The sequence below is a fragment of the Bacillus sp. FSL K6-1338 genome, assembly GCF_038006965.1.
Classification (GTDB): domain Bacteria; phylum Bacillota; class Bacilli; order Bacillales; family Bacillaceae_G; genus Bacillus_A; species Bacillus_A thuringiensis_S.
The window spans coordinates 4,751,754-4,807,910 of sequence record NZ_JBBOWI010000001.1 but is presented as its reverse complement, the minus strand read 5'-3'; the positions used below and the strand labels follow the sequence as shown (position 1 = coordinate 4,807,910).

Genomic DNA, 56,157 nt, shown 5'->3' with positions numbered 1-56,157 from the left:
TTATAGTTTTTCAAATGAAGTAGTTGGAAGAGGTTTGGCAACAGAAGCAGTAAGTAGTTTGGTATTTAAATTATTTAATGAATGTAATGTACATCGTATACAAGCTAATCTTGATGCACGTAATACAGCTTCAAAAAAATTGTGTGAACGAATAGGTATGAGAAAGGAAGCCCATTTCATACAAGATTTTTGGAATAAAAATGAATGGACAGATAGTTTTGTATATGGAATGCTATCCTCCGATTTGTAGTAATAAACTTCGTGATTTTATTATGCTAAAGGGTGCGTTAGTTGAATAACAAAGGGCATAACATAGTATATATGACTAATATGTTATGCCCTTTAATGTATTAACCTTTTTTATATACGTTTGAAACGGCCGACAATTTCAACTGTTTCAGTAATGTTCATAAATGCTTTGTTATCCACTTGACGGATAATACGTTTCATTTCGCCTAACTCATAGCGAGTCACGACAGTGTAAATCATTTTTTTCTTATGGTTTGTATAGCCGCCGACAGCGTCTACCATTGTCACCCCGCGTATGCCGTGATGTAGTAGTGCGCTTTTTATTTCCTCGCCTTTTTCTGTAATAGTCATTATCGTTAATTTAATATGTTTCGTATGCACAGCATCGATAACTTTGCTGACTACAAATCGACTAATTAACGTATAAAGTGTAATATCCCATCCGAAAATAAAACCTGCTGCGACAAGTAAGATTAAGTTGAATACAAATATGATTGCTCCAATTGAAACATCTCGATATTTTGCTACAATCAATCCAACAACATCAAAACCACCTGTTGAAGAAGCAAATCGGAATATAATTCCTGAAGCTGCTCCGCAGATAACACCACCGAATACAGAAGAAAGTAAAATATCGTCTGAAACTTGGTGTACCGGGATAATGTTCATCGCTAAAGATGACACAGCTACAAAGTACGCTGTTAAAAAGGTTGTCTTCTTGCCTAAGTAAAAGTGACTTAAAATAAGAAGAGGAATGTTTAGTAAAAAGATAAGTGCACCGATATTGTAGTGCATTAAATAACCGATAATCATCCCTACACCAGCGAATCCACCGCTAATCATATTATGCGGGATAAAAAACATATTCATAGAAATTGCATACAAAATAGAAGCTATAAAAATAACAACCAACTGTATCATAAATTCTAAATGAAATGTTTTAGCTGCTGGGAAGGATAAAAAGGCGGTGTCGGGAACGTAATCGGCGTCTCCTAGTTGACCCATAGTATGTTTCATCTCCATATTCATTTTTGATTACAAGAAGAGAATAAAGGTTTTTTCAAAAACTGGCAATAGTTTTATTATAATGCAAAAATTTTATAAATTTCTAATAAATCAAGCCTATTCATTGATGTGCGTGAATATACTAAAGAAAGCGAATACAACGTTTCTTAATTATTGTTTTCTTGAGAAAATATGCAAAATACTTTTTTTGAAAATAAAAGGAAATAGAGAATGTTTGCCTAATGTGCTAAAATGACCTTATTAAGGATGTGAAGCGATGGAATTTTTATTGCAGGATGCAATTTTATATATATCGTTTGTAACGACGGCACTTTGTTTATTAGAAGTTTTCTTCCTTGCTAATGTTTCTCGCTTTGTGCGTCAACAAGCATCAAGCGGTAGACAAAGAGCTTTTGCGTTAGTTGATACATGTGAAGATAGTGCGGGAAATGTACCGCTATTTTCTATTTTTTATAAATATGGAATGATTCGTTCTGTACGTAGACAAGAATCAAGTGAAGAGAATGATGAGGTCGGTCCGTATACACCAATGTTTCGCTAAATAATTACGAAACATTGGAGGAATGAACATGTTAAAATCATACCGAGCTGTGCTCGTTAGTTTATCATTATTACTTGTTTTTGTTTTATCTGGCTGCAGTAATGCAGTCCCAATTGATGCACATAGTACTGGGATTTGGGATCATTATTTCGTATATCCAATCTCGTTTATGATTCAATTTGTTGCTCATCATATACCTGGAGCTAGCTTTGGGATTGCAATCATTATTATGACGCTCGTTATTCGTTCAGCAATGATTCCATTAGCTGTTTCACAATATCGTAGCCAAGCGAAAATGAAGAAAATGCAACCTGAATTGCAGAAGCTAAAGAAAAAGTACGGTGATGTAGGCAAAGATCTTGAAAAACAAAAGCAGTATCAAAAAGAAATGTCAGAGCTAATGAAATCAGGCGGTTGGAATCCACTTGCTGGTTGCTGGCCAATTTTTATACAAATGCCGATTTTCTCTGCTTTGTATTATGCGATTAGCAGAACGGAAGAGATTCGCACATCTTCTTTTTTATGGGTGAACTTAGGACATGCAGATCCATATCATATATTACCGATTATTGCAGCGTTAACGACATTTATTCAGATGAAAGTTTTCCAATCTAATATTACACCTGGAGAACAAGTACAGATGCTAAAGATACAGCAAATTATGATGCCGGCAATGATTCTATTTATGGGGTTTGCGGCGCCATCAGGACTTGTATTGTACTGGATAACAGGTAACTTATTTACAATGACACAAACAATCGTATTAAGAAAAATAATGGAACGTGAAGAGTTACAATTACAAAAAGCATAGAGAAACACCGCTCATTATGAGCGGTGTTTTTTATTCGAAACGTTAAGGGAATTTTAAGAAACCAACATTACTATTGGCATTGTATACGAAAGTGTACATGCTTTAGAAATATGAAGGAGGAAATTTCCTATGAAGAAGAAAACAGTTGGGTATTTAGCGATTGCAGGTGCTTTATCATTCGGAATCATTGGAGGAGTCGGTATTCCGGCATTCGCGGCAACGAATACTCCAGCAGCTGAACAGTCTACAAAAACGGCGAAAAAGGATTTGGATGACGCTACAAAACAAAAAGTAAAAACAATTATGGACGATACAAAGAAACAGTTAGAGAAACTAGGTGTAAAGCTTCCGGAGAAAGAGAAGCGTAAAGACATGTTTGCAGGATTAGATGATCAGGCGAAAGCAAAAGCGAAGTCGATTTTAGAGCAAAAGAAATCTGGAAAATTAACGCATGAGCAAGCAAAAGAGGAATTAACAAAGCTAGGCGTGAAAATGCCGGAGAAAGGTAAACATGGAGACATGTTTGCTAACTTAGATGATCAGGCGAAAGCAAAAGCGAAGTCGATTTTAGAGCAAAAGAAATCTGGAAAATTAACGCATGAGCAAGCAAAAGAGGAATTAACAAAGTTAGGCGTGAAAATGCCGGAGAAAGGTAAGCATGGAGACATGTTTGCTAACTTAGATGAACAGGCGAAAGAGAAAGCGAAGTCGATTTTAGAGCAAAAGAAATCTGGAAAATTAACGCATGAGCAAGCAAAAGAAGAATTAACAAAATTAGGTGTGAAACTTCCAGAAAAAGAGAAGCGTGAAGACATCTTTGCGGGATTAGATGAAGCAACAAAAACAAAAGCAAAAGCGATTTTAGACAATGAAAAGAAACAATTAGAGGAATTAAATGTGGATCTTCCGCATCACAAGTTTTTTATGAAAAAAGAAGATAAATAATTGATTTATGTATCTTTCGTGGGGCAACCGGAAGGTACATGCGAGGACCGATTTCTACTTATAGAAATCGGTCTCTTTTAATGATTCAATAAGATTCTTTTCATTGTTAGTATGTATCCGAAGACGCAGTAGAAGATTGCAAAACCGATAAACACTTCCGTATATTGATATTTACCCAATACGTAGAAGGAAACAGCTGGTATAATAGCTACCGCTAAAATGCTATAACCAGGATACTTGTTTCGATACATGATAGCGAATAGAACAGAGAGAAACGTAGCGATGATACAAAAGACAGCAATCATTATTGGTACACCTCCTAAATGAATTATACCATTTTTAGGGAATTAGAGAAGTTTTGTATCTTCTGTTATAATATAAGAAGAGAAATATTTCCTATGTTATATAAAAAAATATATTGATTTTTTCTAACAATTCAATATAATGAACAATAACTACAAAATTCGACATCAAGAAGTGATGATGAGGACACGATTAATTTTTTACGATTCCCAGAGAGGGAAGCCTTTGGCTGTGAGCTTCCTAATACGGAAAAATAGATTACCACCTCTGAACTGCAGCAGTGAACGAACATCTAGTAATTGCTTGCCGGCAAAAACCGTTATTTAGACTTGAGAAATTGGTGAAGTGTGTTACTTTGCGAATTGAAACAAGGGTGGAACCACGAATACAACACTCGTCCCTTTTTTAGGGAGGAGTGTTTTTTTATTTCATTTTTGCATCACACTAGAATTGGAAGGAGGATACGCAGCATGCATCATGATGAGAAGAACAAAATTGGTTTAACAGTAGCACTTTCTATCGTAGTAGGAACGATTATCGGGTCTGGTGTATTTATGAAACCAGGAAGCGTATTAGATTACTCAGGGAGTTCTAATATGGCCATTCTTGCTTGGGTAATTGGTGGTCTGTTGACGTTAGCGAGTGGTTTAACAGTAGCCGAAATTGGAGCGCAAATCCCGAAAAATGGTGGGTTGTATACGTATTTAGAGGAGATTTACGGAAGTTTTTGGGGATATTTATCAGGCTGGATGCAAACAATTGTTTATGGACCAGCTATTATCGGAACATTAGGTTTATACTTTAGTTCTTTAATGATTAATTTTTTCTATTTAGATAAAGTGTGGAATTTACCAATCGCAATCGGAACAGTTGTGTTCCTTGGCTTTGTAAATAGTATGGGAACAAAATACGGAGGTATCGTTCAAACAATCACGACAATTGGGAAAATGATTCCGATTGTATTAATTGTCGTGTTAGGTTTTTGGAAAGGAAACAGTGATATTTTTAACGTAGTAGTGCCGATATCAGAAAATCAAAGTATCGGTATGGCAATTTTAGCAACGTTATTTGCTTATGACGGCTGGATTTTACTTGCTTCGATTGGTGGAGAAATGAAGAATCCAACAAAGTTATTACCGAAAGCAATGACAGTTGGGATTTTAATTGTAACAGCTGCATACGTATTAATTAACTTGGCGTTATTAAATGTATTACCAGCAGCGAAAATTGTAGACCTTGGAGAAAATGCAACAGCGACAGCTGCGGGCATGTTACTTGGAGAATATGGCGGGAAAATTATTAGTATCGGTATTATCGTTTCTATTTTCGGTTGTTTAAATGGAAAGATTTTAACATTCCCACGTATTCCAATGTCTATGGCGGAACGTGGACAACTTCCATTTTCTAAGTTTATTGCAAAGGAAAGTCCAAGATTTAAAACACCAGCAAATGCGATTACTGTTGAAATCATTTTAGGGATTATTTTAATGATTATTAGTGATCCGAATAAGCTATCTGAGATTTCCGTATTTATTATTTATATTTTCTATGTAATGACGTTTATTGGTGTCTTCATTTTAAGGAAACGTAATAAGAATAAAGAGCGTGCATATAGTGTACCGTTATTCCCAATCGTACCAATCGTTGCGATTTTAGGTTCGTTCTTTGTAATCGGTAGTGCGATTATTAATGATCCGGTAAGTTGTTTCTTATCAATTGGAATTGTCTTTACGGGACTTCCGGTGTATTGGTACTTGAATAAGAAGAAAGAAACAGAATGATGGAAGGGTAGGCGTATAATACGCCTACCTTTTTTACTGTAAAAAAATTGTACTTGCGTCCACTTTCTATTTTGGTTACTATAGTCGTAGTAACCAAAATAGAAAGCGTGGGGAAAGACTTGAATTTTCGTGTTTATATTTTAGCTATCGCGGCTTTCGTAGTCGGAACGGTTGAGCTAATTATAGGAGGAACGCTCGATTTAGTTGCCAATGATTTAGGGGTATCTATTAGCGCAGCTGGTCAGCTTATAACAATATTTTCGGTAGTATTTGCTTTGTCAGGTCCAGTTTTATTAGCTTTGACAGGGAAGTTTGAAAGAAAAACATTGTATGTTGGAGCATTATCGATTTTCTTAATCGGAAATATTATTTCGGCATTTAGTGTGAATTACGGAATGCTAATGTTCTCAAGGGTTATTTGTGCGGCGAGTGGTTCATTAATTATTGCACTATCGGTAACACTTGCTTCTAGTGTAGTAGAACCGCATTTTCGTGCGCGTGCAATTGGAATCATTTTTATGGGAATTAGTGGATCACTTGTACTTGGAGTACCGCTCGGTCTTGTACTCGGAAATGCATACGGATGGCGTGCGCCATTTGTATTGATTTCAGTATTAACAGTTATGGCAATTGCTTGTATTTCATTGTTCTTAACGAAAGTACCACCGACATCGGTATTATCAATAAAAGAACAACTTGCTACTTTAAAAGATAAAAAAATTGTAAGTGCACAGTTAACATCATTTTTGTTTTTAACGGGGCATTTAACATTGTATGCATATTTAACACCGTTTTTAAAAGATGTTATGCATGTTGAAGCAAATTGGATTAGTGTGTTTTACTTCATTTTCGGAATCGCAGCAGTAATCGGCGGTGGATTCGGTGGATGGCTTGCTGATAAATGGGGATCGAAGAAAAGTATTATCTCGATTATTATCGTATTTGCATGTGCAATCTTCATGTTGCCATTAATGACATTCTCATTCCCACTCTTCATCATTATGATGGGACTTTGGAGTATGCTGAGCTGGGCGATTTCACCAGCACAGCAAAATTATTTAATTGACATTGCACCGGAATCAGCTGGTATCCAGCAAGGTTTAAATAACTCTGCGCTTCATTTAGGAATTGCACTCGGTTCAACAGTAGGCGGAGTTGTTATTGAAAAATCATCTGTTATATATAACGCTTGGGTAGGCGGTGGCTTTATTATATTAGCACTGCTTTGCGCGATTTTCTCGATTACGAGAGGACGCTCTACTCAGTTTGCGAAAGAAGAATCTATCGTTTGATAGGTTTTTTTTTTATTTGTAAAAAATTGCAGGTTTTAGTAGAGAAATGGAGAAAGGGTGTATAGCGAGGTGAGGTATATGTATACGAATTTTTCAATTATTGGTCTTCTAATTTCAATGCTCCCTTTGTTTCTTATTATTCTTGCACTTAGATGGGTTCGTTTCATCTATAAAAATTCAGAGAAACAGGTAGAGCAAAATGAGAAAATCATTGAGCTGTTGATGGAGATAAAGGAACAAAACGAAAAGGAGTCTAAGTGAAAAACTAGACTCCTGTTTATTATTTAATTAGTATCTTAACTTCATCAACAAACTCTTAATTTCCTCATCTTCCATAAAGAGATCATGGTGTTTTTGAGTAATCTTTGCAAGTGCAACGTCGTGATAGAAAAATTCTGTAAAGAACTTTACGAAAGGTTGTGACATTGTTTTCATCGCTTGCCATGACTCTTGTTCTACGCCAGCAAATAAAATTTCACGATCGTCAACGATGAGTAGCAAGTAGCGCTCTAATGCATTAGGCTCTTCAGCTGGGATTAGAAAATGCATGTTTTCTAAGTCTGTTTCTACTTCTCCAACAATAAGGGATTCAATTTGAACACCTTGTTTTGCTTTTTGTTCTAGTAAAGGAAGATATTCTAAAAGAGTATCATTCCAAGCTGAAATACGGATTGATTCTTTTGCACTTTCAATGAGTTCTTTACTTTGAACTCGAATAGAAGATTGCATCTTTAAGCTCCAAACACGGTCATCTGTAAATGATTTTTTTGATATATTTGTTTCCAGTTCCTTAATATTTGATTGAAATTCTGTCGTTAATTTTTCAATTGCTAGCTTTAGTGGTAATGCTGTATACAATTTTTTCTTTTCTGAAACAGAATCCATTACCATTCCTTTATCGATTAGGCGTGCTAGTACTTCATATATTTTTGCTTTTGGAACACCTGAATGCTTCACAATTGTTGTAGCATCTAATGGTTCATTGCTTGATACGACAACTTCATAAGCTTGGCTTTCATATTGTGAGAAACCGAATTTTTGTAACATAGTTCCCTCCGAACGAATGAGATTATATTTTAAGGATAATGAACTATTTGTTTTTGCACAAGTGGTAGTCCGTTTTCTAATTGTATTAAGGTGAGAATTAATTTCAATTTTTTAATTTTATCTATTATACTTAATATAATGATTAATAATATTTCAATTTAATGCGAAGGGGATGCTGGGGGGAAGATGTTAAGAAGTTTACGTTTAAAAATTGCGGTAGTGTTTTCAGTACTTATTTCTATGATGTTCGTAATATTGGGTACAGCTGTGTATCAATTACAGAAAGAAAAGGAAGTGCGTTCCTTAGACGAGTATTCTCAAAATGCGATGGATCTTGTGACAGAGCAACTTACGACGTTTGTTCAAAGAACGGATGAAGATATGGGGTATTACGCGAACAGTGAGATGATTCGTAATATGCTTCAAGGTGGGGTTACTCCAGAAGAGGAAGCGTTTTTAACGAAAGAGTTTGCGGAGTATAAAAAGAATCATCCTGGTATTTTAGATTTATATATTGGTACGAAAGATAAAAAAACATTAAGTGCCAATCTTGCTGAAGGTGGGCAAGTGCCAGAAGGATATGATCCAACGACAAGACCATGGTATAAAGATTCAGAGGCTGATGTAAAAAAGGTCCATTGGGGACAACCTTCTTATGAAATTGCAACAGGAAAGTTAAGTGTAGGTGTTTCTAAAGCAATTACAGCTCAAGATGGATCTGTATTAGGCGTTGTTGCGATGGATGTATCGCTTGGGACGATTCAGAAGTTGCTTCACAATATTCAATATAATAATGACGGAGAAATGTTTATTATAAATGATAAAAATATGGCTCTTGTTTATCCAGAAAAGATAGGGAAAGATGTTTCTAAAGAGCCACTTATAAAGAGCTTAAATAAAGAGGTAACAAAATATGCGGTCACTACAATAAAAGGTGAAGATGTAGTTGTTTATAGTCAATCATTTGATACGATGAAATGGACGATAGGAATCTTTTATCCGAAAGAAACGATCGATGGGCTATTAAATAGTACGAGAAATACAGTCATTATGATGGCGTGTATTAGTTTATTAGTTGGAATCGTAGCTTCCTACTTGTTCTCAAGAAGATTAGCAAGACCACTGCAATTATTAAAGAATCACGTTCAAAAAGTAGCAGAAGGAGATTTAACGCTGCGAATGAAGGTGACAAGTAAAGATGAAGTTGGAGAGTTGACGAAGCACTTTAATGATATGGTTGAACAAATGAATGAAATGGTAAGTAAAATTAAAAACAGCGTATCAACAGTGCAACAATCAACGAATAGTTTACATTATTTAACGAACGAAACAGTAGCGGCTAGTAGAGAAGTTTCCGGAGCAATGGATGATGTGAGCGGGGGAGCTTCTACTCTTGCGAATAGTGTGGATGAAGTTTCAGCTCAGCTCGAGAATATGGCAGAGTCAGTGGAACAAATGAATAGCTCCGTTGGTGAAATAAAAGGAGTGACTGGCAAAGCGGAAGAGGCATCTAAGCAAGGATTAAATACAATGAGGAACTTAGTCCGTACGAGGGGACAATCATCTTCGATTGTTGTTCATACAGAAGAAGCATCGGATAAGTTAGAACAAAGAGTTGGATCGATTCAAAATGTTGTTGAGCTTATAAAAGGTATTTCGGATCAAACAAATTTACTTGCTTTAAATGCCTCGATTGAAGCTGCCCGTGCAGGTGAGCAAGGTAAGGGATTTGCGGTTGTTGCTGAAGAGGTTCGGAAATTAGCGGAACAATCAAAAGAGGCAACAGGAGAAATCACAACGATGATTGGTGATGTGCAATTAGAAGTAAAAAGGGTTGTAGAAGTTGTAAGTAAATTGAAAGACATTGCAGATGTGCAAAATAAAGTGACGACAGAGGCAGAAATGGAGTTCCGCACAATTATGTCAGTTGTAAATACGATTAGTACTTCAGTTGAAAAAATTGTAGAAGAGGTACATAACATAGGTTACGAGCAAGGAGAAATTACAGCGGTAATGCATACAATTGCTGGTACGAGTCAAGAAAGTGCAGCTGTTTCTGAAGAGGTACATGCTGCAACGGAATCACAGGTTAATCATCTAGAAAAGGTAGCCCACACGATGGAAAGTTTGACAGAGCATATGAAAGATTTAGAAAGATTAGTTGAGCAGTTTAAAGTGGAAGAGTAACATATTAGTAAAATGATGAGGATTTCGGTAAAATAGACAATGGATATATAAGAAGCGATTATAGGAGGAAGACTACTATGGCAATTGTTGACGTATCGATTATTCCGGTAGGAACAGGTAATCCAAGTGTTAGTGAATATGTAGCAGAAGTACAAAAGGTGCTAGAGAAAAATGCGGATCGCGTGAAGTATCAATTAACACCGATGAATACAATTATTGAAGGAGATCTTCCTGTCATTCTAGAAGTAATTCAACAAATGCATGAAGTTCCATATACGAAAGGTGCACAGCGTGTTGCAACAACGATTCGTATTGATGATCGTCGTGATAAAGTAAGCACAATGGAGAAAAAATTAAACTCTGTCCGATCAAAATTATAAGAAAAAGCAGCGATCTTCGCTGCTTTTTTCATATAGGAGGTAAATAAAATGAGTGAAAAGTTTAACGAGCAGTTTGACGGTTTACTAGAGAAATACACTGAGCTGTTACTTGGCGAGAGTAATGAAGAGCGAAAAGAACAGGTAAAGAAGTGGGCACTTTATTCTTACATAGCGAAGACGATGCCAGCTTTAGTGAAGCATTGGAATGAAACTTATCCAGATGCGAAAGAAGAGATGGTGCAGTTAATTACGGATATTAAAAGGCTGAATGAGGAGAAGCGAAATGAGAATTAAAAAACTTAGGTGATGCTACTTTAAGTTTTTCTTATTAATATCCTTATATAATTTACATGGAATATTAAGGGTTTTATAGGCATGTCGAATATTTTCGGTATGCCTATTTTTGCCCTAGTAAACCCGTTTTTTCTAAATGTCGAAAAATATTCCCTTCATATTTGCATGCGAGAATATAGGTTTTTAAATGTTTTTATAGTATTTTATAAATTATCTAAATAATTATTTGTATCCAATAATTTTAAACAGTGATATAATTTTGAAGAGGGGTAAAAAACAGATAAATTACAGTCATAGGGGTGAATTACATGGAACAATTAATGCGAAATTCGTTTCTTTTCTTATCTAAAAATAAAGCGCTAACAAAACTGGCTAAAAAGTACGGTTTACGCTTTGGTGCAGGTCGCTTCGTCGCAGGGGAGACGATTGAATTAGCGACAGCTGCCATTCAGGCATTAAATAAGCAAGGTCTTTGTGTAACAATCGATTATTTAGGTGAATTCGTTGATAATGAAGCGGAAGCAAATGAAATGGCTAACCAATCGATTGAAGCGATCCGTGCAATTGGAAGAGAAGGTCTTGATTCGCAGCTTTCTTTAAAGATGACTTCTATGGGATTAGATATCTCTGATGAAATCGTAATGAACAATATGCGCCGTATTTTAGAAGCTGCAAAAGAAAATGGTGTGTTCGTTACCATTGATATGGAAGACTATACACGCTGTGGTAAAACAATTGATATCTTTAAACAATTAAAATCTGAATACGATAATATTGGTACTGTTATTCAAGCTTACCTATATCGTACAGAAAAAGATATTGAAGATTTAAATGCTTATAATCCTAATTTACGTCTTGTAAAAGGTGCTTATAAAGAACCTGAAGAAGTGGCGTTCCCGGATAAGAAAGATGTAGATGACAATTATAAAAAAATTATTAAAATGCACTTATTAAATGGAAATTATACTGCAATTGCTTCACATGATGAAGCGATTATTGAATATACAAAAAAACTTGCTGAAGAACACAACATTCCAAGGGATCAATTTGAATTCCAAATGTTATATGGTATTCGTAATGAGCGTCAACTTGAGCTAGTAAAAGAAGGTTACAAAATGCGTGTTTACGTACCTTATGGAAACGACTGGTATGGCTACTTCATGCGTCGTCTAGCAGAGCGTCCAGCAAACGTTGCGTTCGTATTAAAAGGTATGGTTAAAAAATAACCAAGGAGAAAATACTCCTTGGTTATTTTAATTGCTGAAATGCATAATGTGCCATTTTCTTCGTATCAGGATATAGTTGCGCGCGAGTAGAAGATAATACGACGTTAATGACGCGTTTACCGTCTTTTTCATCGACTGTTACGACTGTATATTTGCCAAGTGCTGATAGACCACTTTTACTTCCAATCGCATATGGATCGTCATATAGTTCTTCTCGTCCATAGTTTGCGATGTTTGGAGAGCGTTCTGAAGTATGTAGAGTTGTACGTGTTGAATTCATATATTCTAAAACAACTGGATACTTTAATGCTTCTTTCGTAATAATAGCAATGTCATATGGTGATACTTTATTCCCAATTGCATCAGCACCACTTGCATTCTTGAAAGTCGCATGCTTTGTACCAAGTTCCTTCGCTCTAGCATTCATCATCTTCACAAATTCATTTTTTGATCCTGCGATATGTTCTGCAATTGATTCAGCTATTGGATCTGCACTAATGATAAGCATAAGTTTTAATGCCTCATCACGCTTTAATTTTTCCCCAGCACGAAGTTTAATTTTCTTACTTTGACTTTCTGTTTTAATTGCGTTTTCTGTAACTGTAATTTCTTCATCTTCTTTTACATTCTCTAGTAAAAGAAGGGTTGTCATCATTTTGGCTATACTAGCCGGATAAGAACGTTCGTCTTCGCGTTTCCCATATAAAATTTCACCTGTGTCTGCATCGATTGTAACGCCATATTGCCCAGTAATCTTAGGTTGATCAGCTCTTACAGCTTGTTGCCTCTGTGCATAAGAGAAGAAAATCATCCCTGTAAATAGTGTAGCAATCATTACAATCATAACTATTGTTCGTTTCATCATCGTTCCCTCTTTTGTTTTCCATATGTACAAATAAATTGGGCAGAAAAAGCAGCCATTAATCATTATGCCACGTTCTCTGCCCAAAAATATAGCGTTATTTTTCGCCCATATTATGCTTCTTATATTGTTGATTATTACCTTGGCGTCCTTTTTCAACACCGTGATTATGCGGACCTGCATTTCCAGTTACACTAGCTGCACTAATTCCAGCCTTAGAAGGGTTCTTCTTAAGTTTTGCCATATATATTCCTCCAGTTTCGTCAGATTATAAAAAGGAAAAGTGCATTTAAACAAAGAAAATACACATGTATAGCATAGCCAAATGAAAGAAAAATATTTATTTCAGAAAATTTTATCAATAAATATATTGCGAAAATTTAAACAGTATCATATATTTATTAGTAGAGGCTCACTCATTGATTGCGACTTATGTCGAAAAATTGAATGAGCATTCATTCAAGAATAGGGGGAGAATTGGATGTTCCAAATTAAAAAGGCTGCTGTTCTAGGTTCAGGCGTAATGGGTTCAGGGATTGCGGCACACTTAGCTAATATTGGTATTCCGACATTATTGCTTGATGTTGTACCACCTGCGCTAACAAAAGAAGAGGAAGCGAAGGGACTTACATTAGAACATAAAAGTGTGAGAAATCGTTTTAGTAATACGGCTGTGCAAAAATTATTAAAGCAAAAACCAGCTCCTCTGACAGTGAAAGGAAATTTAGCACTGATTGAAGCAGGTAACTTAGAAGATGATCTTGAGCGTCTAGCTGATGTAGATTGGATTATTGAAGTAGTAGTTGAAAACTTAGATATTAAAAAGAAATTATTTGAAAAAGTAGACGCTGTTCGTAAACCGGGTTCTATTGTAAGCTCGAATACGTCAGGCATCTCAGTTGAAAAAATGGCAGAAGGTCGTTCAGACGACTTCCAGAAACACTTCTTAGGCACACACTTTTTTAACCCACCACGATATTTAAAACTTCTAGAGGTAATACCGACGAAAGAAACAGATCCACAAGTATTAAGCTTCATGAAACTATTTGGCGAAGACGTTCTTGGAAAAGGCGTTGTTATCGCAAAAGACACACCAAACTTTATTGGAAACCGCATCGGTACGTACGGTTTATTAGTAACTCTTCAAGAGATGATAAAACGCGGCTATAGCATTGGGGAAGTTGATTCTGTAACAGGCCCACTTATTGGTCGTCCGAAGAGCGCGACGTTCCGTACATTAGATGTTGTCGGTTTAGATACATTCGTACACGTTGCAAATAACGTATATGAAAACGTACAAGAAGAAGAGCGTGATGTATTTAAAGTACCAGCTTTCATGCATGACATGCTTGAGAAAAAATGGCTTGGAAGTAAAACGGGTCAAGGATTCTTCTTAAAACAAGGAAAAGAAATTTTAGAATTAAATCCTGAAACGATGGAATACGAAGCGCGTAAAAAATTAAAAGCTGCATCCGTAGAGTTAAGTAAACAAGAAAAAGGATTAGCGAATAAATTGAAAGCGCTTGTATACGCGAAAGACCGTGCAGGAGAGTTGTTATGGAACATCATTACACCAACTCTTTTATACTCTGCAAAACTTCATAAAGAGATTGCTGACGATATCGTTGCAATTGACCAAGCGATGAAGTGGGGCTTCGGCTGGGAGCAAGGGCCATTTGAAGTGTGGGATGCAATTGGTGTTGAAAAATCTGTTCAAAAGATGGAAGAAAACGGCGTAGTTGTTCCTACTTGGGTGAAAGAAATGTTAGAGAAAGGTTTCACTACTTTCTATAAACATGATAACGGCGATAGCTACTATTACGATAATGGCGAATATAAGCGAATCGAGCGTAATAAAAAAGCAATTTCTCTTAAGCAATTAAAAGCGAAAAATGGTGTATTAAAGAAAAATAGCGGAGCGAGCTTAATTGATTTAGGCGACGGCATCCTTTGCTTAGAGTTCCATTCGAAGAGCAATGCAATCGGTATGGATATTACGCAAATGATTAACTACGCTGTTGATGAAGTAGAAAAGAATTATAAAGGTCTTGTTATCGGTAACCAATCGAAGAACTTCTGCGTTGGTGCGAACCTAGCAATGATCTTAATGGAAGCACAAGACGACAATTACTTTGAAATTGAGTTGGTTGTGAAAAACTTCCAAGATGCAATGACGAAAATTAAGTACTCTTCTAAGCCAGTTGTAGCAGCACCATACGGTATGACGCTTGGCGGAGGTACAGAAGTTTGCTTACCAGCAGCTAGCATTCAAGCTTCTAGTGAAACGTATATGGGCTTAGTAGAAGTTGGTGTTGGCTTAATCCCTGGCGGAGGCGGTAATAAAGAGCTATACATTAAACACTTAAATAAAATGCCAAACGGTGTAGAGTTTGATCTGCAAAAAGTTGCGAATAAAGTGTTCGAATCTGTAGCGATGGCGAAAGTTTCTACATCAGCACAAGAAGCTGTATCGAACAACTTCTTAGGCGATAAAGACGGTATTAGTGTGAATGGTGATCACTTACTATATGATGCGAAACAGAAAGCACTTGCTTTATATGAAGCTGGCTATAAAGCACCGATTCGTAAAAAGATACCAGTTGTTGGTGAAACAGGATATGCAACTCTTGTACTTGGTGCAGAAGCAATGCATTTATCAGGTTACATTTCTGAACATGATCTTCACATTGCGAAGAAACTTGCATATGTCATTGCGGGCGGAAAAGTGCCGTACGGAACAGAAGTTGATGAGCAGTATTTATTAGATGTAGAACGTGAAGCATTTATTAGCTTAGTAAGTGAGATGAAATCACAAGCAAGAATGCAGCACATGCTTGTAAAAGGAAAGCCATTACGTAACTAATAACGAGGGGAGATATCGTTCATGAGAGAAGCTGTCATTGTTGCGGGAGCAAGAACACCAATTGGAAAAGCAAAGAGGGGTTCATTAAAAACAGTTCGTCCTGACGATCTAGGGGCGTTAGTAGTAAAGGAAACGTTAAAGCGTGCAAATTATGAAGGACCAATCGATGATTTAATTTTCGGTTGTGCGATGCCAGAAGCAGAACAAGGTTTAAATATGGCTCGTAATATCGGCGGACTAGCAGGACTTTCTTACGATGTTCCAGCTATTACAATTAACCGTTACTGTTCTTCTGGTTTACAAAGTATCGCTTACGGAGCAGAGCGCATTATGCTTGGTCACTCTGAAGCTGTATTATCAGGCGGAGCGGAATCAATGAGTTTAGTTCCAATGATGGGACACGTTGTTCGTCCGAATAGTCGCCTTGTAGAAGCGGCTCCGGAATATTATATGGGTATGGGACATACAGCAGAGCAAGTTGCTGTGAAATATGGAATTTCTCGTGAAGAGCAAGATGCATTTGCAGTAAGAAGTCATCAACGTGCTGCCAAAGCATTAGCGGCAGGAAACTTTGCTGATGAAACAGTATCTGTAGATGTGACGTTACGCTCGGTTGGCTCAAACAATAAACTGCAAGAAGAAACAATCATTTTCGCACAAGATGAAGGTGTAAGAGCAGAGACGACGCTAGACATTTTAGGGAAATTACGTCCAGCATTTAACGTTCGCGGTTCTGTAACAGCTGGTAACTCTTCACAAATGAGTGACGGTGCAGCATCTGTACTATTAATGGATCGTGAAAAAGCAGTGAGCGATGGCATGAAGCCACTTGCGAAATTCCGTTCATTTGCAGCAGCTGGCGTACCACCAGAAGTAATGGGAATTGGCCCAATCGCTGCAATTCCAAAAGCGTTAAAACTAGCTGGCTTAGAGCTATCTGATATTGGCTTATTCGAACTAAACGAAGCATTTGCTTCTCAATCGATCCAAGTTATTCGTGAACTTGGTTTAGATGAAGAAAAAGTAAACGTAAACGGTGGTGCAATCGCACTTGGACATCCACTTGGCTGTACAGGAGCAAAACTAACACTATCTCTTATTCACGAAATGAAACGCCGCAACGAACAATTCGGTATCGTAACAATGTGTATTGGCGGCGGAATGGGAGCAGCGGGAGTGTTTGAATTACTATAAAAAAGTGGAAGCGGCTTGTTCAGAATGTGAGGGGGATGGAGCTTCAGACGTAGAGGCGCTCTTTGCCTCGTAGGAAGAAGCGAACCGAACATTCTAGCCGCTAACTGGATTATAAAAAAAGTGCAGGTGGCTCGCTCAGAACAGGAGGGCGTTGGAAGCCCTGACGAAGAGGCGCTTTTTGCCTCACAGGAAGGGGTGAAACGACCGACTGTTCTAGCCACTGGAACTGGATTATAAAAAAAGTGGAAGCGGTTCGCTCAGAACGAGACGACGCTAAAGCAAAGAATGGAAGCAACCAAGGTTTATAAAAAATAAAATTGAGAGCCAGCTTCTTTCAAAAAGAGAGAAGCGGCTCATGAAAATATGAAGGAGGAAATTTTCATGGAAAAAACAGTAGGAAATGCGGTTAAAGGCGGTAGCTTTTTAGTTGATGAGATTACGATTGATCAAGTGTTTACGCCAGAAGATTTTTCATCTGAGCATAAAATGATTGCAAAAACGACAGAGGACTTTATCGTAAATGAAGTTCTTCCAGAGCTTGAATATTTAGAACAACATGAGTTTGATCGTTCTGTTCGTCTTTTAAAAGAAGCTGGGGAGCTTGGTTTATTAGGCGCTGACGTACCAGAAGAGTACGGCGGAATTGGTCTTGATAAAGTAAGCTCAGCGTTAATCGCAGAGAAATTCTCTCGCGCTGGCGGCTTTGCAATTACTCACGGTGCTCACGTAGGTATCGGATCGTTACCAATCGTATTATTCGGTAACGAAGAGCAAAAGAAAAAGTATTTACCATTACTTGCAACTGGTGAGAAATTAGCTGCATACGCATTAACAGAGCCAGGTTCAGGATCTGACGCATTAGGTGCAAAAACAACTGCACGTTTAAATGCAGAAGGTACACATTATGTATTAAATGGTGAAAAACAATGGATTACAAACTCTGCATTCGCTGACGTATTTATCGTGTATGCAAAAATTGATGGAGAGCACTTCTCAGCATTTATCGTAGAGAAAGAATATGCTGGCGTATCTACAAGCCCAGAAGAAAAGAAAATGGGTATTAAATGTTCTTCAACTCGTACGTTAATTTTAGAAGATGCATTAGTACCGAAAGAAAACTTACTTGGTGAAATCGGTAAAGGTCATATTATCGCTTTCAACATTTTAAATATCGGCCGTTATAAATTAGGTGTTGGTACAGTTGGATCTGCGAAACGTGCAGTAGAAATTTCAGCACAATATGCAAACCAACGTCAACAGTTCAAGCAACCAATCGCTCGCTTCCCATTAATTCAAGAGAAACTTGCGAATATGGCAGCAAAAACATATGCAGCTGAAAGCTCTGTATATCGTACAGTAGGTTTATTCGAAAGCCGCATGAGCACATTATCTGAAGAAGAAGTAAAAGACGGTAAAGCAGTAGCAGCTTCTATCGCTGAATATGCAATCGAGTGCTCTTTAAATAAAGTATTCGGTTCTGAAGTACTAGATTATACAGTAGATGAAGGTGTTCAAATTCACGGTGGTTACGGGTTTATGGCAGAGTACGAGATTGAAAGAATGTACCGTGATTCTCGTATTAACCGTATTTTCGAAGGAACGAACGAAATTAATCGCCTAATCGTACCAGGTACGTTCTTACGTAAAGCGATGAAAGGTGAATTACCACTTCTTCAAAAAGCACAAAAATTACAAGAAGAGTTAATGATGATGATGCCAGAAGAAGTAGGCGATGAGCCATTAGCACTTCAAAAATATTTAGTAACTAACGCGAAGAAAATCGGCTTAATGGTAGCTGGATTAGCTGCTCAAAAATACGGTAAAGCATTAGATAAAGAGCAAGAAATTCTTGTGAATATCGCTGACATTGTAAGCAATCTATACGCAATGGAATCAGCTGTTCTTCGTACAGAAAAAGCAATCAAAACAACTGGTCTTGAAAAGAATAAACAAAAAGTGTTATACACTGAAGTATTCTGCCAAGAAGCATTTAACGAAATCGAAGCAGATGCGAAAGAAACACTTATCGCAGTTGAAAACGGCGACATGCTGCGCATGATGTTATCATCATTACGTAAATTAACTCGCCACACACCACTTAACGTAATTCCGAAGAAACGTGAAATCGCTGCGAAAATTTTAGAAGATGAGCGTTATACAGTTTAATATCTTTAAAGAACAGTAGTCGTTTATACGGCTACTGTTCTTTTTTCTGAAAAAATGAAATTTTTAGTGGTATAAAACTAATACCATTAGTATAATAAAACTAATGGTATTAGTTTTCGTGAAGAGGGAGATGGGAATATGAGAATGATGCATGAAAAAACGGTATATCAATTGTCATTTTTGCCAAGAGCGTTTCCTGTGAATTGTTACTTTGTGGAGGAAGAGGATGGTTTAACTTTAATTGATGCTGCTTTGCCATATAGCGCAAAAGGAATTTTACAGGCGGCTGAGAAAATAGGAAAACCAATTACGAATATTGTATTAACACATGCGCATGATGATCACATCGGTGCATTAGACGCATTAAAGGAAGTACTCCCTCATGTTCCAGTCTACATTTCTAAGCGGGACGCAAAGCTGTTAGAAGGAGATACGACGTTACAAAAGGATGAACCAAATACGCCAATAAAAGGCGGTGTACCTAAAAAGATAAAAACGGTACCTGATGTTTTATTGGAAGATGGCGACCGTGTTGGATCGCTTCTTGCGATTATGACACCGGGACATACGCCGGGCTCCATGTCGTTTCTTGATGTACGAAATAAAGCTCTTATTGTTGGGGATGCATTTCAAACAAGAGGAGGTATGGCTGTTTCGGGACAAATGAAATTTTGGTTTCCGTTTCCAGCGATGGCAACGTGGAGCAAAGAAATATCATTACAAAGTGCACAGAAGCTAAGCGAATATGAACCTTCCTTGCTTGCGGCAGGGCACGGAAAAATGATAAAGGATCCAGGGGCTGTCATAGAGCTTGCTATTCAGGAAGCGAAGCGGAATATAGAAAGTAAGAAAGAGGGTTAATTTATGTCACCTAGAATCGGACTTACATTACAGAAAATTGTAGAAACAGCTGCAGAAATTGCAGATACAAATGGAATACAAGAAGTAACGTTAGCTTCATTAGCGCAAAGATTAGGGATACGTTCGCCCTCACTATATAATCATGTAAAAGGGTTACAAGATGTACGGAAAAATCTTGGTATTTACGGAATACAACAGCTGCATAACAAACTGGAAGAAGCAGCCGAGGATAAACAGATGGATGAAGCAATTCATGCATTAGGAGAAGCATATGTAGCATTTGTCCGAAAACATCCTGGACTATATGAAGCAACTTTTTTACGAGATGAAGAAGTAAGAAAAGCAGGTGACGGAATTGTAAAGCTTTGTCTTCAGGTTTTACAACAGTATGGCTTAGAAGGAGAGAATGCACTTCATGCGACACGCGGATTCAGAAGTATTTGTCATGGATTTGCTTCGATTGAACAGCAGGGCGGATTTGGTTTGCCGTTAGATTTAGATATAAGTTTACATGTATTGTTGGAAACGTTTATTAAAGGGTTACGTGAATAAGAAGCGAGGCAAACAAAAACCTTAGAAGTGATTCTAAGGTTTTTTAGTGCATATAATTCGAAAAGAGCGGTAGGCTTTTTCTCATTACATGATATTATTTAGCAGGTTTGAAAAATGTGTATATAGCTACGGAAAGGCAAACGAAAATAAAAGCAATAGGATCTTGATATGGACTAGGCTCAGAGCCCTTCTGGATTTCTGTAAGGAAGTCATGTGTTTTCATGTTCATTGCTCCTTTAACTAATAAGTTTTATATGATGCGAGGGTTATGGTGGATAGATAAGAAATTTTTGGAATTTCATCTAATAATTATTCTATAGTAATCTAATTCCAAAAACTATATAATACAAAGCTTTCATGATATGTAAAATTGCATATTATTCTTTTTGAAAAATTTGTTATATTATCTATATATTTGTATTAAAGGGTTTTTGTTAAGGTAATGAAAACAAATGGAGGAATAGTATGAGAAAAACAGTATTAGACGCGTATAATGCAGAAAGAGAAGTAGATAACATAACATATAAAAATCTAGTTGTAACGATTGCAAGCATTCTAGGGTTCTCACTCTTAGGGGGATTATTCCTTGCTTTAGCCCTTGGGATTTTTGGAGAAGAGGTATTACGTGCTAATTTAGAGGGATATTATTTACTTCTATTTGATGCAGCTGTTGTTACTATTGTTTTATTTGCGTATAAACCAGTGCTTCATTTTATTAAGAACATATGGGATGTATCTATTTTAAAAAATGGGAAAACCTACTTGTATTTATTAATAGGTTTTATCATCATTGCATTAACTCAGTATGTAATGTTAGAGTTGTTTAGCTTTGAAAGTGCAGAGCAGCAACGAGATCAATTAGGGAGCTTAGGACTTCAAAATAGTCTACAAAGTATTATATATGTGTTAAGTGTTGCTATAATTACACCAATTAAAGAAGAAATTTTATATAGAGGTATTTTGTATCGATTTTTTGAAAAGAAATATAGTTTTCTAGTTGGTATCATTATTTCTTCCTTTATCTTTGGGATTCTTCATGGTGGTTTTCCAGTTACGGCAATGATTATGGGGATTGTATTTGCTATGTTATATAAGAAAACACAATCTATTTTACCTAGCATTATTTTACATATTGTATGGAACCTACTTGTGAGTATAAGTATGATTGTTTCTTTATAAAATTGAATGAATATTTAGCATAAAAGATGAATGGCCTAGCTATTCATCTTTTATTTTGTTTATATGTGCGAAAAGTTGATGAATACAATCCAAAAAGAACCAAATACTAATGATGAATGAACAAAGAAAGGCGGGTATGTTATATGCAAAATTTAACAGAGCTTGAAGTAGAAAACTTACGTCATTTAATTGGTGGACACGCAACAATTATTAACAAGTTGGAGCAGTATGCACAGACGTGTACAGATCCACAACTGAAACAAATGCTACAAAAAGATGCGCAAGATGCAAGAAATACGAAACAGCAATTAATGACTTTCCTAGGATAGGAGGAAGAGAAAGATGAATGAAAAAGATATGGTAAATGATTATTTAGCAGGATTAAATGCAAGTTTAACAAGTTATGCAAATTATATTGCTCAGTCTGATAATGAACAGTTACATCAAACGTTAATCCAAATTCGTAATCAAGATGAAATGCGTCAACGTAATATGTATGAGTACGCAAAGCAAAAGAGTTATTATAAACCAGCAGCACCTGCGAATCCGATGATTGTGCAGCAATTGAAAAGTCAGTTAAGTGCAGAATAATAGGATGAAAAAACGAGCGAAAATGAATTCGCTCGTTTTATTTTTTGTATGTCAATAAATACATAATAAATATTTTTCCAGTTGTAACAAATATGACGAAAATGGAATATAACAATTCACAAAAAGGACAAAAACTTTGTTCGATATTTCACAAAGTATCCATGGTTTCTATCGTGGGAACCTCTATAATTAAGAATGTAAAGAACAAAAGAAATAGATTATATGATCAATTAGGAGAGATTGCTATGAAAAGACATACAAGAAAAATTGCAATTATCGGTACTGGATTAGTTGGATCAAGTTGTGCGTATTCCATTGTAAATCAAGGGATTTGCGAAGAGCTATTATTAATTGATATAAATCATGAACGTGCAGTTGGGGAAGCAATGGATTTATCACATTGCATTAACTTTACAAATACAAGAACAAAAGTATATGCAGGAAGCTATGAAGACTGCAAAGATATGGACATTGTCATTATTACAGCAGGACCAGCACCAAAACCAGGGCAAAGTCGCTTAGATACTTTAGGAGCGAGTGCGAAGATTATGGAAAGTGTTGTTGGTGGCGTAATGGAAAGTGGATTTGATGGTATTTTCTTACTTGCATCGAACCCAGTTGATATTATTACATATCAAGTTTGGAAATTATCTGGATTACCTAGAAATCGCGTAATCGGTACTGGTACATCACTAGATTCTTCTCGCTTAAGAACAATTTTATCTGAAATGCTACATGTAGACCCTCGTAGTATTCATGGGTATTCATTAGGAGAACATGGTGATTCTCAAATGGTTGCTTGGTCTCACGTAACTGTTGGTGGAAAGCCAATTCTGCAAATTTTAGAAGAACAAAAAGAACGATTTGGTGAAATAGATTTAGATGAAATCGTTGAGAAGACTGCAAAAGCCGGATGGGAAATTTATAAACGTAAAGGAACTACTTATTACGGAATCGGAAATTCTCTAGCATATATTGCAAGCTCAATCTTTAATGATGATCACCGTGTCATTGCTGTATCAGCCATTTTAGATGGTGAGTATGGTGAATATGATATTTGTACAGGAGTACCAGCTATTATTACTAGAGACGGTATAAGAGAAGTTGTAGAACTCAATTTAACAGAGGATGAAGAATCTCGATTCGCAAAATCAAACGATATTTTACGTGATTATATGAAAACAATTGGTTACTAACTTATAGAAGAAGGTGAAACAAATGAAGGAATATATAATGTCTCGTGTATTTAAAGCATCTGCTGGAATCGCACAAGGTATTTTCGTATCCCTCGGAATTGGTTTACTGATCGAAAATATAGGAAGAATTGTTGATATACCATTACTTATTACAATCGGAGTTGTTGCAAAATCACTTATGGCACCAGCAATTGGTGCCGGAATTGCTTTTATGCTCGGTGCAAATGGCCTTGTAATTTTCTCGGCTATGGTGGCTGGAGCAATTGGTGCCGGATCCATTTCAATTACTGAAGCAGGTCTAATTATTAAAACAGGTGAGCCAATCGGTGCTTTATTAACAGCAACTTTAGCTGTATATATTGGTAAACGTTTAAGCGGAAAAACTGCGTTAGATATGATGCTCGTTCCATTTGCGGCAATATTAGGTTCTGGTTTAGTAGGTATTTGGTTATCTCATAATATTACTCCTGTTTTAAATACAGTTGGAGCATTTATTAAAGATAGCTCAGCTGGTAGCCCGTTTATCGCTTCTATCGTCATTGCAGTAGTTTGGGGATTATTACTTATCTCTCCAGCTTCATCAGCTGCGTTAGCGATCGCACTTAGCTTAGACGGTGTTGCAGGTGGTGCTGCTCTTGCAGGCTGCGTTGCTCAGTTTATCGGATTCTCTGTTATCTCAGCGAAAGAAAACAATTTAGGTGGCATATTAGCTCAAGCACTTTGTACTCCGAAAGTACAGTTACCAAATATCACTAAAAATCCAATGATTCTCGTCCCAACTGTCGTCGCCAGTGCTATAGTTGGTCCAGTATCCGCATTAATTTTCCAACTGGAAGCAGGAAAGGAAATTGCAGGTCTTGGATTAAGTTCTCTTATCGCACCAATTAATTTAATTTCTAGCGAAGGATGGGAAGTTGTCCCAGCGATGGTAATCACTTATATCATCATTCCAGTAGCTGTTTCTTATATACTTTACATTGCTCTTAAAAAAGCAGGTCGTATTCACTCTGGTGATATGACTGTACCGCAATCTTAAATTGAAAATCTCCTTAATAATAGATAAAAGCAGACTGAGCCACAGTCTGCTTTTTTATGTTACATTTTATGATTTTGTTTTACTGGAACTTTTATTGGTTCTTTTGCTAATAAGAGCTGAACGCCGAAGTATAGTATGCTTGCAAGTGTCATTCCAGAAACGGCATCTAAAAAGGCATGCTGCTTCGTAAATAGCGTTGATAAAATAATAAGTGTACCGAAGAAAGTAAGGATGTAATATTCAAAAGCATGTTGTTCTCTACGCTTAAAGGCAGCTAACATAATTACAAATGTAGTAAGAACGTGAATGCTAGGGAAACAGTTTACCGGTTGATCGATACTATAAATATAGCGAACTAGTTCAGAAAATACATCTGTTCCAACGACAGTCGGACGCGGTACAGTTGTTTGCCAAAAATAATAAATAGAAAAACAAGCAAGCTTTCCAAAAATAACACTACTTAAAGTGACATAATATTGCTTTCGGTCAGCGAAGCAGTAATAAATAAGTGCGCCGTATAAGTATGGAAACCAAAGTAAATAAGGAATAATAAATGCTTTTACAAATGGAATCCAATCATCTACTACAGTTGTAACGTCTACTGCGTGAACAGTCGATTTATTTAATACGTCGTAAAGGGGACTTACGAGTACGAGTAGAAGTATATAACTTAACGGAAGAAAAGATGAAAGTTTAAATTTCTTCATGTTGATCTCCTATGTTTAGTAATGTAAGTAAATTCAATTGATTATAATATAGAAACGTGAATTGGGCTATCGATTTTACTTACATTTTCTTGAATTAACCTTACGTTTTTGTCACTTGACTAAAAAGAAGGGGGAGGGTGCTAAATGAAGCGTTTATCGTATTTCTTATTTTTTATATTGATATGCCTAGTCGGTGCTGGGTGTGCAAAGGATAAAGAAGGAGAGAAATTAGAATATAACGGAAGAGCACTCGTAATTGGAGTTGTTGGAGAAAAGCCGAAAGATACGTTTAGGAATGTAAAGTTTGAAAGTATAAAGTTAGAAGAAATGCAGGAGAAATCAGCAAAAGTTGATAGTTTTTTCGTTATGAAAGAATACTTTAAAGAGGCATCAAAGGAGCAGTATACGGACTTATTTTTATCGCTAAAGAAGCCGGTATTTTTTATTGGTTTGCAAGATAGACCGTATTTAATTTTTACTAACAAGGATTTAGATTATGATAATACCCCAAAGGATAAAACGATGACGTATACGCAAGGGTTTGTAAATATGGGGAACCCTGAAGGTCAATATTGGGGTATGGGATTATATAATGATACTGTTTCCGATCGAAATATTCATAATATGTATATAGTAGTATTTCAAACCATTTCGGATTACTTAAGTCGATGATGAAGGAGCCTGTAAAAAAGGCTTCTTATTTTTTTAAAATAAACGTTTGTTTAAGCTGTATGTTCGGTAGAAAGAAACTCATGTAGTTCAAAGGTTAAGAAAGAAAAATAAGAAATTAATCAAACGTTTGTTTAAGCTGTATGTTCGGTAGGAAGAAACCGATGTAACTTAAGGGTTAAGAAAGAAAAATGGAGAATTAATCAAACGTTTGTTTAAGCTGTATGTTCGGTAGAAAGAAACTCATGTAGTTCAAAGGTTAACGAAGAAAAATGGAGAATTAATCAAACGCTTGTTTAAGATATATGTTTGGTGCAGAATCTAAAAAAATTTATATATTTATTTTTTTCTTAACAAATGGCGGAAAAATAAGAAAAATTCGCAGGATTATTAAAAATTATCACGAAATAAGTAAAAGTTTAGCGAATAATGGTTTGAAATAATAAAACGTTTTCTATATGATAAAGGTAAAGGTTAGTAAAAAAGTAGGTGAATTTATGACAGTAACATTTTATTCATATCCAAAGTGTGGCACATGTCAAAAGGCAAAGAAATGGTTTGAGGCAAACGATGTAGCATATGAGATGATTCATATTGTTGAAAATCCACCATCAAAAGAAGATTTACGTAATTTACATGAAAAAAGTGAATTACCATTAAAAAAATTCTTTAATACAAGTGGAATGCGTTACCGTGAACTTGGTCTGAAAGATAAGTTGAAAGATGCAAGCGAAGACGAAATGTATGAGCTTTTAGCATCTGATGGCATGTTGATTAAACGTCCAATTGTAACAGATGGAACGAATGTAACACTTGGTTTTAACGAAGAGCAGTTTGAAAGTGTGTGGAAAAAGTACCAATAAGGTATTTTTACATAATTAATACATTCACTGGAGGTACAGTCATGAGCATTCCAAATAATTTACGTTACTCTGAAGAACACGAATGGGTAAAAACTGAAGGTAATGAAGTTGTTATCGGTATCACTCACTTTGCACAAGGTGAGCTAGGCGATATCGTATTCGTTGAACTTCCTGAAGTAGGTGCAACAATCGAAGCTGACGAGCCATTCGGAAGCGTAGAATCTGTTAAAACAGTTTCTGAGTTATACGCACCTGTAAGCGGTAAAGTTGTAGCAGTAAACGAAGAATTAAGTGACCAACCAGAACTTGTTAACGAATCTCCATACGAGGGTGCATGGATGGTTAAAGTTGAACTTTCTGATGCAAGCCAAGTTGAGAAGTTATTAACTGCAGAAAAATATGCAGAAATGACAAACCAAGACTAATTATAGTCGACTAAAGGACAGCCTTTGTGCTGTCCTTTTTTATTTTATGTAAAATAATGAATGTAGAATCATATACTAATTATCGTGTAGGAGAACGTTTTTTGAAAAAAATTTTCGTTTAATCTTTATGCAGGTTTAGCCGTTTTTGCTTTTCGTTGTCTAGCTCCAGCGACTAGATTGTTCGGTGGCTTCGCTTCTTCCTACAAGGCAAAAAGCGCCTCTACGTCAGAAGCTCCATCCCCCTCACAATCTAAACGAGCCGCTTCCGCTTTTCATTGTCCATCTCCAGCGGCTAGATTGTTCGGTGGCTTCGCTTCTTCCTACAAGGCAAAAAGCGCCTTTACGTCAGAAGCTCCATCCCCCCTCACAATCTGAACGAGCCGCTTGCGCTTTTCATTGTCCATCTCCAGCGGCTAGCCCTTCATGTCTAAGAACCTTCCGCACGAGAAGACAAAAAGCGTCTTCTGTACGGAAGAACCTTAGCCAACAGGGCTAAACAGTCGGTTTCGCTTTTCTTTTGCAAAAATAAACAGGAAACAACATGAAAATAACGAATATACTATATACTAAGTTCAAGGTTATATAGTATATGGTGATCGGGTGATGACATATGATTTATGTAGAAAAAGTCATTATTGTAGAAGGTACATCAGATAGAAGAAAGATTGAATCTATTATTCGTGAACCGGTGGAAATTGTTTGTACAAATGGTACAATTGGTTTATCGAAAATGGATGAGCTCGTTGATCAGTTTTTTGATAAGGAAGTGTATGTACTAGTAGATGCTGATGATGCTGGAGAAAAGTTAAGGAAACAATTTCGAAAAGAATTTCCGCAAGCCGAGCATATCTATATTGATCGCTCGTACCGAGAAGTGGCAACTGCGCCATCTACACACTTAGCAAATGTATTATGGGGAGCCGACATTGACGTTTATACAGAATATTTACGGTAAGGAATGATAGAAGTGATTGATTGGACAGGAGCCGAAGCTACATCCCTAATAGAGAACGAAGAAAAAACAGTGTTATATGTATATACTCCAATGTGTGGAACATGCCAATTAGCAAAAAAGATGTTAACAGTCGTTGAGATGACAATTGAAGAGTTGAAAATTGGGATGTTAGATTTAAATTATGCTCCACATTTAGCAAAAGAGTATGGGATTGAAAGTGTACCTTGTTTACTTGTTTTTGAAAATGGGACACTGATGAAGAAGATATACGCATTTCATTCGGTTGAATATTTATATACGGAATTAAAGTAGGCGGCAAAATTTTTGCCGCCTCGACATATTTCTTGGGAAATATGTCGAGATGCAGGATGGATACAGTATTTGTCGAGCGAAAATAACAGGATTGCTCTTTAGTGAGAGGGAATGGTATGTAATAGAAAGTGATATGAAGGATGTGATTTAGGGTGAGATTATATTCTTTGCTTCAATCATTTGTAAATTACGCTAATGGTCAATATCATTTAGAGCCGCTTTTAAGACGAGAGGAAAAAACTGTTAATTTCCGTTTGGGAGATGAAAGTTGTTCGTTACAAATTTCAAGAGATTATATAGAGCTGGTACATGAGGAAAGAGGAACGGAACAAATCATTTGCTTAGACGAAAAGGATATAGAACAATTGGTTAATGGAAATGTACGATTGCAAATGTTAATGAACGATGGACGTGTACAATATTCGGGAACGTATCGAACGATGCTATTAGTCGAATCGATGTTTCATATATGTAAACCGATGTCAGTAGGTGCTTAAAATTCTGAAGGTTCATTTTTTGCGAAAATTTCTGTTGACATGGTGTTTGGATATTGATACAATTCAATTCATAAAATATAGACAATTTCATAAATTACAAATCAGACGAAAATTGAATCTGATTTCTCTTATCAAGAGAGGTGGAGGGACTGTGCCCTGTGAAGCCCGGCAACCGTCAACTTATGTTGAAATGGTGCCAATTCCTGCAAAGCAAATGCTTTGAGAGATGAGAGAGAGGGATAATGTTGTTATATACGCACATAAACCTTTCTGCTTCTCTAAAGCAGAAAGGTTTTTTTATTGTTTGAATGTGGAGGACATTCAAACAATAAAAGTAGTGATAACGGTGGACTACACACATTAAACATAAAAAATTGCGGAGTCGACCTAAACAAAAAAAGGGGTGATACATCATGATTCTATTAGAGAATGTAAAGAAAATATATAAAGCAAAAAGCGGTGATGTCACTGCTGTAGATAACGCCAATTTAAAAATAGAAAAAGGCGAAATATTTGGTGTTATCGGATATAGCGGCGCTGGGAAAAGTTCTTTAATCAGATTGTTTAATCAGTTAGAAAAACCGACTTCTGGCCAAATTACAATTGCGGATCGTGTTATATCAACAATTACAGGAAGTGAACTTCGTAAGGCAAGGCAAGAAATCGGAATGATTTTTCAACACTTCAACTTACTTTGGTCACGAACTGTACGTGAAAATATTGAGTTTCCACTTGAAATTGCAGGTGTTGATAAAACGAAGAGAAGAAAACGTGTTGATGAATTAATTCATCTTGTCGGATTAGAAGGAAGAGGAGACGCGTACCCATCTCAGCTGAGCGGGGGACAAAAACAACGCGTTGGGATTGCAAGAGCATTAGCTAACAACCCACAAGTACTTTTATGTGATGAAGCAACGTCGGCTCTTGATCCAGAAACGACAGATCAAATTTTGGATTTACTATTAGACATCAATAAGCGCCTTGGTTTAACAATTGTACTCATTACACATGAGATGCACGTAATTCGAAAGATTTGTAATCGAGTGGCGGTAATGGAGAGAGGAAAGATTGTAGAAACGGGTCCAGTACTTGATGTATTCCGTAATCCGAAGCAAGATATTACGAAACGATTTGTACAGCAGTTAACAGATTCTGAAGATACAAATGAAACGATTGAAAGTTTAATTGAAAAATATCCAGATGGAAAAGTAATTCGTTTGCAGTTTATTGGTGAGGCTGTAGAAAGACCAGTGCTTCAACGATTGATGCAACGCAGTGATATAGAAGTTAGCATTTTGCAAGGAAATATCGCACAAACGAATAACGGTTCTTACGGTAGTTTAGTTGTTCATTTAAATGGTGAGGAAACAGCGATCCAGCAAGCAATAGAAGGAATTCATCAAGATCAAGTAGAGCTGGAGGTGATTGCACATGGATAAGTTACTCGCAAATGTTGATTGGAATCAAATGTTAGAAGCAACGGGTGAAACGTTATATATGACGGCAATCGCAGCTCTTGCGACATTTGTTTTAGGACTAATTTTAGGATTGTTACTCTTCATGACAGCGAAAGATAATTTATGGGAAAACAAATCAATTAATACGGTGATTGGAGCATTCGTAAATATATTCCGTTCTATACCGTTCATCATTTTAATTATTTTATTAATCCCATTCACAAAGATTCTTCTTGGAACAATTCTTGGAGCAAGTGCAGCGCTGCCGGCTTTAATTATTGGAGCGGCACCATTCTACGCGAGAATGGTTGAAATCGCACTTCGCGAAATTGATAAAGGTGTAATTGAAGCTTCAAAAGCAATGGGAGCAAAAACAAGCACAATTATTTTGAAAGTGTTAATTCCAGAATCGTTACCAGCATTAGTATCTGGTATTACGGTTACGACAATTGCTTTAGTAGGATATACAGCAATGGCGGGAGTTGTTGGTGCTGGTGGCCTTGGAACACTTGCTTACTTAGAAGGATTCCAAAGAGGAAATAACGATGTAACAATCGTTGCGACAATTTGTGTATTACTAGTTGTATTTTTAATTCAGTGGATTGGTGATAGTTTAACGACTCGAATAGATAAACGATAATAAAAAACGGGAGGATGTTTCAAATGAAAAAATTATTACTTACGGCACTTATTTCAACTTCAATTTTTGGCTTAGCTGCTTGTGGCGGGAAAGATAAAGATGAAAAGAAGCTTGTTGTTGGTGCTTCTAACGTACCGCACGCTGAAATTTTAGAAAAGGCAAAACCGTTACTTGAGAAAAAAGGAATTGAATTAGAAGTGAAAAAATTCCAAGATTACGTGTTGCCAAATAAATCGTTAGCGGATAAGGATTTAGATGCAAACTACTTCCAGCACATTCCGTATTTAGAAAAAGAAATTAAAGATAAAAAGTATGACTTTGAAGTAGCAGGGAAAATTCATTTAGAGCCAATTGGTGTATATTCTCAAAAATATAAGAGCTTAAAAGAACTTCCGGACGGAGCGACAATTATTATGAGTAATTCTGTTGCTGACCATGGACGTGGTTTAGCAATTTTACAAAAAGAAGGTATTTTAAAAGTTAAAGATGGGGTAGATCCAGTTAAAGCAACTCCAAAAGATATTGCAGATAATCCGAAAAATCTAAAATTCAAAACGGATATCGAGCCTGGTTTATTGCCACAAGTGTATAACAATAAAGAAGGCGACGCTGTTTTAATTAACTCTAACTATGCAATTGATGCAAAGTTAAATCCGGAAAAAGATGCAATTGCAATTGAAGGAAATGATTCACCGTACGCAAACATAGTAGCTGTTCGTAAAGGCGATAAAGATAAGAAAGAGATTAAAGCTCTTGTAGAAGTATTACATTCTAAAGAAATTGAAGACTTCATTAATAAAGAATATAAAGGGGCAGTTGTTCCTGTAAAAGAATAATTGCTGAAAAGGGCTGGTGTATGCCAGCCTTTTTTATAACTACATAACTATAGGGGAGAAGGGGACATCATATGAGAAAGATTCTATTGTCAGTTGTTACAGCGCTGTCTGTATTTACATTAGCTGCTTGCGGAGGGAAAGAAGAGAATAAGCTTGTTGTTGGAGCTTCTAACGTGCCGCACGCTGTTATTTTGGAGAAAGCACAGCCAATCTTAGAGAAAAAAGGCATTAAGTTAGAGATTAAAAAGTTCCAGGATTATGTACTGCCAAATAAGGCGTTAGCGGATAAGGAAATTGATGCGAACTACTTCCAACACATTCCTTACTTAGATAAAGAAATTCAAGAAAAGGGATATAAAATTGTAAACGCAGGAAAAATCCATTTAGAGCCAATGGGGATTTATTCTAAGAAATATAAAAGTTTAAAAGAATTGCCAGATGGCGGAACAGTTATTATGAGTAATAACGTAGCGGAGCGTGGCCGTATGCTCGCATTGTTACAAAAAGGCGGCGTTATTAAATTAAAAGACGGTGTAGATGTTGTTAAAGCGACAGTAAAAGATGTTGTAGAAAATCCGAAAAACTTAAAGTTTAAAACAGATGTAGAGCCTGGATTGTCACCAAAGCTGTATGAAAATAATGAGGGAGATGCTTTATTTATTAATTCGAACTATGCAATTGATGCAAAATTAAATCCAACGAAGGATGCAATTGCGATTGAAGGATCAGACTCTCCGTATGCAAACATCATTGCAGTTCGTAAAGGTGACGAGAAGAAAAAAGAAATTAAAGAATTAGTAGAAGTATTGCATTCAAAAGAAATTCAAGACTTTATTAATAAAGAATATAAAGGTGCTGTACTTCCGATAAGTGAATAATTATAAGGAAAGGACTGGGAATTTACCGGTCCTTTTTTCTTTATATAAATAAGAAGAAAGGTGTATCATATAAAGGTGAAAAGGAAATACTTATATACATTTGTGAAAAAACGGTTACTTTTTTTCGTCGTTTGCGATATCATTTTATTTGATATAAAATTAGAATGAGAATAAAATGAGAATATGAACGTTTTAGGAATTTTTAAAATGTATATATAGGATTAATGGAGGTATTGAGATGGCTGGTTCTACATTAACGGTTAAAGACTTACACGTATCAATTGACGGCAAAGAAATTTTAAAGGGTGTAAACCTTGAAGTAAAAGGTGGAGAAATCCACGCAATTATGGGACCTAACGGAACAGGTAAATCAACTTTATCTTCTGCAATTATGGGTCACCCAAAGTATGAAGTAACAGAAGGTAGCATCATCATCGACGGTGAAGATGTATTAGAAATGGAAGTAGACGAGCGCGCACAAGCGGGTCTATTCCTAGCAATGCAATATCCAAGTGAAATTAGCGGAGTAACAAACGCTGACTTCTTACGTTCTGCAATTAACGCACGTCGTGAAGAAGGCGATGAAATTTCTCTTATGAAATTTATCCGTACATTAGATAAAAACATGGAATTCCTAGAAATGGATCCAGAAATGGCACAACGTTACTTAAACGAAGGTTTCTCTGGTGGAGAGAAAAAACGTAACGAAATTCTTCAATTAATGATGATTGAGCCAAAAATCGCAATCTTAGACGAAATCGACTCAGGTCTTGATATCGATGCATTAAAAGTTGTATCTAAAGGTATTAACCAAATGCGCGGCGAAGAGTTCGGTTGCCTAATGATTACGCATTACCAACGTTTATTAAACTACATCACTCCAGACTTCGTTCACGTTATGATGAACGGTCGTATTGTTAAATCTGGTGGCCCTGAGCTTGCACAACGTCTAGAAGCTGAAGGTTACGACTGGATTAAAAAAGAATTAGGTATTGAAGACGAAACAGCAGAGCAAGAAGCGTAAGAGAGGAGCATAAACATGACAATCGGTACATTACCTTTCGATCAAGAAACAATCCGTCAGCGCGCAAGCGAAGTAAACGAAGCTGCTTGGTTGACTGAGTTCCGCTTACAAGCTCTTGCACAAGCAACAGAACTTCCAATGCCAACGCCTGATAAAACGAAAATTGAAAAATGGGACTTTATCGGAAAAGGCGACGCTGCTAAGCAAGAGCCTGTAAGTTCTTTAACAGAGCTTCCAGAAGCAGTGAAAAACTTAATCGATGAAAATAACAGTGTATTAGTACAACGTACTGGTACAACTGCGTTCGTTTCTTTAGCAGACGAAGCAAAAGAAAAAGGTGTTATTTTTACAGACATCGTAACAGCTGCAACAGAGCATGCTGAACTATTACAAAAGTATTTAATGAAAGACGGCGTGAAGGTAGACGAGCATCGTTTAACTGCACTTCATGCTGCATTAATCAACGGCGGTGCATTCGTATATGTTCCGAAAAACGTTGTTCTTGAAACTCCACTTCAAGCTGTATTCTTAGTAGACGGCGAAGAAGCTAACGTATATAACCATGTATTATTCGTAGCTGATGCGAACAGTACTGCAACTTATGTAGAAAACTATGTTGCAAATGAAAATGCTAAAGGTATTGCAAATATCGTAGCAGAAGTAATCGTGGAACAAGGCGCACAAGTTAAATTTGGTGCGGTTGATCTATTAGCAAAAGACGTAACAACTTACGTTAACCGCCGCGGTGTTGTTGGACGCGACGGCCGCATTGATTGGGCTCTAGGCCTTATGAATGACGGAAATACAATTTCCGAGAACGTTACAAACTTAATGGGCGACGGTTCATATGCTGATACGAAAACAGTAACAATTGGCCGTGGTAACCAAACACAAAACTTTACAACTAAAGTTGTTCACTTCGGTAAACACTCTGAAGGTTGGATTTTAAAACACGGTGTACAAAAAGATAGTGCAACATCTATCTTTAACGGAATTGGTAAGATTGAACACGGTGCATCTAAATCAAACGCACAACAATCTTCTCGCGTTCTTATGTTAGATGAGAAAGCTCGTGGGGATGCAAACCCAATTCTTTTAATCGACGAAGATGATGTAATGGCAGGTCACGCAGCTTCAGTAGGCCGCGTAGATCCGTACCAATTATACTACTTGATGAGCCGTGGTATTCCAAAACGCGAAGCAGAACGTTTAGTCATCCATGGATTCTTAGCACCTGTAGTAAATGAGCTTCCAATTGAAGGAGTAAAAGCACAGCTTGTTGAGGTAATTGAAAGGAAAGTTCGCTAATGAATATTCATGAAATACGCAAACAGTTTCCAATTCTTGATCAAAAAGTGAACGGCAAACAACTTGTATATTTCGATAGTGCAGCAACTTCTCAAAAACCAATTCAAGTCATTGAAACGTTAGAACGTTACTATAAAGAATATAATTCTAACGTGCATCGCGGTGTTCATACGCTCGGTACGAAAGCTACCGACGCGTATGAAGGTGCACGCGAGAAAGTTCGCAAGTTTATTAACGCGAAATCAATGGAAGAGATTATTTTCACGCGCGGAACGACAACTGCATTAAATACAGTAGCGGCTAGCTATGGTCTTGAAAATGTAAAAGAAGGCGATGAAATCGTTATTTCTTACATGGAGCACCATAGTAACATCATTCCGTGGCAACAAGTTGCGAAGAAAACTGGTGCAACTTTAAAATACCTTCCGCTTCAACCAGACGGTACAATTTCTTTAGAAGATGTTCGTCAAACAGTTACACCGAATACAAAAATCGTTTCTATTATGCAAGTTTCAAACGTGCTTGGAACGATTAACCCTGTAAAAGAAATCGGAGCGATCGCACACGAAAATGGCGCAATTATGGTCGTTGACGGTGCACAAAGTACACCTCACATGAAAGTAGATGTACAAGATTTAAACTGTGATTTCTACGCATTATCTGCTCATAAGATGTGCGGACCTACAGGCATCGGCGTATTATATGGTAAAAAAGAATTGCTGAACAATATGGAGCCAATTGAATTTGGCGGTGAAATGATTGATTTCGTAGATTTACAAGAATCTACTTGGAAAGAGCTTCCGTGGAAGTTTGAAGCAGGTACACCGATTATCGGTAATGCAATCGGACTTGGTGCGGCAATTGATTTCCTAGAAGAAATCGGTCTTGATAATATTGAAAAGCATGAACATGAATTAGCGCAATACGCTTTAGAAAGACTATCAGAAGTAGATGGCGTTACAATTTATGGTCCAAAGCATCGCGCTGGTCTTGTTACATTTAATATTGAAGACGTACATCCTCACGATGTAGCGACTGTATTAGATGTAGAAGGCATTGCAGTTCGCGCAGGACATCACTGTGCACAACCGCTTATGAAGTGGCTAAAAGCTTCTTCAACAGCACGTGCGAGCTTCTATTTATATAATACAAAAGAAGAAATTGATACATTTGTTGAATCGCTAATCAAGACAAAGGAGTATTTCACAAATGTCATTTAATAATTTAGATACGTTATATCGTCAAGTTATTATGGATCATTATAAGAATCCTCGTAACAATGGCGTGTTAGAAGATAGTGTTACTGTTAACTTGAACAATCCAACTTGCGGCGATCGTATTCAACTTACGATGAAAGTAGAAGAAGGTATTGTGCAAGAGGCGAAGTTTGAAGGCGAAGGATGTTCAATCTCAATGTCTTCAGCTTCAATGATGACACAAGCAGTAAAAGGTAAGAAAATTGAAGAAGCACTTCAGCTTTCGAAAATTTTCTCTGACATGATGCTAGGAAAAGAGTACGATGACAGCATCGATTTAGGAGATATTGAAGCATTACAAGGCGTATGCAAGTTCCCTGCACGTATTAAATGTGCAACATTAGCGTGGAAAGCGTTAGAAAAGGGCTTAAACGAAGATAAGTAATGTTAAAGGTTCCTAAAAATGAGGTTATCTAAGGAGGGACACACCAACATGGCGAAGCAACTGCCAGATATCGGCGATTACAAATATGGTTTCAAAGACAAAGACGTTTCGATTTTCCGTGCTGGACGCGGTTTAACAAAAGAAATCGTTGAAGAGATTTCACGTATGAAAGAAGAACCACAGTGGATGTTAGACTTCCGTTTAAAATCACTGGATAAGTTCTATGAAATGCCAATGCCACAATGGGGCGGCGACTTAAATGACTTAGATTTCGATGAAATTACGTACTACGTAAAACCATCTGAGAAATCTGAGAAGTCTTGGGATGAAGTACCTGATGAAATTAAAGCAACATTTGATAAATTAGGTATTCCAGAAGCTGAGCAAAAATATTTAGCTGGTGTATCTGCACAGTACGAATCTGAAGTTGTATACCACAACATGAAAGAAGACCTAGAAGCTCTAGGAATCGTCTTCAAAGATACAGATAGCGCATTAAAAGAGAACGAAGATATTTTCCGTGAGCATTTCGGAAAAGTAATCCCACCAACAGACAACAAATTCTCTGCATTAAACTCTGCAGTTTGGTCTGGTGGATCATTCATCTACGTTCCAAAAGGTATTAAAGTTGATACACCACTTCAAGCGTATTTCCGTATTAACTCTGAAAATATGGGACAATTCGAGCGTACGCTTATCATCGTAGACGAAGGTGCACACGTACACTACGTAGAAGGTTGTACAGCACCTGTTTACACTACTAACTCACTTCACAGTGCGGTAGTAGAAATCATCATTAAAAAAGATGCGTATTGCCGTTATACAACAATCCAAAACTGGGCGAACAACGTATACAACCTAGTTACAAAACGTGCGGTTTGTGAAGAAAACGCGACGATGGAATGGATTGATGGTAACATCGGATCTAAATTAACGATGAAATACCCAGCAGTTATCTTAAAAGGCGAAGGTGCTCGTGGTTTAACATTATCAATCGCGATTGCTGGTAAAGGCCAACACCAAGATGCTGGTGCGAAAATGATTCACTTAGCACCAAACACGTCTTCAACAATCGTTTCTAAATCGATTGCGAAGCATGGTGGTAAAGTAACTTACCGTGGTATCGTACACTTCGGACCAAAAGCGAAAAACTCTCGCTCTAACATCGAGTGTGACACGTTAATCATGGATAACCAATCTACATCTGATACAATTCCTTACAACGAAATCAAAAACGATTACGTTTCACTTGAGCATGAAGCGAAAGTATCGAAAGTATCAGAAGAACAATTATTCTACCTAATGAGCCGCGGTATTTCTGAGCAAGAAGCTACAGAAATGATCGTAATGGGCTTCATCGAGCCATTCACTCGCGAACTTCCAATGGAATACGCAGTTGAAATGAACCGCCTAATCAAGTTTGAGATGGAAGGTTCTATTGGTTAAATAGAAATGCGGAGCCGACTGTTCAGACCCGTTGGCTAAGGTTCTTTCGCACAGAAGATGCTTTTTATCTTCTCGTGCGGAAGGTTCTTAGACATGAGGGTTTAGGAGGCAAAGCTGGACAATATTTAAAGTGGAAGCGGCTTGTTCAGAATGTGAGGGGGAAGAAGTGAAGCTACCGAACATTCTAGCCGCTAGAACTGGATAATATATGTATGAAGAAAGCGCCCTGCTGTGCAGGGCGCTTTTTTGTTTTGCGGATTTGTCTTGGCTTGGGAGAGGATACCCGGGTGGGTGTTCAGCTAAATATATCAACGATTTTTCAAATATATCGATCATAAACGGGAATATATCAACGATTATTTCAATATATCAACGTTTCGACAAGGAATATCGATTTGTCGACAAGATAAGACAAAAGAAAATTCTCACATACCCCAAACATTTTATAAGAACAGAGAACGACTAGGTTTAAGACAAAGAGACTGACAAATCCACTTGAACAATCAACCACTGAATTTTATATTAAACTTTTTGACAAATCCACCCCTCCCTCCACTATCTGGAATTCTTTCCTGCATTAGCAAAAGTTCCTCATATAAAAAAGGGCAATCTTTTGCTTTTTCTCACAATGCGAGTACAATGTAAAATAGCAAGAAAAGACGAAAAGTATTTACAGGATTATTGTGTGCGCATAGCGTAAATGGCAGTAAGGAACTGAGAGGAGGTTTTTTCTCTGAATATAAATAAGGAAACAATCATCCACCTTTATCATACAAACGATATACATAGTCATTTTGAAAATTGGCCGCAAATTTCTCGGTTTGTACAGGGAGAGAAAAAGCGAAGACAGGAAGCGGGAGAGACCGTTTTGACGGTTGATATCGGCGATCATGTGGATCGTTTTCATAGTATTTCGGAAGCGACGAATGGACTTGGCAATACGAAGCTTTTAAATGAGGCGTTATATGATTATGTAACGATCGGAAATAATGAAGGAATTACGTTAGCGAAGGAGCATTTGAATCGTCTATATGATGAGGCTGGATTTGAAGTGCTTGTCGCGAATTTATTTGAAAAAGAAGGTGTACGTCCGGAGTGGGCAAAGCCTTATAAATTACATACAACGACAGATGGGATTACGATTGCCTTTATCGGGTTAACGGTAGCTTATCCAGAGTTCTATCATATGCTCGATTGGCATATTGAAGATCCGCTTATCCATTTAGAGTCTATTTTAGAAGAAGTGCGAGATGAGGCTCATATTACAGTTGTCCTTTCTCACCTTGGAAAAAGCATGGATGAGTATATGGCAGAGCATTATGATATAGATGTGATTTTAGGTGCGCATACGCATCATTTATTTGAGCGTGGTGTTCTTATGAATAATACGTTACTTTGTTGTTGTGAAAAGTGGGGGCGTTACGTTGGTCACGTACAGCTTACTGTGGATATAGAGACGAAGAAACTACTGAAAAAAGACGGTAGAGCAATTAAGACGGAACGGTTAGGGGCTTATAGCGAGCCGTTATCCACAATTGAAATACTGCAGGAAGAAAGTAAGCATATAATGGCAGAGCCTGTCGTTCATTTAAAAGAGTCATTACCGGTTGATTGGTTTCATGAGGCGCCGTTTTCTCATATGTTAGCAAGTGCGCTGAAAACATGGTGCAGTGCAGAAGTTGGAATGGTGAATGCTGGTGTACTTCTTGAAGGATTAGAAGAGGGTGTTGTAACGCGCGGAGATATTCACAGAATTTGTCCACATCCAATTAATCCGTGTGCTTTGAAAGTTCCAGGAAAGATATTAAGAGAAGTTATTTTGAAAGCACGTAAACCGAATATGGAAAACCTTGAGGTAAAAGGATTCGGATTTCGTGGAAAAGTGATGGGGAAAATGATTTACGCTGGTGTAGAAGTAATTCCAGATACGATTCCTGGGAATAAAATTTTATTAGAAGATGTATTGATTAACGGCGAATCGCTGGAGTTAGACCGTATATATACAGTAGGAACAATTGATATGTTTACGTTTGGATACTTATACCCAGAGCTATCCACACTTTCTAGCAAACAATATTATATGCCAGAACTACTTAGAGATGTGTTAACAGATATGTTAATAACTTATACATCTTCCGTTAAACTATAGGCTAGTTAACTTGTAACACTCATTTTTCTCTTGTCATACAGATAAGAAAGAGAGGAGTGTGAACTATGGTTAATGTGGAGCCAATTATAATTGATAATTATACGTTTATTGCGGTTAGCGTCAAACTTCCAAAGACGAATTTGCTAGCTGTAATGAGCGATAAAGGATATATTATGTGTGGTGCATTAGATGTAGGTCTTTTAAATGAGAAGTTAGGTGATCGAGGAATTATTGCTGGCCGTGCGGTTGGTGTAAGAACGATTGAACAACTTCTTGAAGCGCCACTAGAATCGGTAACGACTGGAGCTGAAGCATTAGGCATTCCAGCAGGAACGATTGGAAAAGAAGCATTATTAAAAATGAGATAAGCATATATCGTCCCTCCTTCTTGCATAGAAATGATATAAGAAGGAGGTTTTTTTATGAGTATATTTCGCTCGAAAAACTCGCGGTTTCGAAAGGGACCTATCGCCTTTCGGTATATACTGCTTATGTCGTTTATTCTTTTTGTTATATTACTTACGCAAGGGCTGTGGATTGTGAATAATAGTATTCAGCCGACCTTAATTAAATATGGAGAAGTAGAGACAAAGAAAATGGCGACGGCAATTATGACGAAGGCGGTAAAGGATCGAATTAATGAAGGATTCGATGTCGATTCGTTAATGAAAGTACAAAATGATAAAAACGGGAAAGTATCCACAATTAATTTAAATACGAAGCAAGTAAATGAAATCGTAACGTCAACGACTACGTACATAGAAAAATATTTGCAGCAAGTAGAACAAGGGAAGTTGAAGGAGCTAGGTATTTCTGAAAAAAACGGGGCGACTATGGCAGTTCCTTTTGGGCGTGTAACTGATAATGCGCTTCTTGGTAATATAGGACCAGATATTCCGATTCAGTTCACGCCAATTGGGCATGTGAATACAGATATTAAACAAAAAATTGAGCCGCACGGGATCAACACTACAGCGATTCAAATTGTTATGGAAATGGAAGTAACGTTGCAAGTAATCATTCCATTTCATACGAAAGAGATAACGGTGAAACAAAATGTTCCGATTGCGACGCGTATCGTTCAAGGGGAAGTGCCTACGTATTATGGAAGCGGAAGTGTTGCTGTACCTGATAAAAAGAAAACAGATAGTTAATTGCATATAAAGTGAAACTTGAATCAATCGGGCTTTTACTGGATAAAAAATAACCGTAGCAATGCGCTACGGTTATCGTTTTGTATTTGCTCGTTCTTTGCGTTCCCAAAGGCTTAAATGCATATATGGATCGAAGGCCCATTCTGTATAGCCATTGTCTTTATATATGCCAAAATGTAAGTGGGGTGGGAATTTTCCGGCTGTACCAGGGGGGCCATAGCCAGTGCTACCAACAAACCCGATTACTTTTCCGGGCTCAACAATTTGTCCAAGCTGTATTTCTTTTGAGAACCCGCCTAAATGAGCGTAATAATGGTAATTGTTATGAAGGTCGCGAATACCAATGCGCCATCCACCAAGGCGGTTCCAACCTTTCGTTTCAATAATGCCATAGCAAGTCGATCTTACTGGCACGCCATATCCGGCAAAAATATCGGTTCCTTCATGAACTCGTCTGCCCCCAAAACTTCTTCCAGCACCGAAAGTACTACGGTAGCTATGGTCACTACGAATCGGAAGAGGAAAAGCATTTCCTTCTAAATTAATACGTCCATAATGTTTATAAATTTGGGCGTATTCGCTAATTAAATCAACTGTTTTTGCACGTCTATAATATTCCCAAAGCATAATTTTAATACGGTCTTCTGACGTTCCTTGTTTCCTTAAAATAGTCGCTGCGGTATGCAGAAGATCACGGTCGCTATTTGCATTTGCAAATCCATCTTTGTCACCATCTAAACCTATTCCGCCAAATAGAGAAATTGTATGGGGGAGAGTGTCGTTACTATTAACAGGTCCAGCCCATATTTCTGGTTTGAAATAAAGGGAAATGATGGCATCTGGTTTTTTTGGAATATCTTTTCTTACGCTCCGTATATTTCTTTCATATTGATCCATTGCAGCTAAGTAATACCATGGAATGCCTGAAGACTGCTCGGTTTCTTTATATAGTACCATGCGCTTTTCGTATATGCTTTGCTGATTATCTTCACCGTAGGCGATGTTTTGGTGGAGAAGAAAACAAATAGAAAGCAAAAGAGAAATTTTTCGAAGCATGAAATAGACTCCTTTCACAACATCACTCTTTTTAGTGTGGGATATACGGAGTATTTCATTATAGGGAACGATTGGAAAAAATCTTAGAATCTTCATTTGAGCAAATCGCTTTCATACGTTAGAATAGATATGTTACATTGAAAGAAGCGAACACGGTAAACTATTTCATATTGTGCGGAGTTGATAACCATGACAAAACAAACAGAATATAAGCGCAAGCCCGAATGGTTGAAAATTAAGTTAAACACGAATGAAAACTATACAGGCTTAAAGAAAATGATGCGTTCTAAGAATCTTCATACCGTTTGTGAAGAGGCAAAATGTCCGAATATTCATGAATGCTGGGCTGTAAGAAAAACAGCAACATTTATGATTTTAGGTGCGGTTTGTACACGCGCTTGTCGTTTTTGTGCGGTTAAAACAGGCTTACCAACTGAGCTTGATTTACAAGAACCAGAACGCGTAGCAGATTCAGTAGTACAAATGGGCTTAAAGCACGTTGTTATAACAGCGGTTGCACGTGATGATTTAAAGGACGGCGGAGCAGCTGTTTTTGCTGAAACAGTACGAGCAGTACGTCGTAAAAACCCATTCACGTCTATCGAAGTATTACCATCTGATATGGCTGGGGTAGAAGAAAACTTAAAAATGTTAATGGATGCAAAACCAGATATTTTAAACCATAACATTGAAACAGTACGTCGATTATCTAACCGAGTTCGCGCTAGAGCAAAATATGACCGTTCATTAGAGTTTTTACGTCGAGCAAAAGAAATGCAGCCTGATATTCCAACTAAATCGAGCATTATGGTCGGCTTAGGTGAAACAAGAGAAGATTTAATTGAAGCAATGGATGACTTACGTGCAAACAATGTGGATATTTTAACTCTTGGACAATATCTACAACCATCTAAGAAGCATTTACCAGTTATTAAATATTATCCACCAGCAGAATTTGCAGAGCTTAAAGAAATTGCACTTAGCAAAGGATTTAGCCACTGTGAAGCTGGCCCACTTGTGCGTTCTTCTTACCATGCGGACGAGCAAGTACGTTCTGCAAAAGAAAAAACAGCAGAAGCTAAATAATGAAAAAAGAGAGCTAACGATTAGCTCTCTTTTTGTTTGTACTCTAAAACGGTATTTGGACATGTTAATAAAATCTTTTTTAATTCTTCTGTGGATAATTCAATTGTAAATTCAGGAACACCAGGTGTAATTAAAATTTTATCGTACGTATAAACGGAACTGTCCACAATAATTGTTACATCTTGTGAATAACCAAAAGGAGCTACACATCCTGGAGTACAGCCAGTTTCCATTCTTAGTTCATCAGGAGAACAGAGCGATAAGCGTTCTCCAGTTATTTCTTTCATCTCTCCTCGGTTAAGCCGAGTTCCTTCTAACGTAAAAAACACGTAAAAATTTCCAGATGTTGATTTTAAAAATAAGCTTTTACTTGGAGTACCTTGTAAGCCAAGTCTCTCACGTACAATCCGATCTGTCTCATAATCGAGTACCGGTTCGTGTTCGAACTTTTCATAAGAAACATTTGTTTTATGTAGTAGAGCAAGTACGTCTTCGTACATATGAAATAATACCCCTTTCTATTGTTAGAACAGTCTCTTCTCGTGGCGTCAACTGAATGTTTTTGAAAGGGATATTACTTGGACGATGCTTTCCATAAGCGTGTTATGATACATTGTTCGTCGATTGTAATTTCGTAAATATCAGGATTCGTTAAAGCTCTCCATTCATTAAAGCCAATCGTATGATCAAAATGCTTTAAAATGAGTGTAAGTAAATTGCCGTGTGTAACAAGTAGTGTTGTCGTATGGTTTAATTGTAAAACATCTTGAATAAGCGATATGGCACGGTCTGTTGCTTGTTTTGTTGACTCTCCGCCTGAAAAGGCAATATCTATGTTCGTAAAAGTGGATTCTAGTTTTTGCATCCAATCATCCATTGGAACGTTGCTCAATATGCGTTCAGTTAATCGTTCATCTTCTTGGATAGATAAGCTAGCTTGGAGCGCATAGGGCCGAATGGAATCGATAGCTCGGACAAATGGGCTTGAAATAATATGATCGATTTGTAGATGATTTTCTAAGAGGAATGTAGCAAGGTTATTTGCTTGATCTTTCCCATCGGTCGTTAATTCAGCATCACGTTTTTGCCCAGTTGCTGAACAATGTCGTATTACAATAATTTTCTTCATAATTCATCCCCATCTTTCAAGTTGACGCTATATACTTCGACAAATGTGGAAATAATTCCTTTTTATTGGAAACGGCATATGGATTTAAATATGTGGAAAAGTAATGTGGATAATAAAAAATTGAGGTGCAATGATGAAAAAAATGATATGTATCATATTCATTATTTGTTTTCTTACGCAATTGTCCACAACATATGCAGAATCCAACCAAAAACTAAATTATCCAAGCAATCGAAATAAGTCATTTGTGAGTGAGGATGTTTTTTATAAACAGTTAGATAAGAAAATCTATAAAGAATATAAAAATGCAGCATATAGTGTTCGGAAAAAAATCTTATTTAAAGAAGTGCCTGATGAAGAATTTTCTTTCCTAAAAAAAACAGCTGTCGGTTGTCGAAGTAGAGTGGTGCTTCAAGATTTTTTTGTTCACCCTGATCGCCAAGTTTATTTTTTCGCTTCTTTTACTCAAAATGAAGTAGAAGAGTTTCATAAGTACATCGTTATAGATGCAGAAACAAAGAGGGAGCTAAAGGAGGGTAAAAGTTATCATCATTGTGATAGTCCTTATAAAAAATAACCCACCAACCGGTGGGTTATTTTTTTACTCTGGTACACTCATTAATTTCTCTTTCATTTTGCGAATAAGAACGACAGCACCAATTGTACACAGAAGTGTAATTCCTTCGGCAACAAAGATATTGATTGTCTTTGTTTGGTAAAGTGCCGCAAAGAAGTCTACAAATGCGTGGAATAGTATAGCGTATACTAGGAAGATATATTTCTTCTGTTTTACTGCGTATAAAACAAGCATTGTAAAGGCGATTTGAAGCACGAGTGCCATAATTCTTTCTACGCTACCAAGGAAGTATAAGTAGGCAGGTTGCTGAATTAACATGTCTTGTAAAATGCTGAGTTCGGGTTTTTGTTCAATCAGTTGAGCGAAGCTACCATCGTTAATAGAATTAGCAAAGATTAATGCTTGTAATGCAGAAAAACCGCCAATTAAAATAGATTCAATTCCGCCGTGACCAATTCCATAAGCGAAGCCATCTTTATATTCTAGATATTTTTTTAGTAAGAAGAAGAAGGCAACGAAGCGTCCTAATTCTTCAAAAATACCAGCAGTCAATCCGCCATAAATTGCGAAGGCAAACGGATTTTCTAAAAATGGAGCGATTGTTGGATTACCGCGCATAAATAGGTGGAATGGTGTTTCAAGAATTTGGGTAAATCCGATAAAGATAAGAACACCAATGCCGACCACTTTCCAATTAATATTATATTTTTTACGGAAATAAACGAGTACGATAATTGGGACCAGAATCGAGACAATGAGTTGAAAGATGATGCTGGCAATTACAGTATTTGAAACCATACTTTCACCGCTTTCTAATATATGTACATATCTATTATGCATGAAATACGGGAGAGATGAAACTTTTAGAAAGAAAATGAATTTACTTATTGACTCTAACGTTGCGTCATACTTTATCGTATGTACTAAGGGGGAGATACACATGACAATGAAGGTAAAAGAAGTAGCTGATTTAGTTGGAATTAGTGTGCGCACACTGCATCATTACGATGAAATTGGGTTGTTAACCCCAGACGAGACGACAGAGTCTGGATATCGTCTGTATTCCAATGAAAATCTAGAGACATTGCAGCAAATTTTGTTTTTTAAAGAGCTTGGCTTCCCTTTGAAGAAAATTAAAGAAATTATCATGAGTCCATCATTTGATCGCGAAGAGGCACTACAGCTTCATAAGAAAATGCTTATTGAAAAGCGTGCCAGATTAGATAAGGTGATTGCGACGATTGATAAAACAATTCAGCATACAAAAGGAGAGATTGAAATGACGAACAAAGAGAAATTTGAAGGATTCGATTTCAGCCATAACCCATATGAAGAAGAAGCACGTGAAAAATGGGGAGACGCAGCTGTAGATAAAGCGAACGAATATGCAAAAGGTATGTCAAAAGAGAACCAAGAAGAGTTTAATACTATTTATAGAAATTTAGCGGTACTGAGACACGGTGCACCAGATTCTAAAGAGGCGCAGGGAGCAATCAAAGTATGGTACGATTACTTGCAAAACTTTAGTCACTATTCATTAGACGCTTTTAAGGGACTCGGTCAAATGTATGTCGCTGATGAGCGCTTCACGAAAAATATCGATAAGTTTGGCGAGGGGTTAGCGCAGTTTATGTGTGATGCGATGGAAGTTTATGCGGATCGTAATAAAAAGTAAAACAGGTGGAGATTTTCTCCACCTGTTTTACTTTTTAATCATATCATTCAAGGTCTGATCCCCCGTATTGTTCAAATGAGGATTTTTACTCATTTCACGTTTTAACATATCGAGGCTTTGCGTATATTCTGTATCATTTAATGCGCCAGATTGAAGGCCTTGAATTTGGGAAATCAACTTTTGGTCTGTTGATACATATGCTTTATAATAGCGAGGGACGATGGACAAGGCAGCTCTATATACTTGATCCGCTACAAGTTTCGGATCCGTTGTGTTTGCACGGTATACAACGAACACTTCATCATCAGTAACGAGTGTAGCAGCGTTTGTAACGTCAGGAAGTTTGACGGTCATGCTTGTAATCATTTCAGCGACTTTCTCGCGATTAATGGCCCCTACTTGTTTGTTAGATACTTCATGCTTTTGTTTAGAAGAATAACCGACTCTTGTGAGTCTTGTATTTGTATTTTCCGTATGATACATGTCGTTTTTATTGGAAACAAGAACACGGCTTCCTTCTTCACGTTCCATTTCAGCTTTGTTCGCTGATTGGCACCCTGCAAATAAGGAAATAGTGAGAAGGGAAAGTAAAATTTGTTTTTTCACGATGTATCACCTCCTTCTCCATAGCATGCACTAATTTTCAATTTTTTGTATTTGAAATTGTTGGTTGGTATGCTTTGTGATACGATAAAAAGAAGAATGCTTAGAGAGGAAGTTAATGATGGAGCAAAAGCAAGAGCAAGAGATTCATGCTACGGTGAGCATTAATAATGTTCAGTACGAAGTAATTAAAAACTTTCGTGACGGTTTTAGTGAAGAAGCATTTAAAGAGCGCTATGCAGAAATTTTAAATAAATATGATTATATCGTTGGAGACTGGGGATATGAGCAACTTAGACTGCGAGGATTCTTTGATGATAGTAACCAACGTGCGACATATGATACGAAAATTAGTACGTTAACGGAGTATTTATACGAGTACTGTAACTTCGGTTGTGCACACTTCGTATTACGAAAAGTGAAGAAGTAAAAAAATCCTCTTACAATTGTAAGAGGATTTTTTACATATTCTCGCTTATAAACAAATCGAGATATGATCGCCTTCAGAAAGTATTGTATTTGGCTTCATTTGTTGTCCGTTCAATTGAATATCCCCATTTTTAATTTTATCCACAATGAGTGTACGGCTCCAGTCAGAAATATATGTGGATAAGGCTTTATCGATGCGGTGGGAACCGAAAATGAGGTCTAATACAATCGTGATTTCGGCTATGCCGTTTTCTTTATGTTGCATAATGGAAATAGTAGTACTTGTTTCCGTTTGATCTTGCTGGGTCATATCGACTGTTTCAACGTGATCAGTAAATGATTTATAAATACGCAGTTTTTGATTCCACGTATGATCTTTCGGACATTTATAAATAGCAAAGCGGTATATGTTTTTTCCATTGGCGTTATGCCTACGAATATTCGTATCAGTAAATAGGGTAGTACGTCCGCAATTTTTACAATACTTTTCGATTGTGTTTTGCTCGTTTTCATATAAACTCCAAGAAAGTTGTACTTTCTGCATTTTCCTTCACCTCTTATAGTAGTGGCAAAGAAACGTAATACAGCTATTTGGATGTCTTGTAGTATGAAGACATGAGAAAAAGACAAAAATAAAAGGAGGTTCCCCAAAGAGGAACCTCCGTAAACATCATACTACAGATGCAATACGTTCCTTTGTAATGGGAATGGGCAGACTACTCCCTTGAAAAAGCGTGGTGCTTTTTTGAGAGTAATGCTATCCAATTGCTGGTCCATTACAAAGTAAATGTTGGCATACGTAGATAACGTCCTTTCTATCCAAATAGATTTATTCTTCATTATAACATATAATACTGAAAATTCAAAATAATAAAGGCGGAAAAACACCAGCTAAAATAGCTGGTGCATACGATAAATTATATAAGTTCAAATAAAAATGAGCGTAACTCTTCTGCAATTTCTTCAGTCATAGAAAATGCGTGCTCTAAGTAGCCTGGTTCGTTTAAATCGTCAGCACCGATAATTGCAAATTTATTACTTTGCATATCAAGTACAATTGTTTTACCGTAATGACGATCGGAATATAAAAGCGCTAAATCATGACGCTCATTTTCTCCCATAAAGCTAACGAAACGAGTTTTTGTAGCGACAGTGTCGTCGTACAGAAAGAAACGTTCTTCCATACACATGGCTCCTTTTATTAAATATCTAAGTTTAAGTGTGGCTTATGATCTAAATGGTGATGCGTTTTAATGAATCGTACTGTTCTTGTTTTGTAACGCATTACGATAGAGTATGTTTCAGCTAAATCTCCGCCTAGGAATTTCACGCCGTCTAATAACTCACCAGCAGATACACCAGTTGCTGAGAAGATTGCATCATCACCAGATACTAAATCGTCTAACATAAGAAGTTGACGAGGATCTTCTAATCCCATTTCACGACAACGAGCTTCTTCTTCTTCGTTCATTGGAACTAAGCGAGCTTGCATTTCACCTTCAAGGCACTTTAATGCTGCTGCAGAAATAACACCTTCTGGAGCTCCGCCAATACCTACGAATAAGTCGATACCCGTTCCAGGTAGTGCTGTTGCGATTGACGCACCAACATCACCGTCACCAAATAATTTTACGCGTGCACCTTTTGCACGAACACGGTCAATAATATCTTGATGACGCTCACGTTCTTGAACGATAACTGTTAGATCACGAATCTTTTTATTGTTAGCTTCTGCTACAATTTCAATTGTTTTTTCAATTGGATCATCTAAGCTAATTTTACCAGCTGCTTTTGGACCAACCGCGATTTTTTCCATGTACATATCAGGAGCATGAAGAAGGTTCCCTTTGTCTGCGATTGCAATAACTGCCATTGCATTTGCAAGACCTTTTGCAACGATGTTTGTACCTTCTAATGGGTCAACGGCGATGTCTACTTCTGGACCGTTACCTGTTCCTAGTTCTTCACCAATATACAACATCGGTGCTTCATCAAGTTCTCCTTCACCGATTACAACTGTACCTGCCATGTTTACTGAATCAAACATATCACGCATTGCTGTAGTTGCTGCATCATCTGCTTCGTTCTTCTTTCCGCGGCCCATCCACTGTGCGGATGCTAATGCTGCTGCTTCTGTTACACGGACAATTTCTAGTGCGAGTTCACGTTCCAAGATTTCATTCCTCCAATTTCAAAAATCATACAAATATAACTATAACAAATAACGGAGAAAAGGTGAATTCGAAAAATTGTCGATTTTTTCAGAAGAAAGCGTTACAATTAAAATGTAAATGCTTTAATTTCCAGGTAGGTGACATTCATGTATTTTGTAGACAGAAAGAAAATAGAACAAATGCTAGTATGTTTAGAACGAGCAACAAGTACATTTCAAGAGAAAAAGATATATGAAACCGAGTTTGAATTTTACGCATTAGAGCGCATAGCCCATCTTATTATTGATACTGTATTAGATGTAGGAAATGCGATGATTGATGGATTTATTATGCGCGATCCAGGAAGCTATGAAGATATTATTGATATTTTAATGGATGAGCGAGTGATAAGTGAAGAAGATGGACAAGGGATGAAAGAAATTATCCTTCTTCGAAAAATGCTTACGCAAGATTATATTCAAATGAATCATGATGAATTATATAAGACGATTCAAAAACATATTGCAGTGGTAGAAAAATACCCAGCAAATATTCGCAGTTATTTAGAAAAGGAATTAGGACCTGTATCTGCATTTGTACCAGAATAATTATGCTTATAAGATCCCCAGAGAATGCCTTTTGGGGATCTTATATTGTATGTGAGAAAGAAAAGGGAGAAGGGTGAAGTATGGGGGAAGCACGTACTACGAAAGACGAGATTGTACAATTGTTGAAAGTAAAGGGAGAGCACACAGTAGCGGAACTAGCTGACGTTTTAGAGATTACAGAAATGGCAATCAGAAGACATTTAAGTAATCTTGAGAAAGATGGACTCATTTATTCTAAGATGGTAAGGCAACATGTCGGAAGACCAACTTATTTGTATGGATTAAGTGAAAAGGGAGAAGATACATTCCCGAAAGAGTATAAGCAATTTGCGATTGATATGCTAGAAGATTTAGCTCGGATGGGCGATGAAAAAATACTTCAATATGTTTTAAAAGAAAGAACGAAGCGTATGGAAGAACAGTTGCAAAAGAGAGTAAGTAATCAAAAGAATTTAGCATATAAAGTGCAAGAGATAGCAGCTATGCAAGAGAAAAATGGTTATATGGTTCAAATAAAGAGAGATGGAGAGAAATCTTTCGTAATTGAAAAACAAAACTGTCCGTTAAAAGAAATTGCAGAGAGATTCCCACAAGTATGTAAAGATGAAAAAGAGATGTATAAGCGTTTATTTACGAACGCAGATGTGAAAACGCTAGCAAACATGTGCGAGGGCGATTGTAGTTGTTCTTACCAAATAAAAGAGAAAAAATGAACGTTATGGGGCGCTTTAAGGTAAAGCGTTTTTTTCTTTTGGAAAAGCGGGTAATATAAGAGTGGTATGATAAGGTGAGAACGTTAGCATAAAAGGAGAGACATAATCGATGTATAAAGGTTACTTAATTGACTTAGACGGTACGATGTATCGCGGGGAAGAACAAATTGAAGAAGCAAGCGACTTCGTCAAAGCATTAGGAGAGCGCGGCATTCCATACTTATTCGTTACGAATAACTCAACTCGCAAACCAGAACAAGTGGCAGAAAAGCTTGTTCGTTTCGATATTCCAGCGAAAGCGGAGCAAGTATTCACAACGAGTATGGCGACTGCGAACTTCATTTATGAACGTAAACAAGATGCAACTGTATATATGATTGGTGAAGAAGGCTTACACGATGCACTTGTGGAAAAAGGATTTGAACTTGTGGATGAAAATCCTGATTTCGTTGTTGTTGGTTTAGATCGTGACATCACATATGAAAAATTAGCAAAAGCGTGTCTTGCTGTGCGTAACGGCGCGACGTTTATTTCTACAAATGGAGACATTGCCATTCCGACTGAGCGCGGATTGTTACCAGGTAACGGCTCATTAACATCAGTTGTAGCAGTATCAACAGGTGTGGATCCAATCTTTATCGGAAAACCAGAATCAATCATTATGGAACAAGCTTTAAAAGTTCTTGGCATAGAAAAAAATGAAGCATTAATGGTTGGGGATAACTATGATACAGACATTTTAGCAGGAATAAATGCTGGCATGCATACGCTTCTTGTCCACACTGGAGTCACAACTGTGGAGAAGTTAACAGAATATGAAGTACAACCAACGCAAGTTGTGCATAACTTGACGGAGTGGATTGAGAAGATGTAATGAAAAACAGGTAACCGAAGAGGTTACCTGTTTTTTTTATTAAAACGCACGATTCACAACATCTTTAACTTCTTCAAGATATTGTTTACGCACACCATCATCCACAGAAGGGACACTCGTATAGAATGTGTGCTCAATTGTTTCAATGCCTGTAAATTCAAAAATACCAACATCCACTGTTTTCTTCATTGCGTCAAACATCCCGCCTGCTGTGTATGCTTCTTTCGTATTGCCCATTGTAGATAATAACAATCCTTTTTTACCGCTTAATAACTTTTCAATGCCTTTTTCACCATAAGCATAAGCAAAGCCGTGGCTAAATACACGGTCAACGTATCCTTTTAAAATAGCAGGAAGTCCCGCCCACCAAACTGGATAAATGAATGTAATGCTATCAGCCCAAGAGATATGCTCTTGCTCTTCTTTAATATCTTCTGGTGTGTTTCCTTGAGAAAATGAGATGAAATCGGAAGCGCCTAATACTGGATTGAAGTTTAATTCGTATAGATCGCGAACGCGTACTTCATGACCTTTTTCTTCTAATTCACTTTTTACCGTTTCTAAAATTGCATGGTTGAAGCTTTCTGTATTTGGGTGTGCATAAACGATTACATGTTTCATTGTTCTTCCTCCTATTTTGTGGATATGTGAATAGTTATTTGTATATATGTAACCATTATGGTTACTCCTTTTATGGAAGTCAAGTAATACATATGTATAAAAAGACGCTCAAAAATCGCCTTTTTATACCCCGCTCATACAAAGTACAAAGAAGACAAATAAAATAATGACAAGACCAATGCCGAAGTTAAATACGAGAGTGCTATCCATATATGTAGCCTCCTTGTTTGAAAGTAAAAAGCACTCTAGTTAAGAGTGCTTTTTTATTTTGAATCTACTTTATAACTTTTAGAAAGTGATTCATGCTTGTAATGATTTACATTATTTTATGTATTTATACTTTGAAATGAGTAAGTCCTTGTGGGATATAGAAAAAAAGACACTCTTTCGAGTGTCTTTTAAGATGACAAAATGTGCCAATTGCTTGAGGTTGATAAGACGCTAATTTCCGTGTTAGCGCCTTTTCTTTAATCAAGAAGTGTAGCAACAGCGATTCAAATAAATTGTACCATTTGTTTAATTGTGGTGCGTATGCAATTGTGCATATTTTAATCATGAGGTAGGTAATGAACTGTGAATAATTTGAAGTGATTTATTTACGATTTCTTCTGCGGCATATATGCCGATTGCGTCTGTTTTTAAAATATAGGATTGTAAGTTATCATGCATTGCTCCTAACTCACCATGAAGTGGTGCGAAGGCATGGTTCGCCTTTTCAAGCATGCATAAATCAAGTAAAGAATCCCCAGCTGTAATAATCGTATCTATTTGCAAAATTTCTTTTATATATTGCACGGCATCCCATTTGTTAATTGGTTTTGGTACAAAGTATAGCTTCCTACCTTGAAGTGAATGATTCCAGCCTTGTTTGTCTAACCAGGAAGTGAAGGATGATAATTCATCATAAGGAATGTTCTCCCGTTTAATGATGCAATAATGGAATAGATCATCGGCTGTTTTTTGTGATATAACCCAATCTTTATGAGCAATTTGTCCAAACTCCTTTAGTATGTCGTTTCTCTCTATACATTCAACCGATAGTCTTTCTTTTACTGTCCTGTTCCAAGTACCATCTTGTTTACCGTTATGAAGGATATTACCGCCGTTACTTGTAATGGCGTATTCGGGAATGATTTCGTTTTGGAATAAAGTAATACGCTGAAACTGCTCAATAGTTCTTGTTGTAACTGGGATGAAATGTGAGTGCAGTTGTAATTTTTTTAGTAGTGAAATGGTTTTATGTGATATGAAAGAAATTTCTTTCCCATCTAAAGTTTCAATGAGTTGAATTGATTCATCTTCTATAGGGGCACGAAACGATTTCCGGGAATAAATAAGCGTTTGATCAAGATCACTGGCAAAAATCATAACGTTTCCCTCCTAAGAGGCTTAATGAGCCCGCAACATGAATAAGTCATATTCTCATAGATTTCAATAGGGACATTCTTTTCTTTAGCGAGAAGTAAAATATGCTTTAAATCGGGATTGTTTTGCTTACATATTAAAATTTTCCACGGTATTCTCCGGAGTAATACGCGAGTTGTTTCGCCGACTCCTGGTTTAATTAAGTTAATATCGTCAATTTCAAAGTGACTTTGGATAGACTGTATATCTTTTAATCCTTGCCAAGAGGGATCAGTGTAAGTTGAAGTAATATAACGTAATTGATTATCTATATGAGAATGAACAGAAGGGAATAAATCTGTCACCTCATCAACGAAGAAATTTGATAAGTCTTCTTGTTCTAGCTCTTTATAATATTTAACACCATGAAAATCATTTGGACCAATATAGGTATTATTTAGTACAGTGCGGCTAATGAGTCCAGAGACGGTTGCATTTAAGCAAGCGCTAGGAATAAGAAAATCTTCACGTGTACCGTAAATTGAAGTACAGTAACCGGGATCAGCAAGCACAGCCATACAATGAGAAATGTGTGTATTATTTCGTTCGTTAAATATGTGTACTGCATATTCTAATTCTTTTTTTATTGCACCTTTCCCAGTCCATCCATCAATGAATTGAATTGTTTCTTTAGGGTGATGTTCCAAAATATAATGGAGTGCATTTTCATCAATACCGCGTCCGCGAACAATAGAAATACAATAGTGAGGTACATCAAGGTTGTATTGATAGCGTATGTAGCGTTTTATAAGAATGCCAATAGGTGTACCAGCACGAGCTAATGAAACGAGGACAAGGTTAGTTCCTTTAGTCTGTATAATTTGTTCGGCGACAACTCCAACAGCGATGGCTAGTTTGTGTTTGTATTGTTGCAGAGAAGAAAAGAATAAATCCATATACGCTTTAGATGGTTTATATTCCATTGGTAACATTTCAGAATAATGTGTGCCAGCTTGAATTGCTTGTTCTCTAGTTTCTGTGGAACTTTCTTTCATTAAATCACTAATATCTTTTAATAGAAAAATAGCATCATTTGGATCATAACTACTAATGTGAGAATTTACTTTTACCATAATTATCAACCTTCCTTTTCTATGCTATTTGAAAATGAGACGATATGAATAAAAGGAATAACTGTTTGTAACTGCTGTAGAAGAGGAGATAGGGCTTCTTCTCCTAAATCACGTTCAATAAAAACAAATACTTCATCGTAATCATGAGGTGAAATATTATAAAAGTAATTTGTAATAGTAGAATCTTCAGGACTTGGATATGAGAAATGATTATGAATGGCGTAGTTCACATCATTTGAAACAGGATGGATAGGGCTTCTTGTTGTAGATTGATATAAAATATTATCACCCATTTCAGCAGCAATTTTCATTGGGATATACATAAATTCACCCGTTCCGAGGCAGAGTGTTCGTTTTCCAATTCTTTCTCTTTTTAAAGTTTTTCCTGCTTCTTGAGCGAAAGAATGAATGTGCTGTTGTTCATATGCTGAAATGCCAAATCGCCCAGTATATTTTATATAATTTGATGTATAGGGTAATTTTGGGCAGGTAAGGGTATGTTTTTTGAAATCAGGTTTTGTTTCTTCAATTTGAATATCTGTTTTGGCAATATTCAATGGTTGGCCAGTTGTATGAATACTGCCTTCTAATAAAGAAATAACATGAATCTTAA

Annotated in this window: 65 protein-coding genes, 1 riboswitch and 1 other annotated feature (2 of these 67 running past the window's edge); of the genes, 47 read left to right on the top strand and 18 right to left on the bottom strand. The window is 36.9% G+C overall.

Going from position 1 to position 56,157, the window contains the following annotated elements; genetic code table 11:
- Nucleotides 1-250 carry the end of a GNAT family N-acetyltransferase gene (locus tag NZ044_RS24865; RefSeq protein WP_098506686.1) on the top strand. It extends 272 nt beyond the left edge of the window, so the window shows 250 of its 522 coding nt (coding positions 273-522); its start codon lies beyond the left edge, outside the window; its stop codon occupies nt 248-250.
- Between the two features lie 110 nt (nt 251-360).
- On the opposite strand, the gene NZ044_RS24860 is transcribed toward NZ044_RS24865, so the two are convergent.
- On the bottom strand, nt 361-1,254 hold the full coding sequence (locus tag NZ044_RS24860; protein WP_000530044.1) for a YitT family protein: 894 nt from the start codon (nt 1,252-1,254) through the stop codon (nt 361-363).
- 277 nt (nt 1,255-1,531) lie between these two features.
- On the opposite strand from NZ044_RS24860, the gene NZ044_RS24855 reads away from it, so the two are divergent.
- The 3 genes from NZ044_RS24855 to NZ044_RS24845 all read left to right on the top strand — a co-directional run bounded on the left by NZ044_RS24855 (nt 1,532) and on the right by NZ044_RS24845 (nt 3,572).
- Nucleotides 1,532-1,816: a hypothetical protein gene (locus NZ044_RS24855; protein WP_000394930.1), complete on the top strand. Its 285-nt coding sequence runs from the start codon at nt 1,532-1,534 to the stop codon at nt 1,814-1,816.
- Nucleotides 1,817-1,844: 28 nt separating this feature from the next.
- Entirely contained in the window at nt 1,845-2,627 is a 783-nt protein-coding gene (yidC, locus tag NZ044_RS24850; RefSeq protein WP_074791056.1) for a membrane protein insertase YidC, read from the top strand.
- Nucleotides 2,628-2,756: 129 nt separating this feature from the next.
- Nucleotides 2,757-3,572: a hypothetical protein gene (locus NZ044_RS24845; RefSeq protein ID WP_033795323.1), complete on the top strand. Its 816-nt coding sequence runs from the start codon at nt 2,757-2,759 to the stop codon at nt 3,570-3,572.
- A gap of 77 nt (nt 3,573-3,649) precedes the next feature.
- On the opposite strand, the gene NZ044_RS24840 is transcribed toward NZ044_RS24845, so the two are convergent.
- Complete coding sequence (locus tag NZ044_RS24840; RefSeq protein ID WP_000562245.1) at nt 3,650-3,877, bottom strand: hypothetical protein; 228 nt, start codon at nt 3,875-3,877, stop codon at nt 3,650-3,652.
- Between the two features lie 166 nt (nt 3,878-4,043).
- Nucleotides 4,044-4,280, top strand: a binding site (T-box leader).
- Nucleotides 4,281-4,345: 65 nt separating this feature from the next.
- Here NZ044_RS24840 and NZ044_RS24835 point away from each other — a divergent pair.
- The 3 genes from NZ044_RS24835 to NZ044_RS24825 all read left to right on the top strand — a co-directional run bounded on the left by NZ044_RS24835 (nt 4,346) and on the right by NZ044_RS24825 (nt 7,209).
- Nucleotides 4,346-5,656, top strand: coding sequence for an APC family permease (locus tag NZ044_RS24835; RefSeq protein ID WP_000546308.1), 1,311 nt, complete (start codon nt 4,346-4,348; stop codon nt 5,654-5,656).
- 107 nt (nt 5,657-5,763) lie between these two features.
- Entirely contained in the window at nt 5,764-6,948 is a 1,185-nt protein-coding gene (locus tag NZ044_RS24830; RefSeq protein WP_003280661.1) for an MFS transporter, read from the top strand.
- Nucleotides 6,949-7,026: 78 nt separating this feature from the next.
- Nucleotides 7,027-7,209 carry a hypothetical protein gene (locus NZ044_RS24825; protein WP_000288473.1) on the top strand — a complete coding sequence of 61 codons (183 nt, stop codon included), beginning with the start codon at nt 7,027-7,029 and terminating at the stop codon, nt 7,207-7,209.
- Between the two features lie 27 nt (nt 7,210-7,236).
- Here the strand turns inward: NZ044_RS24825 and NZ044_RS24820 are convergent, their stop codons facing one another.
- The gene (locus NZ044_RS24820) at nt 7,237-7,995 is read right to left on the bottom strand and encodes a TrmB family transcriptional regulator (protein WP_000939479.1); all 759 of its coding nucleotides are present in this window, start codon (nt 7,993-7,995) and stop codon (nt 7,237-7,239) included.
- A gap of 186 nt (nt 7,996-8,181) precedes the next feature.
- Between NZ044_RS24820 and NZ044_RS24815 the strand changes: the two genes are divergently transcribed.
- From NZ044_RS24815 to NZ044_RS24800, 4 genes are all read left to right on the top strand, one after another.
- On the top strand, nt 8,182-10,182 hold the full coding sequence (locus NZ044_RS24815) for a methyl-accepting chemotaxis protein (protein ID WP_000946369.1): 2,001 nt from the start codon (nt 8,182-8,184) through the stop codon (nt 10,180-10,182).
- Nucleotides 10,183-10,259: 77 nt separating this feature from the next.
- A complete protein-coding gene (locus NZ044_RS24810; protein ID WP_001018860.1) occupies nt 10,260-10,562 on the top strand; it encodes an MTH1187 family thiamine-binding protein in 303 nt (100 codons plus the stop codon).
- A 48-nt stretch (nt 10,563-10,610) separates the two neighbouring features.
- A complete protein-coding gene (locus NZ044_RS24805; RefSeq protein ID WP_001290589.1) occupies nt 10,611-10,856 on the top strand; it encodes a YusU family protein in 246 nt (81 codons plus the stop codon).
- Nucleotides 10,857-11,164: 308 nt separating this feature from the next.
- Nucleotides 11,165-12,082 (top strand): proline dehydrogenase family protein, encoded by a 918-nt coding sequence (locus NZ044_RS24800; protein ID WP_000436780.1) that lies wholly within the window; start codon nt 11,165-11,167, stop codon nt 12,080-12,082.
- Nucleotides 12,083-12,104: 22 nt separating this feature from the next.
- Here NZ044_RS24800 and NZ044_RS24795 read toward each other — a convergent pair whose 3' ends face one another.
- Together NZ044_RS24795 and NZ044_RS24790 are read right to left on the bottom strand one after the other, a co-directional pair.
- The gene (locus NZ044_RS24795; RefSeq protein ID WP_000831456.1) at nt 12,105-12,944 is read right to left on the bottom strand and encodes a D-alanyl-D-alanine carboxypeptidase family protein; all 840 of its coding nucleotides are present in this window, start codon (nt 12,942-12,944) and stop codon (nt 12,105-12,107) included.
- 97 nt (nt 12,945-13,041) lie between these two features.
- Nucleotides 13,042-13,188, bottom strand: a complete 147-nt coding sequence (locus NZ044_RS24790) for a YuzL family protein (protein ID WP_001096344.1) — start codon at nt 13,186-13,188, stop codon at nt 13,042-13,044.
- A 237-nt stretch (nt 13,189-13,425) separates the two neighbouring features.
- Between NZ044_RS24790 and NZ044_RS24785 the strand changes: the two genes are divergently transcribed.
- The 10 genes from NZ044_RS24785 (at nt 13,426) to NZ044_RS24740 (ending at nt 24,582) form a co-directional block, all read left to right on the top strand.
- The gene (locus NZ044_RS24785) at nt 13,426-15,807 is read left to right on the top strand and encodes a 3-hydroxyacyl-CoA dehydrogenase/enoyl-CoA hydratase family protein (protein ID WP_098506269.1); all 2,382 of its coding nucleotides are present in this window, start codon (nt 13,426-13,428) and stop codon (nt 15,805-15,807) included.
- A gap of 21 nt (nt 15,808-15,828) precedes the next feature.
- On the top strand, nt 15,829-17,001 hold the full coding sequence (locus NZ044_RS24780; protein ID WP_098506266.1) for an acetyl-CoA C-acetyltransferase: 1,173 nt from the start codon (nt 15,829-15,831) through the stop codon (nt 16,999-17,001).
- Nucleotides 17,002-17,382: 381 nt separating this feature from the next.
- Entirely contained in the window at nt 17,383-19,167 is a 1,785-nt protein-coding gene (locus NZ044_RS24775) for an acyl-CoA dehydrogenase family protein (RefSeq protein ID WP_000416287.1), read from the top strand.
- Between the two features lie 138 nt (nt 19,168-19,305).
- Nucleotides 19,306-20,028 (top strand): MBL fold metallo-hydrolase, encoded by a 723-nt coding sequence (locus NZ044_RS24770; protein ID WP_001242581.1) that lies wholly within the window; start codon nt 19,306-19,308, stop codon nt 20,026-20,028.
- Between the two features lie 3 nt (nt 20,029-20,031).
- Entirely contained in the window at nt 20,032-20,580 is a 549-nt protein-coding gene (locus NZ044_RS24765; RefSeq protein ID WP_016099154.1) for a TetR/AcrR family transcriptional regulator, read from the top strand.
- 465 nt (nt 20,581-21,045) lie between these two features.
- Complete coding sequence (locus NZ044_RS24760; RefSeq protein WP_001232991.1) at nt 21,046-21,759, top strand: CPBP family intramembrane glutamic endopeptidase; 714 nt, start codon at nt 21,046-21,048, stop codon at nt 21,757-21,759.
- Nucleotides 21,760-21,902: 143 nt separating this feature from the next.
- On the top strand, nt 21,903-22,088 hold the full coding sequence (locus tag NZ044_RS24755) for a hypothetical protein (RefSeq protein ID WP_001180555.1): 186 nt from the start codon (nt 21,903-21,905) through the stop codon (nt 22,086-22,088).
- A gap of 13 nt (nt 22,089-22,101) precedes the next feature.
- Complete coding sequence (locus NZ044_RS24750; RefSeq protein WP_001002987.1) at nt 22,102-22,350, top strand: spore coat protein; 249 nt, start codon at nt 22,102-22,104, stop codon at nt 22,348-22,350.
- 245 nt (nt 22,351-22,595) lie between these two features.
- Nucleotides 22,596-23,546, top strand: a complete 951-nt coding sequence (locus tag NZ044_RS24745; protein ID WP_000820660.1) for an L-lactate dehydrogenase — start codon at nt 22,596-22,598, stop codon at nt 23,544-23,546.
- A gap of 22 nt (nt 23,547-23,568) precedes the next feature.
- The gene (locus NZ044_RS24740; RefSeq protein WP_000666176.1) at nt 23,569-24,582 is read left to right on the top strand and encodes a PTS transporter subunit IIC; all 1,014 of its coding nucleotides are present in this window, start codon (nt 23,569-23,571) and stop codon (nt 24,580-24,582) included.
- Nucleotides 24,583-24,641: 59 nt separating this feature from the next.
- Here the strand turns inward: NZ044_RS24740 and NZ044_RS24735 are convergent, their stop codons facing one another.
- Nucleotides 24,642-25,289, bottom strand: a complete 648-nt coding sequence (locus tag NZ044_RS24735) for a phosphatase PAP2 family protein (protein ID WP_000713769.1) — start codon at nt 25,287-25,289, stop codon at nt 24,642-24,644.
- A gap of 144 nt (nt 25,290-25,433) precedes the next feature.
- On the opposite strand from NZ044_RS24735, the gene NZ044_RS24730 reads away from it, so the two are divergent.
- The 19 genes from NZ044_RS24730 to yunB all read left to right on the top strand — a co-directional run bounded on the left by NZ044_RS24730 (nt 25,434) and on the right by yunB (nt 41,543).
- Nucleotides 25,434-25,961, top strand: coding sequence for a hypothetical protein (locus NZ044_RS24730; RefSeq protein WP_098506263.1), 528 nt, complete (start codon nt 25,434-25,436; stop codon nt 25,959-25,961).
- Between the two features lie 302 nt (nt 25,962-26,263).
- Complete coding sequence (locus NZ044_RS24725; protein WP_000466517.1) at nt 26,264-26,401, top strand: hypothetical protein; 138 nt, start codon at nt 26,264-26,266, stop codon at nt 26,399-26,401.
- A 54-nt stretch (nt 26,402-26,455) separates the two neighbouring features.
- Nucleotides 26,456-26,821, top strand: a complete 366-nt coding sequence (locus NZ044_RS24720) for an arsenate reductase family protein (protein WP_000218968.1) — start codon at nt 26,456-26,458, stop codon at nt 26,819-26,821.
- Nucleotides 26,822-26,862: 41 nt separating this feature from the next.
- A complete protein-coding gene (gene gcvH, locus NZ044_RS24715; protein WP_000026896.1) occupies nt 26,863-27,246 on the top strand; it encodes a glycine cleavage system protein GcvH in 384 nt (127 codons plus the stop codon).
- Nucleotides 27,247-27,856: 610 nt separating this feature from the next.
- Nucleotides 27,857-28,201: a toprim domain-containing protein gene (locus tag NZ044_RS24710; protein WP_000640870.1), complete on the top strand. Its 345-nt coding sequence runs from the start codon at nt 27,857-27,859 to the stop codon at nt 28,199-28,201.
- A 3-nt stretch (nt 28,202-28,204) separates the two neighbouring features.
- A complete protein-coding gene (locus NZ044_RS24705; protein WP_003280640.1) occupies nt 28,205-28,513 on the top strand; it encodes a thioredoxin family protein in 309 nt (102 codons plus the stop codon).
- Between the two features lie 152 nt (nt 28,514-28,665).
- Nucleotides 28,666-29,010, top strand: a complete 345-nt coding sequence (locus NZ044_RS24700) for a hypothetical protein (RefSeq protein WP_001242143.1) — start codon at nt 28,666-28,668, stop codon at nt 29,008-29,010.
- A 125-nt stretch (nt 29,011-29,135) separates the two neighbouring features.
- Nucleotides 29,136-29,243: riboswitch (SAM riboswitch) on the top strand.
- A 180-nt stretch (nt 29,244-29,423) separates the two neighbouring features.
- A complete protein-coding gene (locus tag NZ044_RS24695; RefSeq protein WP_000601771.1) occupies nt 29,424-30,449 on the top strand; it encodes a methionine ABC transporter ATP-binding protein in 1,026 nt (341 codons plus the stop codon).
- Nucleotides 30,442-31,107, top strand: a complete 666-nt coding sequence (locus tag NZ044_RS24690; RefSeq protein ID WP_000359401.1) for a methionine ABC transporter permease — start codon at nt 30,442-30,444, stop codon at nt 31,105-31,107. Before NZ044_RS24695 ends, NZ044_RS24690 begins: the two co-directional genes overlap by 8 nt.
- Before the next feature lie 23 nt (nt 31,108-31,130).
- Entirely contained in the window at nt 31,131-31,943 is an 813-nt protein-coding gene (metQ, locus tag NZ044_RS24685; RefSeq protein ID WP_000735090.1) for a methionine ABC transporter substrate-binding lipoprotein MetQ, read from the top strand.
- Between the two features lie 71 nt (nt 31,944-32,014).
- Nucleotides 32,015-32,821, top strand: coding sequence for a methionine ABC transporter substrate-binding lipoprotein MetQ (gene metQ, locus NZ044_RS24680; protein ID WP_001226751.1), 807 nt, complete (start codon nt 32,015-32,017; stop codon nt 32,819-32,821).
- A gap of 238 nt (nt 32,822-33,059) precedes the next feature.
- Complete coding sequence (gene sufC, locus NZ044_RS24675) at nt 33,060-33,845, top strand: Fe-S cluster assembly ATPase SufC (RefSeq protein ID WP_000929162.1); 786 nt, start codon at nt 33,060-33,062, stop codon at nt 33,843-33,845.
- 15 nt (nt 33,846-33,860) lie between these two features.
- Entirely contained in the window at nt 33,861-35,153 is a 1,293-nt protein-coding gene (gene sufD, locus NZ044_RS24670; RefSeq protein WP_000152177.1) for a Fe-S cluster assembly protein SufD, read from the top strand.
- The gene (gene sufS, locus NZ044_RS24665) at nt 35,153-36,373 is read left to right on the top strand and encodes a cysteine desulfurase SufS (RefSeq protein ID WP_001020767.1); all 1,221 of its coding nucleotides are present in this window, start codon (nt 35,153-35,155) and stop codon (nt 36,371-36,373) included. The genes sufD and sufS overlap by 1 nt, the downstream gene beginning before the upstream one ends.
- A complete protein-coding gene (gene sufU / locus NZ044_RS24660; RefSeq protein WP_000009525.1) occupies nt 36,363-36,794 on the top strand; it encodes a Fe-S cluster assembly sulfur transfer protein SufU in 432 nt (143 codons plus the stop codon). Before sufS ends, sufU begins: the two co-directional genes overlap by 11 nt.
- Nucleotides 36,795-36,842: 48 nt before the next feature.
- Nucleotides 36,843-38,240 (top strand): Fe-S cluster assembly protein SufB, encoded by a 1,398-nt coding sequence (sufB, locus tag NZ044_RS24655; RefSeq protein ID WP_001118824.1) that lies wholly within the window; start codon nt 36,843-36,845, stop codon nt 38,238-38,240.
- A gap of 733 nt (nt 38,241-38,973) precedes the next feature.
- On the top strand, nt 38,974-40,389 hold the full coding sequence (locus NZ044_RS24650) for a bifunctional metallophosphatase/5'-nucleotidase (RefSeq protein ID WP_153587256.1): 1,416 nt from the start codon (nt 38,974-38,976) through the stop codon (nt 40,387-40,389).
- 65 nt (nt 40,390-40,454) lie between these two features.
- The gene (locus tag NZ044_RS24645) at nt 40,455-40,757 is read left to right on the top strand and encodes a YunC family protein (RefSeq protein ID WP_000248466.1); all 303 of its coding nucleotides are present in this window, start codon (nt 40,455-40,457) and stop codon (nt 40,755-40,757) included.
- A gap of 54 nt (nt 40,758-40,811) precedes the next feature.
- Nucleotides 40,812-41,543 carry a sporulation protein YunB gene (gene yunB / locus NZ044_RS24640; RefSeq protein WP_000021796.1) on the top strand — a complete coding sequence of 244 codons (732 nt, stop codon included), beginning with the start codon at nt 40,812-40,814 and terminating at the stop codon, nt 41,541-41,543.
- A 72-nt stretch (nt 41,544-41,615) separates the two neighbouring features.
- On the opposite strand, the gene NZ044_RS24635 is transcribed toward yunB, so the two are convergent.
- A complete protein-coding gene (locus NZ044_RS24635) occupies nt 41,616-42,599 on the bottom strand; it encodes a M23 family metallopeptidase (RefSeq protein WP_000944693.1) in 984 nt (327 codons plus the stop codon).
- A 189-nt stretch (nt 42,600-42,788) separates the two neighbouring features.
- Between NZ044_RS24635 and lipA the strand changes: the two genes are divergently transcribed.
- Entirely contained in the window at nt 42,789-43,685 is an 897-nt protein-coding gene (lipA, locus tag NZ044_RS24630; protein ID WP_000166367.1) for a lipoyl synthase, read from the top strand.
- A gap of 20 nt (nt 43,686-43,705) precedes the next feature.
- Here the strand turns inward: lipA and NZ044_RS24625 are convergent, their stop codons facing one another.
- Nucleotides 43,706-44,185 (bottom strand): YbaK/EbsC family protein, encoded by a 480-nt coding sequence (locus NZ044_RS24625; protein WP_000272753.1) that lies wholly within the window; start codon nt 44,183-44,185, stop codon nt 43,706-43,708.
- A gap of 74 nt (nt 44,186-44,259) precedes the next feature.
- Nucleotides 44,260-44,814 carry a histidine phosphatase family protein gene (locus tag NZ044_RS24620; protein WP_000721045.1) on the bottom strand — a complete coding sequence of 185 codons (555 nt, stop codon included), beginning with the start codon at nt 44,812-44,814 and terminating at the stop codon, nt 44,260-44,262.
- 142 nt (nt 44,815-44,956) lie between these two features.
- Here NZ044_RS24620 and NZ044_RS24615 point away from each other — a divergent pair, with 142 nt between their 5' ends.
- A complete protein-coding gene (locus NZ044_RS24615) occupies nt 44,957-45,391 on the top strand; it encodes a hypothetical protein (RefSeq protein ID WP_057096754.1) in 435 nt (144 codons plus the stop codon).
- Between the two features lie 24 nt (nt 45,392-45,415).
- Here the strand turns inward: NZ044_RS24615 and NZ044_RS24610 are convergent, their stop codons facing one another.
- The gene (locus NZ044_RS24610) at nt 45,416-46,231 is read right to left on the bottom strand and encodes a YhfC family intramembrane metalloprotease (protein WP_002083707.1); all 816 of its coding nucleotides are present in this window, start codon (nt 46,229-46,231) and stop codon (nt 45,416-45,418) included.
- A 100-nt stretch (nt 46,232-46,331) separates the two neighbouring features.
- On the opposite strand from NZ044_RS24610, the gene NZ044_RS24605 reads away from it, so the two are divergent.
- Nucleotides 46,332-47,066 carry a MerR family transcriptional regulator gene (locus NZ044_RS24605; protein WP_000178111.1) on the top strand — a complete coding sequence of 245 codons (735 nt, stop codon included), beginning with the start codon at nt 46,332-46,334 and terminating at the stop codon, nt 47,064-47,066.
- Between the two features lie 27 nt (nt 47,067-47,093).
- Here the strand turns inward: NZ044_RS24605 and NZ044_RS24600 are convergent, their stop codons facing one another.
- Nucleotides 47,094-47,672, bottom strand: a complete 579-nt coding sequence (locus NZ044_RS24600) for a YhcN/YlaJ family sporulation lipoprotein (protein ID WP_000744128.1) — start codon at nt 47,670-47,672, stop codon at nt 47,094-47,096.
- 115 nt (nt 47,673-47,787) lie between these two features.
- On the opposite strand from NZ044_RS24600, the gene NZ044_RS24595 reads away from it, so the two are divergent.
- Nucleotides 47,788-48,099, top strand: a complete 312-nt coding sequence (locus NZ044_RS24595) for a YutD family protein (RefSeq protein ID WP_000970508.1) — start codon at nt 47,788-47,790, stop codon at nt 48,097-48,099.
- Between the two features lie 45 nt (nt 48,100-48,144).
- On the opposite strand, the gene NZ044_RS24590 is transcribed toward NZ044_RS24595, so the two are convergent.
- The 3 genes from NZ044_RS24590 to glpX all read right to left on the bottom strand — a co-directional run bounded on the left by NZ044_RS24590 (nt 48,145) and on the right by glpX (nt 50,271).
- Nucleotides 48,145-48,642, bottom strand: coding sequence for a hypothetical protein (locus NZ044_RS24590; protein ID WP_017763725.1), 498 nt, complete (start codon nt 48,640-48,642; stop codon nt 48,145-48,147).
- 373 nt (nt 48,643-49,015) lie between these two features.
- Nucleotides 49,016-49,282, bottom strand: a complete 267-nt coding sequence (locus NZ044_RS24585) for a DUF3055 domain-containing protein (RefSeq protein WP_000392611.1) — start codon at nt 49,280-49,282, stop codon at nt 49,016-49,018.
- Between the two features lie 17 nt (nt 49,283-49,299).
- A complete protein-coding gene (gene glpX / locus NZ044_RS24580; protein ID WP_000439090.1) occupies nt 49,300-50,271 on the bottom strand; it encodes a class II fructose-bisphosphatase in 972 nt (323 codons plus the stop codon).
- A 147-nt stretch (nt 50,272-50,418) separates the two neighbouring features.
- Between glpX and NZ044_RS24575 the strand changes: the two genes are divergently transcribed.
- The 3 genes from NZ044_RS24575 (at nt 50,419) to NZ044_RS24565 (ending at nt 52,446) form a co-directional block, all read left to right on the top strand.
- Nucleotides 50,419-50,859, top strand: coding sequence for a DUF86 domain-containing protein (locus tag NZ044_RS24575; protein ID WP_000274010.1), 441 nt, complete (start codon nt 50,419-50,421; stop codon nt 50,857-50,859).
- Between the two features lie 80 nt (nt 50,860-50,939).
- On the top strand, nt 50,940-51,572 hold the full coding sequence (locus NZ044_RS24570) for a helix-turn-helix transcriptional regulator (RefSeq protein ID WP_000503340.1): 633 nt from the start codon (nt 50,940-50,942) through the stop codon (nt 51,570-51,572).
- Nucleotides 51,573-51,681: 109 nt separating this feature from the next.
- Entirely contained in the window at nt 51,682-52,446 is a 765-nt protein-coding gene (locus NZ044_RS24565) for a TIGR01457 family HAD-type hydrolase (protein ID WP_000276467.1), read from the top strand.
- A gap of 39 nt (nt 52,447-52,485) precedes the next feature.
- Here the strand turns inward: NZ044_RS24565 and NZ044_RS24560 are convergent, their stop codons facing one another.
- The 4 genes from NZ044_RS24560 to NZ044_RS24545 all read right to left on the bottom strand — a co-directional run.
- On the bottom strand, nt 52,486-53,067 hold the full coding sequence (locus tag NZ044_RS24560) for an NAD(P)H-dependent oxidoreductase (protein ID WP_000683427.1): 582 nt from the start codon (nt 53,065-53,067) through the stop codon (nt 52,486-52,488).
- Nucleotides 53,068-53,619: 552 nt separating this feature from the next.
- A complete protein-coding gene (locus NZ044_RS24555; RefSeq protein ID WP_000575387.1) occupies nt 53,620-54,435 on the bottom strand; it encodes an HAD family hydrolase in 816 nt (271 codons plus the stop codon).
- Entirely contained in the window at nt 54,432-55,544 is a 1,113-nt protein-coding gene (locus NZ044_RS24550) for a cysteine protease StiP family protein (RefSeq protein ID WP_118961878.1), read from the bottom strand. The genes NZ044_RS24555 and NZ044_RS24550 overlap by 4 nt, the downstream gene beginning before the upstream one ends.
- A gap of 5 nt (nt 55,545-55,549) precedes the next feature.
- Nucleotides 55,550-56,157, bottom strand: partial view of a phosphoribosyltransferase family protein gene (locus tag NZ044_RS24545; RefSeq protein WP_098506260.1) — the final stretch only. 739 nt of this gene lie beyond the right edge of the window; only the last 608 of its 1,347 coding nucleotides appear in the window; its start codon lies off the right edge, out of view; the stop codon is at nt 55,550-55,552.

Excerpts from the sequence above, each read along its gene's own strand:
- NZ044_RS24840 (WP_000562245.1), bottom strand. The coding sequence starts at position 3,877 with ATGATTGCTGTCTTTTGTATCATCGCTACGTTTCTCTCTGTTCTATTC.
- gcvH (WP_000026896.1), top strand. The coding sequence starts at position 26,863 with ATGAGCATTCCAAATAATTTACGTTACTCTGAAGAACACGAATGGGTA.
- NZ044_RS24800 (WP_000436780.1), top strand. The coding sequence starts at position 11,165 with ATGGAACAATTAATGCGAAATTCGTTTCTTTTCTTATCTAAAAATAAA.
- NZ044_RS24625 (WP_000272753.1), bottom strand. The coding sequence starts at position 44,185 with ATGTACGAAGACGTACTTGCTCTACTACATAAAACAAATGTTTCTTAT.
- NZ044_RS24635 (WP_000944693.1), bottom strand. The coding sequence starts at position 42,599 with ATGCTTCGAAAAATTTCTCTTTTGCTTTCTATTTGTTTTCTTCTCCAC.
- sufD (WP_000152177.1), top strand. The coding sequence starts at position 33,861 with ATGACAATCGGTACATTACCTTTCGATCAAGAAACAATCCGTCAGCGC.
- NZ044_RS24780 (WP_098506266.1), top strand. The coding sequence starts at position 15,829 with ATGAGAGAAGCTGTCATTGTTGCGGGAGCAAGAACACCAATTGGAAAA.
- NZ044_RS24645 (WP_000248466.1), top strand. The coding sequence starts at position 40,455 with ATGGTTAATGTGGAGCCAATTATAATTGATAATTATACGTTTATTGCG.
- NZ044_RS24760 (WP_001232991.1), top strand. The coding sequence starts at position 21,046 with ATGAGAAAAACAGTATTAGACGCGTATAATGCAGAAAGAGAAGTAGAT.
- NZ044_RS24620 (WP_000721045.1), bottom strand. The coding sequence starts at position 44,814 with ATGAAGAAAATTATTGTAATACGACATTGTTCAGCAACTGGGCAAAAA.
- NZ044_RS24720 (WP_000218968.1), top strand. The coding sequence starts at position 26,456 with ATGACAGTAACATTTTATTCATATCCAAAGTGTGGCACATGTCAAAAG.
- NZ044_RS24690 (WP_000359401.1), top strand. The coding sequence starts at position 30,442 with ATGGATAAGTTACTCGCAAATGTTGATTGGAATCAAATGTTAGAAGCA.
- NZ044_RS24860 (WP_000530044.1), bottom strand. The coding sequence starts at position 1,254 with ATGGGTCAACTAGGAGACGCCGATTACGTTCCCGACACCGCCTTTTTA.
- NZ044_RS24795 (WP_000831456.1), bottom strand. The coding sequence starts at position 12,944 with ATGAAACGAACAATAGTTATGATTGTAATGATTGCTACACTATTTACA.
- NZ044_RS24590 (WP_017763725.1), bottom strand. The coding sequence starts at position 48,642 with ATGCAGAAAGTACAACTTTCTTGGAGTTTATATGAAAACGAGCAAAAC.
- NZ044_RS24845 (WP_033795323.1), top strand. The coding sequence starts at position 2,757 with ATGAAGAAGAAAACAGTTGGGTATTTAGCGATTGCAGGTGCTTTATCA.
- NZ044_RS24825 (WP_000288473.1), top strand. The coding sequence starts at position 7,027 with ATGTATACGAATTTTTCAATTATTGGTCTTCTAATTTCAATGCTCCCT.
- NZ044_RS24570 (WP_000503340.1), top strand. The coding sequence starts at position 50,940 with ATGGGGGAAGCACGTACTACGAAAGACGAGATTGTACAATTGTTGAAA.
- sufS (WP_001020767.1), top strand. The coding sequence starts at position 35,153 with ATGAATATTCATGAAATACGCAAACAGTTTCCAATTCTTGATCAAAAA.
- NZ044_RS24555 (WP_000575387.1), bottom strand. The coding sequence starts at position 54,435 with ATGATTTTTGCCAGTGATCTTGATCAAACGCTTATTTATTCCCGGAAA.
- NZ044_RS24755 (WP_001180555.1), top strand. The coding sequence starts at position 21,903 with ATGCAAAATTTAACAGAGCTTGAAGTAGAAAACTTACGTCATTTAATT.
- NZ044_RS24745 (WP_000820660.1), top strand. The coding sequence starts at position 22,596 with ATGAAAAGACATACAAGAAAAATTGCAATTATCGGTACTGGATTAGTT.
- NZ044_RS24560 (WP_000683427.1), bottom strand. The coding sequence starts at position 53,067 with ATGAAACATGTAATCGTTTATGCACACCCAAATACAGAAAGCTTCAAC.
- NZ044_RS24815 (WP_000946369.1), top strand. The coding sequence starts at position 8,182 with ATGTTAAGAAGTTTACGTTTAAAAATTGCGGTAGTGTTTTCAGTACTT.
- NZ044_RS24610 (WP_002083707.1), bottom strand. The coding sequence starts at position 46,231 with ATGCATAATAGATATGTACATATATTAGAAAGCGGTGAAAGTATGGTT.
- NZ044_RS24730 (WP_098506263.1), top strand. The coding sequence starts at position 25,434 with ATGAAGCGTTTATCGTATTTCTTATTTTTTATATTGATATGCCTAGTC.
- NZ044_RS24770 (WP_001242581.1), top strand. The coding sequence starts at position 19,306 with ATGAGAATGATGCATGAAAAAACGGTATATCAATTGTCATTTTTGCCA.
- NZ044_RS24595 (WP_000970508.1), top strand. The coding sequence starts at position 47,788 with ATGATGGAGCAAAAGCAAGAGCAAGAGATTCATGCTACGGTGAGCATT.
- yidC (WP_074791056.1), top strand. The coding sequence starts at position 1,845 with ATGTTAAAATCATACCGAGCTGTGCTCGTTAGTTTATCATTATTACTT.
- NZ044_RS24705 (WP_003280640.1), top strand. The coding sequence starts at position 28,205 with ATGATAGAAGTGATTGATTGGACAGGAGCCGAAGCTACATCCCTAATA.
- NZ044_RS24615 (WP_057096754.1), top strand. The coding sequence starts at position 44,957 with ATGATATGTATCATATTCATTATTTGTTTTCTTACGCAATTGTCCACA.
- NZ044_RS24835 (WP_000546308.1), top strand. The coding sequence starts at position 4,346 with ATGCATCATGATGAGAAGAACAAAATTGGTTTAACAGTAGCACTTTCT.
- NZ044_RS24810 (WP_001018860.1), top strand. The coding sequence starts at position 10,260 with ATGGCAATTGTTGACGTATCGATTATTCCGGTAGGAACAGGTAATCCA.
- sufB (WP_001118824.1), top strand. The coding sequence starts at position 36,843 with ATGGCGAAGCAACTGCCAGATATCGGCGATTACAAATATGGTTTCAAA.
- NZ044_RS24785 (WP_098506269.1), top strand. The coding sequence starts at position 13,426 with ATGTTCCAAATTAAAAAGGCTGCTGTTCTAGGTTCAGGCGTAATGGGT.
- NZ044_RS24805 (WP_001290589.1), top strand. The coding sequence starts at position 10,611 with ATGAGTGAAAAGTTTAACGAGCAGTTTGACGGTTTACTAGAGAAATAC.
- sufC (WP_000929162.1), top strand. The coding sequence starts at position 33,060 with ATGGCTGGTTCTACATTAACGGTTAAAGACTTACACGTATCAATTGAC.
- NZ044_RS24750 (WP_001002987.1), top strand. The coding sequence starts at position 22,102 with ATGAATGAAAAAGATATGGTAAATGATTATTTAGCAGGATTAAATGCA.
- NZ044_RS24855 (WP_000394930.1), top strand. The coding sequence starts at position 1,532 with ATGGAATTTTTATTGCAGGATGCAATTTTATATATATCGTTTGTAACG.
- metQ (WP_001226751.1), top strand. The coding sequence starts at position 32,015 with ATGAGAAAGATTCTATTGTCAGTTGTTACAGCGCTGTCTGTATTTACA.
- NZ044_RS24725 (WP_000466517.1), top strand. The coding sequence starts at position 26,264 with ATGTTTGGTGCAGAATCTAAAAAAATTTATATATTTATTTTTTTCTTA.
- NZ044_RS24575 (WP_000274010.1), top strand. The coding sequence starts at position 50,419 with ATGTATTTTGTAGACAGAAAGAAAATAGAACAAATGCTAGTATGTTTA.
- yunB (WP_000021796.1), top strand. The coding sequence starts at position 40,812 with ATGAGTATATTTCGCTCGAAAAACTCGCGGTTTCGAAAGGGACCTATC.
- NZ044_RS24695 (WP_000601771.1), top strand. The coding sequence starts at position 29,424 with ATGATTCTATTAGAGAATGTAAAGAAAATATATAAAGCAAAAAGCGGT.
- NZ044_RS24820 (WP_000939479.1), bottom strand. The coding sequence starts at position 7,995 with ATGTTACAAAAATTCGGTTTCTCACAATATGAAAGCCAAGCTTATGAA.
- NZ044_RS24735 (WP_000713769.1), bottom strand. The coding sequence starts at position 25,289 with ATGAAGAAATTTAAACTTTCATCTTTTCTTCCGTTAAGTTATATACTT.
- metQ (WP_000735090.1), top strand. The coding sequence starts at position 31,131 with ATGAAAAAATTATTACTTACGGCACTTATTTCAACTTCAATTTTTGGC.
- NZ044_RS24710 (WP_000640870.1), top strand. The coding sequence starts at position 27,857 with ATGATTTATGTAGAAAAAGTCATTATTGTAGAAGGTACATCAGATAGA.
- NZ044_RS24550 (WP_118961878.1), bottom strand. The coding sequence starts at position 55,544 with ATGGTAAAAGTAAATTCTCACATTAGTAGTTATGATCCAAATGATGCT.
- NZ044_RS24565 (WP_000276467.1), top strand. The coding sequence starts at position 51,682 with ATGTATAAAGGTTACTTAATTGACTTAGACGGTACGATGTATCGCGGG.
- NZ044_RS24775 (WP_000416287.1), top strand. The coding sequence starts at position 17,383 with ATGGAAAAAACAGTAGGAAATGCGGTTAAAGGCGGTAGCTTTTTAGTT.
- NZ044_RS24740 (WP_000666176.1), top strand. The coding sequence starts at position 23,569 with ATGAAGGAATATATAATGTCTCGTGTATTTAAAGCATCTGCTGGAATC.
- NZ044_RS24765 (WP_016099154.1), top strand. The coding sequence starts at position 20,032 with ATGTCACCTAGAATCGGACTTACATTACAGAAAATTGTAGAAACAGCT.
- lipA (WP_000166367.1), top strand. The coding sequence starts at position 42,789 with ATGACAAAACAAACAGAATATAAGCGCAAGCCCGAATGGTTGAAAATT.
- NZ044_RS24585 (WP_000392611.1), bottom strand. The coding sequence starts at position 49,282 with ATGGAAGAACGTTTCTTTCTGTACGACGACACTGTCGCTACAAAAACT.
- sufU (WP_000009525.1), top strand. The coding sequence starts at position 36,363 with ATGTCATTTAATAATTTAGATACGTTATATCGTCAAGTTATTATGGAT.
- NZ044_RS24790 (WP_001096344.1), bottom strand. The coding sequence starts at position 13,188 with ATGGCAAAACTTAAGAAGAACCCTTCTAAGGCTGGAATTAGTGCAGCT.
- NZ044_RS24605 (WP_000178111.1), top strand. The coding sequence starts at position 46,332 with ATGACAATGAAGGTAAAAGAAGTAGCTGATTTAGTTGGAATTAGTGTG.